General features: G+C 34.2%; 42 protein-coding genes (1 of these 42 running past the window's edge). 22 read left to right on the top strand and 20 right to left on the bottom strand.

Annotated features, from left to right (window positions below):
* The 7 genes from IC221_RS13325 to IC221_RS13295 all read left to right on the top strand — a co-directional run.
* Nucleotides 1–498 carry the 3' portion of a hypothetical protein gene (locus IC221_RS13325; protein ID WP_188169443.1) on the top strand. The gene continues 120 nt to the left of window position 1, outside the view, so 498 of the gene's 618 nt are visible here — the last part of the coding sequence; its start codon lies off the left edge, out of view; it ends in the stop codon at nucleotides 496–498.
* Nucleotides 499–560: 62 nt separating this feature from the next.
* Nucleotides 561–1,691 (top strand): PepSY domain-containing protein, encoded by a 1,131-nt coding sequence (locus IC221_RS13320; protein WP_188169442.1) that lies wholly within the window; start codon nucleotides 561–563, stop codon nucleotides 1,689–1,691.
* 309 nt (nucleotides 1,692–2,000) lie between these two features.
* Nucleotides 2,001–4,385 carry a TonB-dependent receptor gene (locus IC221_RS13315; RefSeq protein WP_188169441.1) on the top strand — a complete coding sequence of 795 codons (2,385 nt, stop codon included), beginning with the start codon at nucleotides 2,001–2,003 and terminating at the stop codon, nucleotides 4,383–4,385.
* A gap of 33 nt (nucleotides 4,386–4,418) precedes the next feature.
* Nucleotides 4,419–5,660 (top strand): hypothetical protein, encoded by a 1,242-nt coding sequence (locus IC221_RS13310; protein WP_188169440.1) that lies wholly within the window; start codon nucleotides 4,419–4,421, stop codon nucleotides 5,658–5,660.
* Nucleotides 5,661–5,711: 51 nt separating this feature from the next.
* Nucleotides 5,712–6,329, top strand: a complete 618-nt coding sequence (locus tag IC221_RS13305; RefSeq protein ID WP_188169439.1) for a hypothetical protein — start codon at nucleotides 5,712–5,714, stop codon at nucleotides 6,327–6,329.
* A gap of 62 nt (nucleotides 6,330–6,391) precedes the next feature.
* Nucleotides 6,392–7,519 (top strand): PepSY domain-containing protein, encoded by a 1,128-nt coding sequence (locus IC221_RS13300; protein ID WP_188169438.1) that lies wholly within the window; start codon nucleotides 6,392–6,394, stop codon nucleotides 7,517–7,519.
* Between the two features lie 336 nt (nucleotides 7,520–7,855).
* The gene (locus IC221_RS13295) at nucleotides 7,856–8,854 is read left to right on the top strand and encodes a hypothetical protein (protein WP_188169437.1); all 999 of its coding nucleotides are present in this window, start codon (nucleotides 7,856–7,858) and stop codon (nucleotides 8,852–8,854) included.
* Nucleotides 8,855–9,021: 167 nt separating this feature from the next.
* Here the strand turns inward: IC221_RS13295 and IC221_RS13290 are convergent, their stop codons facing one another.
* Both IC221_RS13290 and IC221_RS13285 read right to left on the bottom strand, forming a co-directional pair.
* Nucleotides 9,022–9,909: a hypothetical protein gene (locus IC221_RS13290; RefSeq protein ID WP_188169436.1), complete on the bottom strand. Its 888-nt coding sequence runs from the start codon at nucleotides 9,907–9,909 to the stop codon at nucleotides 9,022–9,024.
* A gap of 310 nt (nucleotides 9,910–10,219) precedes the next feature.
* Nucleotides 10,220–11,293, bottom strand: coding sequence for a Glu/Leu/Phe/Val dehydrogenase (locus tag IC221_RS13285; protein WP_188169435.1), 1,074 nt, complete (start codon nucleotides 11,291–11,293; stop codon nucleotides 10,220–10,222).
* 559 nt (nucleotides 11,294–11,852) lie between these two features.
* Between IC221_RS13285 and IC221_RS13280 the strand changes: the two genes are divergently transcribed.
* From IC221_RS13280 to tyrS, 5 genes are all read left to right on the top strand, one after another.
* Complete coding sequence (locus IC221_RS13280; RefSeq protein ID WP_188169495.1) at nucleotides 11,853–13,565, top strand: ABC transporter ATP-binding protein; 1,713 nt, start codon at nucleotides 11,853–11,855, stop codon at nucleotides 13,563–13,565.
* A gap of 148 nt (nucleotides 13,566–13,713) precedes the next feature.
* On the top strand, nucleotides 13,714–13,929 hold the full coding sequence (locus IC221_RS13275; protein ID WP_172665795.1) for a twin-arginine translocase TatA/TatE family subunit: 216 nt from the start codon (nucleotides 13,714–13,716) through the stop codon (nucleotides 13,927–13,929).
* 205 nt (nucleotides 13,930–14,134) lie between these two features.
* Complete coding sequence (gene gatA, locus IC221_RS13270; protein WP_188169434.1) at nucleotides 14,135–15,559, top strand: Asp-tRNA(Asn)/Glu-tRNA(Gln) amidotransferase subunit GatA; 1,425 nt, start codon at nucleotides 14,135–14,137, stop codon at nucleotides 15,557–15,559.
* Nucleotides 15,560–16,065: 506 nt separating this feature from the next.
* Nucleotides 16,066–18,231, top strand: coding sequence for a LysM peptidoglycan-binding domain-containing protein (locus IC221_RS13265; RefSeq protein WP_188169433.1), 2,166 nt, complete (start codon nucleotides 16,066–16,068; stop codon nucleotides 18,229–18,231).
* Nucleotides 18,232–18,298: 67 nt separating this feature from the next.
* Nucleotides 18,299–19,600, top strand: a complete 1,302-nt coding sequence (tyrS, locus tag IC221_RS13260; RefSeq protein WP_188169432.1) for a tyrosine--tRNA ligase — start codon at nucleotides 18,299–18,301, stop codon at nucleotides 19,598–19,600.
* An 86-nt stretch (nucleotides 19,601–19,686) separates the two neighbouring features.
* Here the strand turns inward: tyrS and IC221_RS13255 are convergent, their stop codons facing one another.
* The 8 genes from IC221_RS13255 to dnaG all read right to left on the bottom strand — a co-directional run bounded on the left by IC221_RS13255 (nucleotide 19,687) and on the right by dnaG (nucleotide 31,003).
* Complete coding sequence (locus IC221_RS13255; protein WP_188169431.1) at nucleotides 19,687–20,511, bottom strand: hypothetical protein; 825 nt, start codon at nucleotides 20,509–20,511, stop codon at nucleotides 19,687–19,689.
* A 255-nt stretch (nucleotides 20,512–20,766) separates the two neighbouring features.
* The gene (locus IC221_RS13250) at nucleotides 20,767–22,518 is read right to left on the bottom strand and encodes a hypothetical protein (protein WP_188169430.1); all 1,752 of its coding nucleotides are present in this window, start codon (nucleotides 22,516–22,518) and stop codon (nucleotides 20,767–20,769) included.
* A gap of 239 nt (nucleotides 22,519–22,757) precedes the next feature.
* Nucleotides 22,758–23,495, bottom strand: coding sequence for a hypothetical protein (locus IC221_RS13245; protein ID WP_188169429.1), 738 nt, complete (start codon nucleotides 23,493–23,495; stop codon nucleotides 22,758–22,760).
* A gap of 223 nt (nucleotides 23,496–23,718) precedes the next feature.
* On the bottom strand, nucleotides 23,719–25,410 hold the full coding sequence (locus IC221_RS13240) for a RagB/SusD family nutrient uptake outer membrane protein (RefSeq protein ID WP_188169428.1): 1,692 nt from the start codon (nucleotides 25,408–25,410) through the stop codon (nucleotides 23,719–23,721).
* Nucleotides 25,411–25,415: 5 nt separating this feature from the next.
* Nucleotides 25,416–26,336: a hypothetical protein gene (locus IC221_RS13235; protein WP_188169427.1), complete on the bottom strand. Its 921-nt coding sequence runs from the start codon at nucleotides 26,334–26,336 to the stop codon at nucleotides 25,416–25,418.
* Nucleotides 26,337–26,587: 251 nt separating this feature from the next.
* A complete protein-coding gene (gene cysN / locus IC221_RS13230; RefSeq protein ID WP_367397768.1) occupies nucleotides 26,588–27,838 on the bottom strand; it encodes a sulfate adenylyltransferase subunit CysN in 1,251 nt (416 codons plus the stop codon).
* 21 nt (nucleotides 27,839–27,859) lie between these two features.
* Nucleotides 27,860–28,765 (bottom strand): sulfate adenylyltransferase subunit CysD, encoded by a 906-nt coding sequence (gene cysD, locus IC221_RS13225; RefSeq protein ID WP_188169426.1) that lies wholly within the window; start codon nucleotides 28,763–28,765, stop codon nucleotides 27,860–27,862.
* A 138-nt stretch (nucleotides 28,766–28,903) separates the two neighbouring features.
* Nucleotides 28,904–31,003: a DNA primase gene (dnaG, locus tag IC221_RS13220; protein WP_188169425.1), complete on the bottom strand. Its 2,100-nt coding sequence runs from the start codon at nucleotides 31,001–31,003 to the stop codon at nucleotides 28,904–28,906.
* A 110-nt stretch (nucleotides 31,004–31,113) separates the two neighbouring features.
* On the opposite strand from dnaG, the gene recO reads away from it, so the two are divergent.
* Both recO and IC221_RS13210 read left to right on the top strand, forming a co-directional pair.
* A complete protein-coding gene (gene recO, locus IC221_RS13215) occupies nucleotides 31,114–31,809 on the top strand; it encodes a DNA repair protein RecO (protein ID WP_188169424.1) in 696 nt (231 codons plus the stop codon).
* 65 nt (nucleotides 31,810–31,874) lie between these two features.
* Nucleotides 31,875–32,249: a hypothetical protein gene (locus IC221_RS13210; protein ID WP_188169423.1), complete on the top strand. Its 375-nt coding sequence runs from the start codon at nucleotides 31,875–31,877 to the stop codon at nucleotides 32,247–32,249.
* A gap of 76 nt (nucleotides 32,250–32,325) precedes the next feature.
* On the opposite strand, the gene IC221_RS13205 is transcribed toward IC221_RS13210, so the two are convergent.
* The 8 genes from IC221_RS13205 to IC221_RS13170 form a co-directional block, all read right to left on the bottom strand.
* Nucleotides 32,326–32,832 (bottom strand): hypothetical protein, encoded by a 507-nt coding sequence (locus IC221_RS13205; protein WP_188169422.1) that lies wholly within the window; start codon nucleotides 32,830–32,832, stop codon nucleotides 32,326–32,328.
* A 195-nt stretch (nucleotides 32,833–33,027) separates the two neighbouring features.
* Nucleotides 33,028–34,488: a sodium:solute symporter gene (locus tag IC221_RS13200; RefSeq protein ID WP_188169421.1), complete on the bottom strand. Its 1,461-nt coding sequence runs from the start codon at nucleotides 34,486–34,488 to the stop codon at nucleotides 33,028–33,030.
* A gap of 180 nt (nucleotides 34,489–34,668) precedes the next feature.
* Complete coding sequence (locus tag IC221_RS13195) at nucleotides 34,669–36,054, bottom strand: COG3014 family protein (RefSeq protein WP_188169420.1); 1,386 nt, start codon at nucleotides 36,052–36,054, stop codon at nucleotides 34,669–34,671.
* Between the two features lie 175 nt (nucleotides 36,055–36,229).
* Entirely contained in the window at nucleotides 36,230–36,820 is a 591-nt protein-coding gene (locus tag IC221_RS13190) for a penicillin-binding protein activator LpoB (protein ID WP_188169419.1), read from the bottom strand.
* 40 nt (nucleotides 36,821–36,860) lie between these two features.
* On the bottom strand, nucleotides 36,861–37,280 hold the full coding sequence (locus IC221_RS13185) for a hypothetical protein (protein WP_188169418.1): 420 nt from the start codon (nucleotides 37,278–37,280) through the stop codon (nucleotides 36,861–36,863).
* 136 nt (nucleotides 37,281–37,416) lie between these two features.
* Nucleotides 37,417–41,082 carry a PAS domain-containing hybrid sensor histidine kinase/response regulator gene (locus tag IC221_RS13180; RefSeq protein ID WP_188169417.1) on the bottom strand — a complete coding sequence of 1,222 codons (3,666 nt, stop codon included), beginning with the start codon at nucleotides 41,080–41,082 and terminating at the stop codon, nucleotides 37,417–37,419.
* Nucleotides 41,083–41,084: 2 nt separating this feature from the next.
* The gene (locus tag IC221_RS13175; protein WP_188169416.1) at nucleotides 41,085–42,710 is read right to left on the bottom strand and encodes a mechanosensitive ion channel family protein; all 1,626 of its coding nucleotides are present in this window, start codon (nucleotides 42,708–42,710) and stop codon (nucleotides 41,085–41,087) included.
* A gap of 94 nt (nucleotides 42,711–42,804) precedes the next feature.
* Entirely contained in the window at nucleotides 42,805–44,415 is a 1,611-nt protein-coding gene (locus IC221_RS13170; protein WP_188169415.1) for a mechanosensitive ion channel family protein, read from the bottom strand.
* A gap of 97 nt (nucleotides 44,416–44,512) precedes the next feature.
* On the opposite strand from IC221_RS13170, the gene IC221_RS13165 reads away from it, so the two are divergent.
* The 7 genes from IC221_RS13165 (at nucleotide 44,513) to IC221_RS13135 (ending at nucleotide 55,129) form a co-directional block, all read left to right on the top strand.
* Nucleotides 44,513–45,142: an HAD family phosphatase gene (locus tag IC221_RS13165; protein WP_188169414.1), complete on the top strand. Its 630-nt coding sequence runs from the start codon at nucleotides 44,513–44,515 to the stop codon at nucleotides 45,140–45,142.
* A 121-nt stretch (nucleotides 45,143–45,263) separates the two neighbouring features.
* Nucleotides 45,264–48,422: a DUF2723 domain-containing protein gene (locus IC221_RS13160; protein WP_188169413.1), complete on the top strand. Its 3,159-nt coding sequence runs from the start codon at nucleotides 45,264–45,266 to the stop codon at nucleotides 48,420–48,422.
* A gap of 217 nt (nucleotides 48,423–48,639) precedes the next feature.
* The gene (locus IC221_RS13155) at nucleotides 48,640–49,434 is read left to right on the top strand and encodes an acyl-CoA desaturase (RefSeq protein WP_188169412.1); all 795 of its coding nucleotides are present in this window, start codon (nucleotides 48,640–48,642) and stop codon (nucleotides 49,432–49,434) included.
* 351 nt (nucleotides 49,435–49,785) lie between these two features.
* The gene (locus IC221_RS13150) at nucleotides 49,786–50,754 is read left to right on the top strand and encodes an AraC family transcriptional regulator (protein ID WP_188169411.1); all 969 of its coding nucleotides are present in this window, start codon (nucleotides 49,786–49,788) and stop codon (nucleotides 50,752–50,754) included.
* A gap of 169 nt (nucleotides 50,755–50,923) precedes the next feature.
* On the top strand, nucleotides 50,924–52,231 hold the full coding sequence (locus IC221_RS13145) for a DcaP family trimeric outer membrane transporter (RefSeq protein ID WP_188169410.1): 1,308 nt from the start codon (nucleotides 50,924–50,926) through the stop codon (nucleotides 52,229–52,231).
* 124 nt (nucleotides 52,232–52,355) lie between these two features.
* Complete coding sequence (locus IC221_RS13140; RefSeq protein WP_188169409.1) at nucleotides 52,356–53,756, top strand: serine hydrolase; 1,401 nt, start codon at nucleotides 52,356–52,358, stop codon at nucleotides 53,754–53,756.
* Between the two features lie 296 nt (nucleotides 53,757–54,052).
* Nucleotides 54,053–55,129 (top strand): linear amide C-N hydrolase, encoded by a 1,077-nt coding sequence (locus tag IC221_RS13135; RefSeq protein ID WP_223241375.1) that lies wholly within the window; start codon nucleotides 54,053–54,055, stop codon nucleotides 55,127–55,129.
* A gap of 713 nt (nucleotides 55,130–55,842) precedes the next feature.
* Here the strand turns inward: IC221_RS13135 and IC221_RS13130 are convergent.
* Nucleotides 55,843–56,826 (bottom strand): helix-turn-helix transcriptional regulator, encoded by a 984-nt coding sequence (locus IC221_RS13130; protein WP_188169407.1) that lies wholly within the window; start codon nucleotides 56,824–56,826, stop codon nucleotides 55,843–55,845.
* A gap of 28 nt (nucleotides 56,827–56,854) precedes the next feature.
* Entirely contained in the window at nucleotides 56,855–57,022 is a 168-nt protein-coding gene (locus tag IC221_RS13125) for a helix-turn-helix domain-containing protein (protein WP_188169406.1), read from the bottom strand.
* A gap of 208 nt (nucleotides 57,023–57,230) precedes the next feature.
* On the opposite strand from IC221_RS13125, the gene IC221_RS13120 reads away from it, so the two are divergent.
* Nucleotides 57,231–57,572 (top strand): antibiotic biosynthesis monooxygenase, encoded by a 342-nt coding sequence (locus IC221_RS13120; protein WP_188169405.1) that lies wholly within the window; start codon nucleotides 57,231–57,233, stop codon nucleotides 57,570–57,572.
* Nucleotides 57,573–57,671: the final 99 nt, after the last annotated feature.

Below are 57,671 nucleotides of genomic sequence, written 5' to 3'. Positions count from 1 at the left end.
CAAGTAGCAAAATATGATGCAATTGTCACTAAAAGTGAAGAAGAGAGAAAAAAACAATTTGAAGAGATGAAAGCTTCAGGTAAAATGAACCGTAAAGGTTTTATGAAAATCATGAAGACTTCATTCAAAAAACAAGAAGAAGAATTACAAGCTTTCTTAAGCGAAGAGCAACAAGTGTTGGTCCATGAGTTTATGAAAAGAAATATGCCAGGACAATCTGATTATTCTGATGAGTTGAAGGCTGAAGTGATTCAAACATTGGCATTAGATTCAGCTCAAACAGTAAAATACAAAGCAGTAAACCAAGCTTTTACAAAAGCCTACAGAGATGCACATGACCACTACCATGGCAATGGTGAAGCTGCTAATATGTATTGGAATCAATTCAACGAAGACCGTAAGGCTGCTCTTCAAAAAATCTTTACGGAAGAGCAATACGCTCAATATTTGGAGTTGATCAAAAAGGAAAGCTACAGAGGTCAAAACGAGAGAGGATAATGCGCCTGAAAAAATCCTTATTCAGAAAAAGAAGAAAAAAGGAATCTCTTTTTAAATACATTATGTCCGTGTCACATTTGTGGCTCGGACTTTTATCAAGTATAGTAGTGTTTGTCGTTTGTCTTTCTGGAGCAATGTATTCCTTCAAAACACAAATTTCAGAACTATTAAATTATGACGTGGTCTTCAATACTGAAGCAAACCACTCAAATTGGGTTAAACCGGAAACGATTAAAATAAATTTTCTAAAAGAAAAAAAGAAAGTCACGAGGATGGTCTACCCCAGTGATTTCTCAAGGAATGTAATGGTTTTTTTTCATGATCTTGAAGAAGATTTTGATGGACACTATTATGTACATCCTTCTACCGGAGATATTGTGGGAAGCAATGCTCAATCAACAGGAGCATTTTTCGATTTAATGAGAAGTATTCATAAAAATCTATTACTGGGTAAAATTGGAAATCATCTGGTGGGTATATCGATATTGATCTTTGTAGTACTACTGATTTCTGGGTTGGTATTGTGGTTTCCTTCGAATAAAAAGCAATGGAAAAAAGGCTTTCAGATCAAATGGTCAGCTAAACTGCCGAGAGTAATTTATGACCTTCACAATACATTAGGTTTTTATACTTTTCTATTACTATTATTTATTTCCATTACGGGTTTATATGTCTCTTACGCATGGGTAAAGAGTGCGGTAGTCGTTTCTTTGGGGGGACAACCCGTATTGAATGCTTCGAATGCTGATGCCATGAAAAGTGAACTCTCCAATGTATTTGCATCTTTTTTAGAAGAATCAATGGATAATCAAGCCGAAAAAGAAAAGCAGCAGGTAGAGGTTTCTTTAAACCAACTGCTCGAAGACAGTAATCGAAGATTGCCTTACAAAGCGATCACGACAATTCAATTGCCAACGGATGATAATCCCCATTACCAAATTACTAAAGTTAAACAGGAAAGTATTTTTTCGGCAGTTGTACCAGACCATGTGAAATATGGAAAAGATGGTCAATTCAAGAAACTTTTTTTGTTTTCTGATCAAAGTATAGCAGATCAATTCATGGAAGTTTCTTTACCACTACATACAGGTGAAATTCTTGGTCTAAGTGGCATTATTCTTTATTTCTTGGTAACAATGATTGCTTGTTCAATGCCTGTTACAGGGATTTTGATCTGGGTTCGAAAATTATAAATAAACACTTTCTGAAAAGACATTGAGTACTTTCTACAACTGTCAACGAAAGAATGATATATGCGGTGTTAGCTGATGTTTGAAAACTTTTAATTGACAATATTTTTTGGAAAACCCTTCTTCACATCAATGAAGTTGGGTTTCTTTTATTTTTAGAAAATAGATAAAGTATTGGGTTTGTTTTGGTTAGGTAGTTAGAGTTTTTACAGTATTTGTTAATAAGTGAAAATAACATTGTTTGGAATTTTTCTAAATAGTATTCTTGTGTTGTTATTTAAAATTGATCTAAATAAAAACCTAATTTAATGTATGATACCTCGTATCTTACTTTTAATAAATATCCTAATTTTATCGACTTCACTAGCCAACGCACAAAATAAAACCAATGTTTCCGGAAGGGTAATAGATGCCCAATCAAACAAAGGAATTCCATTTTGTACTATCCTTTTGAAAGACTTGAAAAAAGGAGGCTATACAGATGAAAACGGCCATTTTACCTTACCTAAGGTACCGGTAGGCGATCACGAACTAGTTGTGACTCATACTGGACATTCTTCCTATTCAAAAAAAATTAGTGTACCTGAAAGTGGTATAATAAATTTAGTTATTTCATTATCAGAAAGTGAGATAAAACTAAATGAAGTATTAGTAGTAGGTGAGTCTGAAAAAACTCAAATGGAGAAGCAAGGTTTTGCTTCGAAGAGAATCGATACTGAAAAAGTAACCATTCAATCTGTAGAATTAAATACATTATTGGATCAAACATCAGGCATTAATGTTAGACAAGAAGGAGGTTTAGGCTCTAGAACCAAATACAGTATTAATGGTTTGGGAGGAAATGCAGTAAGAATTTTTATTGATGGTGTGCCAATGGAGTATTATGGAGCATCGTATTCTATTAACTCTCTTCCTGTAAACCTGATTGAATCAATGGAAGTCTACAAAGGAGTTGTGCCTGTAACTTTAGGCTCTGACGCCTTGGGTGGAGCCATCAATATCAAGACCAAAAATGCAAAGAAAAATTCATTAGACTTATCTTATTCGGTGGGTTCGTTCAATACACATCAAGTGGCATTAAATGGTTCCCACAGAAATAAAAAGAACGGATTTACTTTTAGAGGTTCCATGTTTTATAATTATGCTGACAATAATTATGAGGTGTGGGGAAAAGATGTGACGGTTTCTGACCCTAACAACGGCAGAGTTTCAGAAGTCAAAGCAAGACGTTTTAATGATGGATATGAAGCCTATGGTACCAAAATGGACATTGGTTTTACGGATGTAAAGTGGGCGGATCAGTTTTTCATCAGCATGGTGTATTCAGATATGTACAAGGAGGTACAACATGGTGCCACAATGAATGTTCCTTTTGGAGAAAGATATTATACACAAGGTAATCTGGTGCCTAGTATTAGTTATCAAAAGAAAGATTTTGTGACAAAAGGGTTGGATGTTAGCCTGTTCTCTTCGTATGCGATGAATACAAGAACACTAGTAGATACTACAAAAAACAAATACAATTGGCATGGGGATGTTGAAACTCAAAGACCTGTTGGAGGAGAGATGGGAGCTCCAGTTCATTCCACTACTGATGAAGGAACTTTTATCAATCGTTTTAACGCTTCTTATACCATTAATGATAACAATATCTTAAACTTAAGTGGAATCATCACTGATTATAGAAGAACTGGTTTTAATCGTGAAGCAGGCTTAGGAGAAGACACAAGTAATGATTATCAAAATATCTTCAAGAGTGTAATGGGTCTTTCTTATTCCAATACAGCATGGGATGGGAAATTAAGAACCAATGTATTTGCGAAACAATATTCATATACTGTAGATGCACTTTATCATACATACAGTGGTGGAGAATACCATCCTGTACCAAAGCAATCGAATGATACAAATTATGGTTATGGGGTTGCTACAAGTTATGATTTAACTGAAAAATTTACTTTACAGTTATCTGCTGAGCAAGCAGTAAGGTTACCAATGCCAGATGAGATCTTTGGTAACGGAGCCGAAAATGGTATTTCTAATCTGGATTTAAACCCTGAAGTCAGTAATAACTTAAACTTAGGTTTAAGATATGGAGAAATTTACATAGGAGATCATGCATTGACCTTTTCTACTACTTTTTTCCATAGAAATGTCAATGATATGATTCAAAGAAGTGTCGATACGAAAGGAGAGTATTTCTTTTATGAAAACTTTCCTAAAGTACTATCCAAAGGAGTAGACCTTCAAATTGATTATGATTATAATAGGAAGTTTTACTTTACATTCTCTGGTTCCTATAATGACACAAGGTACAATAATAAGTATACTTCAAAAGGAGAAATAGATCACCTTTATAGAGCTCGATTGAAAAACCTTCCTTACCTACAGTTCAACACTAATATGCGTTATGATATGACAGAGTTGATCAAATCAAAAGGGCAACTACAGGTGTATTGGAATATGAGGTATGTACACGAATATTACAGATACTGGTACCATATAGGGAGCGATAACAAAGATGTGATCCCTACTCAATTTGTAAATGATATTGGAGCGTCTTATCGCTTTCCTGAAAATAAATTGGCAATTAGCTTAGACATCAAAAACATCTTTAACGAACAAGTGTTCGACAACTTTGCCATTCAACAACCTGGAAGAGGCTTTTATTTTAAAGTAAGCTATTCCGTTTTTTAAAAACCTAATTTTCAAAGCATACATAGTATAAATATGAAATTATCAACTACTTCAAAGTTAGCGGGGCTTTTTGTAGCTTCAGCTCTATTTGGATTGACATCTTGTGATAAAAATGATGAACCTTCGGGAGGAGGTGGAAACGGTAAAACAGTATTTCATGTAGCTGCAGATGTGGCTGATCCTGAAGGAGACGCTACTGTATTTATGCTACCGACAACAAATATTGTGGACACGACGCTTACCTTTATCAATAATGGTTACCAAATGGAAGGTGTTCGTTCGGCAAGAGTAACTGCAGCGGCAGGGAAAGTCTATAATTTAAACTATGGTACGGGGCAGATTCACGAGTTAGAGTATGATGGAAGAAATAGTTACAATAAAATACAAACAGTAGATCTTAGTAATTGGGTAGGTGAATATCCAAGATTTGCAGCAGTAAGTGATAATTACCTTTTAGCACACAACGTTTTGAGCCAGCCTTCTGATGATCAAAGAAGCGTTACTATCACCTTACAAATTGTAAAAGTAGGTATTCCAGGTTTAGTTTTTAATGCAGAAACTGATTATGTAGAGCATGTATTGGGTACTTATAATATAGGAGATGATTATGTATACCGTATCGATGCACCAGTGATCAATGGTAATAAAGTTTACTATGGTACAGGTTACAGAAAAGTAGGGGAACCAGATGTAGAAGATACACCTCGCCCTGATGAGTTGGCAACGTTGGTGTTAGAATGGCCTTCTTTGGATAATCCACAAGTGACTACTACTCCAGCTTCAATTGGTGATACTTATGGATTTAGAGGTACAGCTATGTTTGTACATGAGAACTACGTATATCAAGTGAATATGACCACTGATGGTTCTGATGCTGTAATTACAAGATTAGATGCTGATGGTAACTATGACTTGAACTATGAATTCAACATCAGAAATGTTTTAGGTAGAAGTGTAGGCTCGGTGCACTTCCATCATGTAGGTGAAGGAAAAGGGTATATAGCTTTGGAAGATATTTCTTTAGGTGCTGAAGTAGAAGATAGATATGAAATGGCTTATTTCGATGTGAATACAAAATCAATTGAGATTTTATCAGAAGTACCAAAGTCCAATATGTTCTACTACCAAAGTGGTGCAATGGAAGAAGGTGTATTCAACATTGCGGTGAGTCCATCAACCGAAAATGCATATATCTGGCAGTTTGAGGGGACTACTACTGAAAAAGGTGCTCAATTAGATGGTGGAAACATCTTCGTACAAGGTATTTATAAATAATATGTTTTATAGGGAGAGGTTTATCCTTTCCCTTTTTTAGATTTTATCGAAATGAAAAAATTTCTTTTAATACTAGCAACTATCTCTGTTTTATGCTCATGTGGAAATGAGAAGAAGAGAAGAGGTATAGACTTCACTAAGCTAAAAGCTGAATTAAACCTTTCAGCAGGCCAAGAAGAAAAATATGATGCAATTGTCACTTCATATGAAGAAAACAGACAAACGCAGCTTGAAGAATTAAAGGCATCAGGCAAAATGAGCCGTAAGGGGTATATGAAAATAATGAAGACTTCTTACACTAAACAAGAGGAAGCTCTAAAAGCATTTATGAATGAGGAGCAAAAAGAGTTGACGCATGAGTTTGTGAAAAGATATATGCCAGGGCAGTCGGATTATTCAGACGAATTAAAAACGGAAATTGTTCAGACACTAGCATTGGATTCTACACAAGCAGTACAATATAAAGCGGTAAACGAAGCCTTTACTAAAGCATTTAGAGATGCTCATGACCATTATCATGGTAATGGAGAAGCTGCAACAATGTATTGGAATCAATTCAATGAAGATCGTAAAGTAGCACTTCAAAAAATCTTTTCTGATGATCAGTATGCTCAATATTTAGAGTTAATCAAAAAGGAAAGTTATAGAGGTCAAAACGAAAAAGGATAATGCGTCTGAAACAATCCTTATTCAGAAAAAGAAGAAAAAAGGAATCCCTTTTCAAATATATTATGTCCGTGTCACATCTGTGGCTCGGACTTTTATCAAGTGTAGTAGTTTTTATTGTCTGTTTTTCAGGAGCCATGTATTCCTTCAAAACACAAATATCAGAACTGCTCAATTACGAGGTCGTATTTAATTCCCAAGAAACAGATGCGAATTGGATTCAACCAGATCAAATTAAAACCAACTTTCTAGAAGAAAATCGACAAGTCACCACTATTATTTACCCCAGTGACTTTTCAAGAAATATTCTAGTAGCTTATCATGATGTAGAAGAGGATTATGACGGGCACTTTTATATACACCCTACATCTGGTGAAATTATAGGAAGTAGTAGCCGATCTATCGGTCACTTTTTCGATTTGATGAAAAGTATACATAAGAACCTATTATTAGGTAAAGTAGGAAATCACATTGTTGGAGTTTCTATTTTAATCTTTGTAGTACTGCTAGTTTCTGGTTTGGTTTTATGGTTTCCTAAAAATAAAAAACAGTGGAAACAAGGGTTTACCATTAAATGGTCCGCCAAATTGCCAAGAATCATTTATGACCTTCACAATACACTAGGTTTCTACACTTTTCTCCTGTTGTTATTTATTTCTATTACGGGCTTATATGTTTCTTATGCTTGGGTCAAAAGCGCTGTGGTGGTTTCATTAGGAGGGCAACCTGTACTAAACGAAGCCAACGCTGAGGCCATGAAAAGTGAATTATCTAATGTATTTGCCTCTTTTTTAGAAGAATCGATTGACAATCAAGAAGAGAAGAAGAAAGAAGCATCAGTTTCATTGAATCAGTTATTAGAAGATAGTAAGCAAAGATTGCCTTATAAAGGAATTACTACAATTCATTTCCCAACAGAAGATAATCCCAATTATCAAATTACTAAAATTAAGCAAGAAAGCATTTTTTCAGCGGTAGTGCCTGATCATGTGAAATATGGAAAAGATGGGCAGTTCAAAAAGCTGATCTTATTTACAGATCAAAGTATTGCCGATCAGTTTATGGAAGTATCTCTTCCATTGCACACTGGTGAAATACTTGGCTTAAGTGGAATTATACTTTATTTCATAGTGACCATGATCGCTTGCTCAATGCCTGTAACAGGTATATTGATTTGGGTAAGAAAACTTTGATTTTGACAGGAACTCGAAAAATTCAATAGTATTCTTAACCTGATTTGGTTGCTCATCTTATCAATTTTATAGATGTGATGGTGTCAGATCAGGTTTTTTTATTTTAAAAAAGTTAGACTATATCATAAAATTTCTTGACCCTAAATCTATTTTAAAAAAAATTTATAGAAAAAACCTTCGATTCTGAGCTGTTTAAAGGGTTTTTGATTTTTTTTTGAAAAAAGATATTTTTTTTTGAGTACAAAAATGAGGTGCCTCCCTTTCTATGAATGACACTGCAATAAAGCAGTTCACCAAAACAAAAAAATCTATTTAACTCTTTAAATATCTAAGGAAATGAAATTAAGAAACATTGGAATCGGAATCGCTCTTTTATCTGTAATGGTTGCTTGTAATGACTCAAATGATGGCTCTTCAGTAGACGCTCAGTTTACAGTATTAGAGGAAGCATCTGCAGAAGCATCAGAACTTTCTATAAACCTTGAAGTTCAAGATTATACAGATAACCTTGCAGATGATGCAATGGATAGAGGTCTTTCAGAAAGTACTGCTTCTAATGCAAGATCAGTTGGAGGAGAAGCTGATAAGCCTAAAAAAGGAAAAGGAGAATGTGGTAAACGTTTCCACCTTAGACATTATGTAGAATGTGCTGATGTTACAAAAACAGAGGAAGGAGATACTAAAACAGTTGTTTTTGATTTCAGTAACGGCGCTTGTGAAAGCAAAGAAGGAGAAACAGTTTCTGGTAAAGTAACTGAAGTTCATTCTAGAGCTGAAGGAGAAGTAAGTCACTTAACTACATTTGAAGACTTTACAGAAAACGGTAGAGTAGTAAGTGGTACAGTTTCAATGGAAGGTACAATGGTATTTGAAGAAGGAACTGAAGAGGAAGAAAAGCCAAAACCAGTTTCATCAGACATTACAAAAGCGGTAGACTTATCAATGTCATTTGCTGCTACAGATACAACAGAAGCTTATACAGAACAAATTGTTAGAAATGTAAACGTTGAAAAAATCGACGGTACTAAAACTGTAACAGGTTCATTAACAGTAACAAGTTCTTTAGAAGGAGAAAGCTTCTCAACAGAAATTACAGAACCATTATCATATGTAAAAGATTGTGGTGGAGATAAACCAGTACTTGCACCAGTTTCAGGTGTGGAAGTAATGACAAAAGGTGAAACAGTAATCACTGTAAACTACGGTGACGGTACTTGTGACTACCTTGTAGATATTACATTAGCTGACGGTACAACAGAAACAGTGGACTTAAAAGAAGCTTATGATGAGTATGGTTTCAAAGGAGTAAAAAAATTAAAAAGGAGAAAAAAGTAAGTATAGCTTACAGTAAAGATCACAGTAACATAGAATGGTAAAAGTTTCAATCACGAAATTTTTATAATAGGGGTACCACCATGTGGTATCCTTATTTTTTTGATTCTAAGTACTAAGCCAAAAATAATATGAATTAGTGATATATAATTTTGTCTTAGTACTTATGCTTAGTTCTCCAACTGTTCCAATGACTTCTCTTTTCCTTCCTTCATTTTATATTCAGTAATTAAGTCCTTTAACTCATTCATTGAGACAGGTAAATATGAAATGTCTAACCTCTCTTCAATACCTCTAATTTTTAGGTGAAGCATAGGGACATATCTTGTACTTTTTCCTGTACGAATGGATGATTCTTTTACCTCAAAGTGTCTGATGTCATTCCACAAATGAAAATGATTTTTTTTAATTTGAATCCCTTGTTTATTGATTTTTAGTTTAATAGAATTGTCAAAAACGTTTCTTATTGTATTTACCAATCCTAGTGTACCAAAAATGGCAAATAATGGAATGAGTCCTATAATTATATTACCGAATGTATTAAAACCTTCAAATTCTTTAGAAAGTCCTAATAACAGAAAAATCATAAATAGAGTAAATGAAATTGATACATAAAATGAGTAATCAATGATTTTACTCTTATCATTATAGAATAGGAGTTCTTCCTCCATCTCATTATTTTTTTGTGTTGAAAGAGTTTCATCTTTTGCTAAAGCATAGTACTTTTTGATTAATTCTTTTTCTTCACTATTTGCAAAAGCAAAACTATTGTTATGTTCATGGATGATTTTTTGATCTACAGCTAATTGAAATAATTCACCTTTATTGCTTTCATTTTTAAATGCCCATAAAAACCATCTGAGTTTGTGTTTAGGGTAGATCACAAGGACATAAGAACCTACAAGTAGTATGAATGTGATCAAAATACCGAAAGGCCCTTTCAATGTTGAAGTAAAACTTAATTGAAGAAGGATAATTGCAAAAGTGAAAAGAATCATTCCTGTTAGAATCAGCTTATTTTGTCTTTTCCACTTTGTGATTTTGTCATTAGGTTGCATAGCGTCAGCTTAAAAAAATGTTAGAATTGATTAGTGTACCAAGTCAAAAAGTAATTTTACTTCTTATGAGTACCTTCCAGTAAGGTGTAGTAGTTATGGTAGTTTAGTATTTTTTTCTTGAAGAGTAATCACAAAAAGTCTCTTGTCTTCGCACATGGACAAGATAAGTTTTAAGGACGAATAAAACTACTCAGTCGTTCGAATTTAAGCTTTTCAATAATGAAAATCACTGTTTATCGGAAATAAAAAAAGCATTCCCTTTCGGGAACGCTTTTGATGGTTGTTTATATGATAACCTTGAATTGGTAAATTAATATGTGCTCTTGATTGCAGCAACTTCATTGATACGTTGCTGGGCAATATCGATCGCTACTTCTTGAGCATTTTTGCCCGTAGCTTCCGATTGCTCGAATACTTTTAAAGTCTGATCGTAAACAAACTCACATTTGTTCCAAGACCATTCTTTAGAAGTTTTGATCACTTCAGCATATACGTTGATTACGCCGCCTGAGTTGATCAAGAAATCTGGTGCATAAAGAATACCTTTTTGCTTCGCTAGATCTCCGTGGATTTTTTCGTTGGCCAATTGATTGTTGGCACAACCTGCGATGATTGAGCATTTCAAACGCTCTAATGTTTCATCGTTTACAGTAGCACCCAATGCACATGGAGAATAAATATCTACATCAAGATCATAGATCTCATCCAATGCTACACCTTTGATACCATATTTATTTACAACATCTTTCACTCGGTCTTCATAGAAGTCAGAAACATAAATTTCACAACCTTCTTTTACAAGGTGCTGAATGATGTACTCACCAACGTGTCCTGCTCCTTGGATAGAAACTTTCTTTCCTGCAAGACTGTCAGTACCAAATTGTTTTTTTGCAGCTGCTTTCATACCCATATAAGTAGTATAAGCAGTAAAAGGAGATGGATCACCCAAACCGCCACGCGTCTCAGGCATACCACTTACATAAGAAGTTTCTGCTGCAATATGCTCCATATCGCCCGCATTCATTCCCACGTCCTCTGCAGTAATATATTTTCCATTAAGGTTTTTCAAGAAACGGCCATAAGCTCTCAACATCGCTTCTGACTTGTGTTTTCTTGCGTCACCAATGATTACGGCTTTACCTCCACCAAGATTAAGTCCAGCAATAGAATTTTTGAACGTCATACCTCTTGATAAACGTAAGGCGTCATTCGTAGCTTGAGCTTCATTGTCATACATCCACATTCTAGTACCACCAAGGGCAGGACCTAATACGGTATTGTGAATAGCAATAATAGCTTTTAAGCCAGTTGATTTCTCATGGCAATAAACCACCTGCTCATGTCCCATGCTAGAGACCTCTTCAAATATTGAGATATCTTCCATTACTATACTTTGTTGTTGCTTTGATTAATTCTTGATAAACAGCACTTCACAATCCGTGAAATTGTGCTTGGAAATTTAAATGTGATGGCAATTTACATTTTCAAAATAGTATTGCAAGTCGCCTTAAAGCAAATCAAATTATAAGAGTTTGCAAAATATTATACTTATAATTTGAATATTTTCAATTTATATGAATTATTATGGAATAAATCCATTTATTTTTTAGAATAATCTATTGAATTTTAAATTTCCTCTTTTTTTTAGAAAAAAAGCCTTTAATTACGATTTCTAATGGTTTCCATTTCAATAATGGGATTAAATCTTCTTTACAATTGATGAATTAATAGGAAGGAATATCAAAAAAATTAAAACATTCAATGCATTTTTGTATTTCAATAGAGTGCTTCCCGTATCTTTATTGAATTATTAATTAAGTCAACTCGAACATAAGACATAAAATTGTGATCATCGGAAAGACAGATTGCAAGCAATAACTCATTTATCAGTGAAAAAAGAACAAAAAACAGGTCAGATATTTGACGGTAAAGTCTTGTCAAGAATGATGATTTTCTTGAAGCCTCACCTCAAATATTTTATTCTACTCGTTTTCTTAACCATATCGTTGGGTGTTTTAGCCCCAACAAGACCCTACCTAATACAGTACACCATCGATAATTTTATCGTGGATAATGATATGCCAGGGTTAAATCAAATGGTCATTATACTTATTGCCGTACAGTTATTACAGGCTTTAGTACAGTTTTGCCATACTTATTTATCAGGATGGTTGGGGCAGCATGTCGTGAAAGATATGCGTGTACAGTTGTATGACCATATCCTTAAGTTAAAGCTGAAATTTTACGATAATACACCCATTGGGCGCCTTGTTACAAGAGCGGTTTCGGATATAGAGACTTTATCAGAAGTATTTACAAATGGCGTAGCTGCAATGCTGGGAGATATTCTTCAGTTGTTCTTTATTTTTGTGGTCATGCTCTATACTGACTGGCGATTAACACTCATTAGTTTATCAGTTTTGCCACTTCTTCTTTTCTCAACTTACGTTTTCAAAGAGAAAATCAAAGTCGCTTTTGGTGATGTTAGAAATGCCGTTTCTAACCTCAATACCTTCGTTCAGGAGCATATTACGGGCATGAATGTGGTACAGCTTTTCAGTGCTGAAAAAAGAGAACAAGAGGAATTCAAAAAAATCAATAAGGAACATAGAGATGCTAATATTAGCACCGTTTTATATTACTCTATTTACTATCCAGTTGCCGAAGTTATAGCGGCCTCAGGTACAGGTTTGTTAGTATGGTGGGGAGCACATAGTGTATTGGATGGGTATGCCACTATTGGTACTCTGATTGCATTTATTATGTATATCAACCTTTTCTTCAGACCGATCCGTATGATTGCCGATCGATTCAATACATTACAAATGGGTATTGTATCTTCGGATAGAATATTGAAGTTATTGGATGATAAAAGTATGATTTCTAATGAAGGAACTTATACTACAGATCATATTGAGGGTGATATTGAATTCAAAAACGTTTGGTTTGCCTATAAAAATGAGGATTATGTCTTGAAAGACATTTCATTTAAAGTAAACAATGGAGAAACGGTTGCCTTAGTTGGGGCAACTGGTGCTGGTAAATCCTCTATCATCAATTTGATATCGAGGTTTTATGAAATCAATAAAGGAAGCATTTGTGTCAATAAGAGAGATGTAAAATCCTATGATCTTTATAACCTCAGAAAACACATCGGCGTAGTTTTACAAGACGTTTTCCTATTCTCTAGTTCAATCAGAGAGAATATTACGTTAGGAGATAAATCAATTACCGATCAGCAAATATTGGAAGCAGCTGAATTAGTAGGAGCAAAAACTTTTATTGATAAACTTCCAGGAGGTTTGGATTATGAAGTAATGGAGCGTGGAGCAACACTTTCGGTAGGGCAACGTCAATTATTGTCTTTTGTAAGAACAATGGTTTACGATCCGAAGATCATTATTTTGGATGAAGCCACTTCTTCTGTCGATTCAGAAACGGAGGTATTGATCCAAGATGCTATTAAGTCTATGATGAAGGGAAGAACAAGTATTGCCATCGCTCACCGATTAGCCACTATTCGTAATGCGGATAACATTATTGTGTTGGATAAAGGGGAGATCAAAGAGAGTGGTAATCATGAGGAGTTATTGAAACAGAAAGGTTTCTATTCTCGTTTATATGAGATGCAATACAAAGAAGTGGAAGAGCTTTAATTGTAAATAAATTGTAGGTTAATTTTGCATTCAAAGTCCTTCCTAAATGGAAGTTTAAAGTACTCTAAGTGTTATAGTTACTTACTTAATTGATATTTGAATTTAGATGTCGTATCTTTGCGGCATAACAAACAAAATAAATACGAGCATGGAATTGAGTTCAGTTTTATTATTCGGTATGCCAGGTGGTTTCGAGTGGGTAATCATCGGTTTGGTTGTTCTTTTACTTTTCGGAGCGAAACGTATTCCTGAGTTAGCTCGTGGAATTGGTAGTGGCATCAGAGAGTTCAAAGACGCTAAAAACCAAATCTCAGATGAGATTGAAAAAGGCATTAAAGAAGAAGACAAGAAGGAAGAAAAATAACCAATTGTCATATATCTTGATATATTTTTAACGAAATGTATTTTTCGTTAAATATTTCGTAATAACCGAGAGAAGTTTATCTTTGTCATTAGAAAAGATAAACTTCTTTTTTTTATGAAGTTTTTTCAGGTAAACTAAGCGCTTTGTGGAAGTACTTTTTGTCTTGGTACTTAAAAAAGCAGTCTAATAAAACGAACACAAGCTTATGTATAAAGCATTTGATGATATAAAGAAAGCACTCAGCGAAGGGAAAACGACTTGTGTGGCTTTGGTAAAAGATTACTTAGCAAGAATTGAGGAAAAGAAACACCTTAATGTTTGGAATGAAGTGTATAATGAAGAAGCACTTCAACAGGCTGCAAAAGTTGATCAAAAAATCAAAGAAGGAAATGCAGGGAGATTGGCAGGTATGGTTGTCGGTCTAAAAGACGTTATTGCTTACAAAGATCACGGTCTTCAAGCCTCTTCCAATATGTTGGATGGTTATGTTTCTCCATTTTCAGCAACTGCAACAGAACGATTATTAGCTGAAGATGCAGTCATCATCGGTAGACAAAGTTGTGATGAGTTTGCGATGGGTTCATCAAATGAAAACTCGGCGTTCGGCCCTGTAAAAAACAACATTGATGAAACAAGAGTACCAGGTGGTTCTTCGGGAGCATCGGCGGTAGCCGTTTCAGATGACCACTGTTTGGTGTCTTTAGGTTCAGATACAGGAGGATCAGTACGTCAGCCAGCGGCATTTACGGGTACTGTAGGTTTAAAACCCACATACTCTCGTATTTCAAGATGGGGTTTGATTGCTTATGCTTCTTCTTTTGATACAATCGGTGTGATTGCTAACAATGTTCCTGATGCTTCATTAGTATTGGAAATCATTGCAGGTGAAGACGATCAAGATGCAACAGTAGCACAAGAGCCTGTACCATCGTATAGTGCTTCAGTAGAAGAAAAACCAGCCAAGAAATTGAAAATTGCTTACATCAAAGAAACCGTTGAGAGTGAGCATTTGAATAAAGACATTTCAGAAAAGACATTTGCTAAGATTGAAAAACTAAGAGCAGAAGGTCATGAGGTGGAAGCGATCGAGTTCCCATTATTAGATTACCTTCTTCCAACATACTACATCCTTACAACAGCTGAGGCAAGTACAAACTTAGAGCGTTTTGATGGTGTACGTTACGGATATAGAACGGAGGATAAAGTAGACTTGGAAGGTTTATATAAAAAATCACGTTCTGAAGGATTTGGTGATGAAGTGAAGAGAAGAATCATGTTGGGTACTTTCGTACTTTCTGCAAGTTACTATGATGCTTACTTCTCAAAAGCTCAAAAAGTAAGACGTTTGATTAAGGAAACGACAGAAAAAATACTTTCTGAGTACGACTTTATCTTAATGCCAACTACATCTGCTCCATCATTTGAAATTGGGAAATACGGTGAAAATAACCTTTTAGAATTGTATTTAGGAGATTTATATACTGTACATGCTTCATTGGCAGGGTTACCAGCGATCTCTATTCCAAACGGAGAAGATAAAGACGGTTTGACAATTGGTTTACAAGTCATGGCGAATCGTTTTGAAGAAGAAAAAATGCTTCAGTTCTCGCATTACTTGCAAGAGCTTTAGTCTTAACTATAAAAATAGGAAGAGCCTCTACAGAATCTCATTTTTGTAGAGGCTTTTTTATGATGAAACCTAATTTCAAATGATTCAATTGTTTGGTATACCTAGAAGTTGAACTTTAAGCATTTGCACATTTGAAATGGGTAGAAGTTGGATTATTATTTTTTTAGTCTAATCAAGGCAGAATAGAAGAGCATAGCCGAAGCTACGTGATGATATTCTAACGCAGAGTAGGCTAAAAAAGAAAATTCAAAACTTCCGATTTTAATTGTACAACTGCTTAAAGGTATAGGAAATAGGAATCTCAATAGAACAGCCTATATTTTTATGATTTCTAAAGCAGTAAAATCTTAATAGATTCTTCTTTTGCTACCTAATAGATTATATTTGCTAAACAGGAAGTAGGGAAGATTCATGTTAGTAACCTAAATCTATATTGGTCAGAAAGTAAGTGAAGCTTATAATCATCTCATTTCATTATTAAATACTAATACTTACGTTATAAAGTGATGCTTTTTAGACGCATTTTTAAATATATATTTGCATTCATATTTTCTTTATCATTTACAATCGCATCTGCACAAGATGAAGGTAATGTTTTACCGACTTGGCAAGATAGTTTGTATACCGTAGCATTACCTGAAGGGTATTTAATGCCTTCAGATACTCTGGAAATTGTGGAAGCAGCCCCATATGCTCCTTGGTTTGAAAACTTTGATGAATTTGATACAACCGAAGCAATTTTAGTTGATATTTCAGATCAGACTTATGACTATGTTCCCAACGTATCTGATAGTTTAGTCAGAGAGCGTTTGAGTGCAATGCAAAATGAAATTCCCCTTACATATCATGATAGAGTTCGGTTGTTTATCGACTACTTTTCAGTAAGAAGAAGAGATTATACGCTTTCGATCATCCAGAGAAAGCAGATGTATTTTCCTATGTTCGAACGTATTTTTGAAGAAGAAGGCGTTCCAACAGAATTAAAATACTTGGCAGTTATTGAGTCAGCTTTAAAGCCTGTTGCCCTATCAAGAGTAGGAGCGAAGGGTTTATGGCAATTTATGCCGAGAACCGGTAGAGCTTATGGATTGAAACAGACCTATCAGATTGATGACCGAATGGATCCTGAAAAAGCAACAAGAGCAGCAGCAAGATACCTGAAATTTTTACATGAATATCATGGCGATTGGGAATTAGCTATTGCGGCTTACAACTGTGGACCTGGTAATATTAGAAAGGCACAAAGAAGATCAGGTAAAAAGAAATTCTGGGATATTTATAGAAAATTGCCAAGAGAAACAAGATCCTATTTACCTCAGTTTGTAGCGATGGCTTATGTACTGACTTATGCAGAGGAACATAATTTGATTCAAGATTTACCAATGTATGAGATTCCTGCAGAAGATATTTTTGTGAGTCAATCCATTGATCTTGGAAAGTTAGCAGATGAACTGAATGTTTGTCGAGAAGATCTTCAATTAATGAATGCTTCGTTGCGTTTTGGTTTTGCACCAAACTATGTAAAGAACTTTAGAATCAGAATACCCGAAGCCCGTTTTGAGTATTATCTAGAAAATCAAGATGAGATTTTAGCGAATGTAAAATATACCGGCGAAGGAGCAAATATTGGAGATGGATATTACTATCACTATGTGAGAAGAGGAGAATCTTTAGGACTTATTGCAAGTCGTCATAGAGTAAAAACTTCTAATCTAAGAGCTTGGAATAATATTCGAGGAAATACCATTTATCCTGGACAGAAGTTGAAAATTTATGGAAACGCTTACAGTCCAGGGCCTTCTAAAAAGTCGACATCTTCTACTAAGAAAACAACGACAACATCAACTCCAAAGAAAACAAGTGGTGCAAGTATTTATCACACGGTAAGAAGTGGTGAAACTTTGGGGAAAATTGCTAAAAAATATAGAGTATACGTATCTGATATTCAAAAGCTAAATAACCTGAAAGGAACAAGAATCAATGTTGGTCAGAAACTATTGATTAAAGAAGGAAAATACAAAGCACCTGAAACAGCATCACAAGCTACATCAAGTGTTCCAAAAACGACATCATCACCTTCTGCTTCTACAAAAGGTACATTAGTTTATCATACGGTAAGAAGTGGTGAAACTTTGGGCGGAATTGCTGAAAAGTACAATACTTCAGCCTCAAAATTGAGATCATGGAATGGTATGAAGGGGTCTACGATTTATAAAGGTCAAAAACTGAAAGTTTATACTTCTTCTTCAAGCGTTTCTTCGAATTCAGTAAATGTAAAAACGTCTTCATCAAATAATAAAAGTGGATATGGACCTTCTGCTAATACAAGGTACCACACTGTAAAAAGTGGTGACAGTCTTACAGAAATTGCAAAAGCTTATAGAGTTTATGTGAAGGATCTAAAGAGGGTAAATAATATGTCAGGTTCTTCGATTAAAGTGGGGCAGAAATTAACGATTCCACCATCGCCTGCTAGTGTATTAAATGAAGGGAAAACGACTACTTCATCAAAACCATCAACATCCGAAGATGGGTATTATACAGTGAAAAATGGTGATACCTTATGGCAGATTGCTCAGGATAATGGTGTTAGCGTTTCAGAAATCAAACGCTTAAACAATATGAAAAGTAATAATTTGAAGGTTGGACAGCGCTTAAAAATAAAATCTTAGGTAACATTAAATGGTCATTTGATCTTTTACTGTTAAATTGCGCATTCAAATTAGAAATACATTAGAAATGGCAGATATAAAAACAAACCTTATTGAAGAGTTGCAGTGGAGAGGAATGCTGCACGACATGATGCCGGGTACTGAAGATCAATTGAACAAAGAAATGACGACTGCTTACGTTGGTTTTGACCCAACAGCAGATTCATTACACATTGGTCATATGGTATCTGTAATGTTATTAAGACATTTACAAAAAGCAGGTCACAAACCGTTGGCGATTGTAGGTGGTGCAACAGGTATGATTGGCGACCCTTCATTTAAAGATGCTGAAAGATCTCTATTGGATGATGATACAATCCAAAAGAACATTGATGGAATGAAAGCACAATTAGAAAAGTTCTTGGACTTTGATTGTGGTGAAAACTCTGCGGAGATCTTAAATAACTATGATTGGTTTAAGGATTTCAGTTTCATCGATTTCGCTCGTGAAGCAGGAAAGCACCTTACTGTAAATTATATGATGGCTAAAGATTCTGTAAAGAAGCGTTTAGCTACAGGTAACGGTATTTCATTTACTGAATTTACATACCAATTATTACAAGGTTGGGATTTCTACCATTTGTATAAAACAAAGAACTGTAAACTTCAATTTGGAGGTTCAGATCAGTGGGGTAATATTGTGACGGGTACTGAATTAGTTCGTCGTAAAGCTCAAGGTACTGCATATGCGGCGACTTGTCCATTGATTACTAAAGCTGATGGTACTAAATTCGGTAAAACAGAGAGTGGTGCAGTTTGGTTAGATCCTGAAAAAACTTCTCCATACCAATTCTACCAGTTCTGGTTAAATGTAGCGGATGATGATGCGAAGAAATACATCAAAATCTTTACTTTCATTGATAAAGAAGAGATTGATCAATTAATTGCTGATCACGATGAGGCTCCTCACACACGTATTCTTCAGAAGCGTTTAGCTGAAGAAGTAACTCGTGCGGTTCATGGTCAAGACGAATTAGATACAGCAATTGCTGCTTCAAACATCTTATTCGGAAAGAACGTAACGGATCAATTAAAATCTTTAGACGAGCGTACTCTACTTCAAGTATTCGAAGGAGTGATGCAATCTGAAGTATCTAAAGGTGATTTAGAAGGAATGGCTGAAATGGCTGACTTGGTTTCTACAGGTACAGACAACCAATTATTCTCTTCTAAAGGTGAAGCAAAAAGAATGATCAAAGGTGGAGGTATTTCTATCAACAAAGCAAAACTTCAAGGAAATGAACTTCCAAAAGATGTAGAATTGCTTCAAGGGAAATACATTCTTGCTCAAAAAGGAAAGAAAAATTACTGCTTGATTAAAGTAGTATAATTCTTTCTTTAAAGGATATAAAAAATACCCTTCTGCTTAAAAAGTGGAAGGGTATTCTTTTTCAAATTAACTAACTATTTTAATGACTAACGCATTGCGCTGACTAGATTGTTGCTCTCTTCTAAATAGAAATTAAAATATTCGATTCTTGGAGAATCTGTAATAATAGACGCTTTATACAATGACAACTTAGCTTCATAAAGGTCATTTGCTCTGTATGAAGCAACAGCTAAGTTATAGTATTGCAACCCAGCGACATCTTTAATGCTTAACGTTTCCGTTAAATTCATTCCGTATCTGCTATATAAAAGTGAGTTTTCTAATCTCTTTTCATAGCCTTCAATACGTTTCTTGATGTTATTCTTTCCAATTACATAGCCATATACATCCGTAGACTCAATCAGAGTGGTTCCTAAATAAGGGTCTTCAACGATAATGTATACATGACTATTATTTTGATGGATTGAATAGTCATAGCCTAATTCTTGAAAAATATGAGCATACAATAATGTACCACTAAGGCAGTCATATTTGCCATCTTCTAAAAGTGTAGAAAACGTACTACATTCCTTGTAGCGTTTCAAGAATTTTTGGCGTGTTTTAGTAAATAATTTTTTTGTGATTGATCGGTTATTTTTTTGCTCAAGAGCTTTCCAATGATTTACCCAATCGTTTACCTCATTTTTCATGGTATTAAATTCCTCTCCAGAGATATTTTCTTGTGGAGAAAAATAAAGGTAAAACTGATCTTTTTCCCATGCTTGATTTGAATGATTGAGGGTGTAATATTCCAACATGGAATGTGATTGGTATTTAGATAAAGTAACATCATTTTCTTGAGCATATACGTTTACAGTCATCGAAATGATGAGTGTAAAGGTAAGGCGATATATGCTTTTGATGAATTTCATGTACTTGTAATGGCTTTGTTGTTATTACAATATACGTAATTATGTAACTTTTAGTTAACATTAAATTCATATTAGAAGGGTTTCATGTAATATTTTATTAATATATAAAGAAAATACAATCAAAATGAGTCAATTTTAGAATTTTGATTAAAATCTGAAGACAAAAAAAGAGGAATGATTTTAAACCATTCCTCTGAAAAATATTATTATTCCAATGAGATATTACATAGTGTTAGAAAGGGAATAAGTGGAGTTTTAGAACTCGTATAACCTCTGACCGATATTCCACCTAACGGCTGCACTTATATAATTTTCATTTTGAGTATATCTTTCATCATCACTAGATGTATTTCTAAATACGCCTCTCAAATCAACAAATACATTGTGGAAAGGTGAGTAAGTAAGTGTTGCGTCAACATACATCGTTCTTACTTTAGTTCCTTGAAGAAATTCTACGCCAAAAGCATCTGGAGCACCTGGTGCAGTATTGTAATCTAAGAAGATATTAGATCCATAATTTGTGATTACATTTCCTTTGTCATCAAGTTCATTCATACCTTGTTCTCTGTACATACCTTTGATAACAGCAGAAATTTTAGGGAAGAAGTTTGGTCTGTATCTTACAATACCGATGAGTTCATAAAAGTTAGCTCCATTAGGGTGGGCTAATTCTTGATAATAATGCGCTTGGTTTGTATAAAGGTAACCATTAGGTATATTACTTGATCCAGTGGTATTCTTGTGGGAGTAAGTATAAGGATCAACTATGTTAACTTCTCCGTGAAGATCAAGATTAGATACTCCAAAGGCATCAATATATTTAGCTCCAAATTGGTAAGCGAACTTATTACCGAAATAACCTTTTCCTAAATTACTAACACTTAAATCATCCATGATGATTTGACTGTATAACTGTACTTTATTCCAGATGTTCCATTTTACATCTAGACCTACCTGCACATTATCAACATCACCTAAGCCATGTTCTAATGAACGGTAGAAAATGAACGGGTTTAAGTAAGAGATATCAAAAGAATTGTTTCCAATTGAATCTGTTCTACTGAAAATTACTTGCTCAAAAAGACCTACGTTTAAGTTTTTAGTAACATTCCACCCTAAGTGATGCATTGCCATATATTTTTTAGGCAAATGTCCACCTGCTGGGTTGGTATTACTAGTGTTCATTTGAGCAAAAATATTAGTATACTCTAAATGCCAAACTCTAGTATTTAATTTGAGATAAGTATAGTCATTAGCAAAGGTAGAAAGTGCCAAAGAACGGTAACCATTACCAATGAAGTTTCTTCCTCTACCAAATTCAGTTCCTATATAGTCTTTCAATAATTGGAAAGTAATATAACCTTGTGCATTGAAATAGTCTCCAACATCTCCTTCCGATTTGTTCCATTGTTGTCCAGGGAAAGTGCCATTGTGTGAAGCAGAATATTGTTGAGCATAAAAAGGTAATCTCTCTTGGTTATCCGATGCTTGAAGGTAAAAACCAACTTTACCAGCAATCGAACCTCTCATGATTACTCCTCTTTGGTTTACATATGGACGTGATACATTTAAGTTATCGTCTCCACCACTAAAAAGGATTACGGGGTTAATATGGAGGTCAAAATCTTTCTGATGAACGTTTAGGAAATCAACCTTACTTCTATAAAAATATTTTAAGAATGGCTTTTTTACATCGGCAAGTGTTGAGTCAGACATGTGTTCCCAATTATCTAACGCTAAGTAGGAAAGGTTGTACTTGTCTGCTTCAGAAAGTGTACCATTGTAAGTAGAGTCAAACCCTTCTAAAAATTCAGCAATTTCTTGTCTGCTGTAAGGTTTTATGGTAGTGAAAACTTTACCAAAGTTCTTTTGCTTGATTTCGTAACGATCAATAAGATGATAGTACTCTGGATCGTAAGGAACATTTGAAGATTGTGCAAAAACCTGTAGTGACTCTAAAAATAAGATGAAAAAAAACAGGTAACCTAATGTAGTTTTTTTATTCATTGTAATGGAGCTTGATAATCTATTTACAAGTTGTAAAAATAGATAAAATACGTTAATAAATGATTTTAACGATGATTTAATAGCCTGTAAATATACTTTTTTTTAACAAACAGTATGAAATTAATAAAGTATGCCAATAAATTAAATATGGAATGAAACAAAAACGATAGACTTATCAATGGATAAATACAGAATCAATTCATTGCTATTAGATAACGGTGCCATGGGAAAGAATGATATTATGCATGATGCTTCTCTTGCGGAGTAATATCAATATCATCTACCTGTTTTTTGATATAATGTCGGAGAGAAATGAAATACCTTAGGCCTTTTGTTTTAATTTTTTGTTGGAAATGAAGTCGATTGTAGTTTCTAAATTCCTTTTCATTGTAGAATCCAGATTTTGATAAATAAAACTTATTAGGCGTTTCATTCCATTTTGGTAGAGAAAATAAGTTAGTCCGAATTGCCTTTTCAATATTCATAAAGGCAAAGCTTTTCCTGTTGAAATAATTAAATATCCGACCTTGATTAAAAGAAATAATATTTTCAGCACTTAATTCTATCTCCATATTTTCTAATGAAATTACCTCCTTATTCTTGAAGGGAGTACTTCTGAAAAAAGTCATCTTACAATTGATCCCTGACAGTGTGAACTGTACTGGCTTGCTTTTAGTAAGTTGATGGATGAATTTATATAAGTTACCATACAGAAAATGACTATTTCCAATACCCCAATAGGTTCTTGTCGAAGTAAACCATTCAAGGTTTTGTCCGATATAATTATCTAAATGATCTGGTTTTTCAATGAAATGAACTTCAATATGAGGTAAGAATTGGTAATGTTTTAGGTCTAAATTACTTAAAATGAGAATGTCTATATTTCTTTGGTAGGATAACTGATTAAAAAATAAATCAAAGTAAACAGGTATTTTATCAAACAATGGAACAATAAGAGCCACATTCGTTGTCTTCATAGTATTTTAAGTAGTAAGTGAATAGCAGTGAAGGATAAGTATTATGTTATTATGAATACTGTTCTTCTATATGGTTGTATAATAAAATACGCATTATCTGTTACTTAAGTTATGTGGAGAGTAATAGTTAGGAGAAATATCAAGTGGATTTCTTTATAAAATACAAAAAGCCTTCACTCTATAAAGAGCAAAGGCTTAGATGTATATTCTAATTAGTATTTTGTTAATATCCTTGATTTTGTACAAGGTTATTACTTTGATCTATGATGTCTTGAGGGATAGGTAGGAAACCTCTAGATGGAGCATAGAAAGTAGTTTCAAAATCAGCTTCTACACCAATATCTCCAGTAAGGTTTTTTCCATAGAGAAAGTATTTTGAATCATGGTGTTTGGATTCATACAAGGTATAACTTGAAACGGTTATTTCATTAAGAAAATTACTTCCCCATCTCATAAGGTCGAAATAACGATGTCCTTCAATAGCAAGTTCATGATACCTTTCTTCTACTATATCATCAAAGGTTACTGTTGACTTTGAATAGAGACCTGCTCTTTGCCTTATAATATTTACATATTCAGTGGCTTTAGCCTGATTTCCTTCAGCAAGATATAACTCAGCACCAATTAGGTAAATATCAGCAAGACGGATATAATGATAGTTTTGATCATAATGCAATTCCAGACTTTCTATATAACCACCAGAACCATCACTTTTTTTATGGGTAGTGTATTTATAATTATATAATCCAGTATGGTTGAAACTATAACTTAAAGGGTATGACTCATCACCCTTCAAGTCATCAATAAGTTTTTTAGCAGTAATAATTGTAGAATTTAATCTTTTGTCATTTTCATCAAAACTGTCGTATAGTTTTCTAGTAGGTATACCAAATCCCCACCCCCAATTAATAGATGACTCTGAATTAAAGTATCCTACTGGCCCTGTCATTTGTGATTTGAGATTGCCAATCTCATATCCTGACCAATTTAGGTGTGGCTTCTTGTCATGAACAATTTCAAAAATAACTTCTTGATTGAAATTATTCTTACCGAGAGAACTCTGAAATAGTTCTTCAAAATTCGGAGAAAGTGAAGTTCCAGATTGTTGAATTATCTCTTCGATAATATTGATAACTTTATTACGGTTCAATATAATTCCATCCTTCAAAGTGAGACTTTCATCTTTATAAACTCCCGTGTAAAAAACATAAACTTTTACTAATTCAGCCAAAACACTGTATTTTCCAAGTCTGCCAAAATCATCTTGGTGTTTTCTCATTTGATCACTTACCTCAAAAAGTTCAGAAGCAATAAAACTATAGAGTTCTACTTCTGTAGGTTGCGTGTAATTATATCCTTCAAATTTTCCTGCAGGAATAATAGGGGGACGTTCAAAAAAGCGTGCAAGTTCAAAATAGAAGTGTGCTCTTAGAGCTCTTGCTTCAGCCTTGTAATACTCTTTTTCCTGTTGTAAATTTTCAGGGAAAAGTTCATCATTGAAGTTTGAAAGAAGAGCATTTGCTACTCGTATGCCATCATATTTTTTCTCCCAAATTGCTTTAAGAGTTGAATTATAAACATTAATAGTATGTTTTTGAAATTCGAAGAAATCAGCGATGTCACTTGCATTTGCTCCTCCTTTGTAAATATCCCCAGCTAAGATATCAGCGATAAGATCAATTGAAAGTATGTTACCATTATAATAATCATTCGATAGTAGATGATAAAGAATGTAAAAAGCATCTTCGTGTTGCTCAATTGTGGTATAAGGGGCGGCAATTTCTATATCCTTGAGGTCTAATGTTTTTCGATTAGAATTATCATCATTAATAGTTGTTTCAATATTATTGATTTGACATCCTAAAAGTAAAAGAAACGATAATAATAAGAGACTGTATTTTTTAATAGAAGTCATGATTTTTAGTTTTCGATGTGGTATTCAATAGTTACTTTTTTATTCTCTTCGAATGATGAACTGTTGATTTCTATAGGATAACCCAATTCATTGTATTCATAAGTTTGAGTACTTTTCTCTGGAGTACTATTAGGAAAGTTCCATACTAATTCCCTTGATGTAATATTATTTTTTGTCTTAGGTAGGAAATGAGTTGATGGAAATAATGAACAGTTTATGACATGAAAGTCAATGATATCATAAGGGTTGTTTTTATCATCATAAGTATAATTGATCCAATAGATAAGTGTGGTTTCATCAATTGTAGGCTTACTTCCATTGCCGCGGTATACTTTTTCTTGTATTATGTTATAATTTTCCCAAATGTAGAGACTGAATTGTAGATAATTCTCTATGCTATCACTTTCTAGATCGTAGCTTGCAGTTAACCATCTCCCTTTAATTCTTCCTGTAGATTCTAATGTGTTAATCTGCAATGTATTGTTATTATATAATTGATTTTTTGTTAAAAGTGAAAAAGAAGAATCGGTATCTATGATTTCTTTTTTCAAAATTACTCCATCTTGAAGGCCATAATAATCAATTTCAGATAAGGTTTCGTTGATGACTGTACGAACAGTATCATTCACGTAGATGAATGAATCAATAACTACTTGTGCAAGAGGAAGGCGATCTGTGTCAGGTAGCATAATTTGATCCTTGTACTCATAAGAGATTACTTTTGTAAGATGCCCATTAGTAGAGTTGTAACCTACTTCAATATCCTTAGTAGTTTGTCCTGATGTACTATGTGTGATATGAATGGGGTAGAGTCCTTTAGGTAATTTCACCTCGGGCTCTGGAGCGATACTTTCCTCTTCAGATAGACCGCATGAAAAGAAAAGACTGCCGATAAACAGTAGTAATAGGTTGTTTAGCTTATTCATTTCTGATAAATGGTTTTGCTTTAATGAATTAATAAATTAAAAAGGTAGGCTATTCTATAATTAAAATCAGGTTGAAAAGTTCTAACAGTATATGAGTTAGAGCTTCTGTTTATAAAGTCAAAAAAAAAGAGAATACCATTAACCTTAATTAGTTGCTTAAAGTTACGGAATTTTAGGATATTTTAAAGAAAATAGAAAAGCCTTCACTCTATAAAGAGTAAAGGCTTTTGTTCCTAAAAGTATATTTTATACTATTTATTTCTTCTGATCATACCAGCAGCAACTGTGTTATTGGTCGCCTCATCTACAAGAATCAAAGAGCCAGTGATTCTGTTAGATTTATAAGGATCCCAAAGCATTGCTTTAGTAGTTCTTAACTGAACTCTGGCGATATCATTCATATGTAAAGTTTTATCACCTTCAATACGGCTTAATGTATTGATGTTCATCTTATACTTGATATCCTTGATCATACATCTTGCTTCATTTGTAGTATGCTTCAAGATATATTTAGCTCTTGGTCTTGGAGGTTGCTCATCCATCCAGCACAACATTACATCTAAGTCTTGTGTTTGTTGTGGTTGGTTGTCAGGGCGTACTAACATATCACCTCTTGAAATATCAATATCATCTTCTAAAGTGATGGTTACAGATTGAGGAGGGAAAGCCTCATCAACTTCTTCCATACCATTAAAGATACTTTTTATTCTTGATGTGAAACCTGAAGGTAAAGCTACAATGTCATCACCTTTTCTGAATACACCTGAACTAATACGGCCTGCATAACCTCTGAAATCATGGAATTTGTCAGAGTGAGGACGGATAATAGTTTGAACCGCAAAACGAGGATCAATGTAGTTATTATCGCTACTGATATAGATATTCTCTAATGTATGCAATAAAGTTTCACCACTGTACCAAGACGTTTTTTCTGATCTGTTTACAACATTATCACCTTTTAAGGCTGAAATTGGCACAAAACGAATATCCTTTAAGTTCAGCTTTGCAGCAAACTCCTTGAACTCTTCTTGAATTTTTTCAAAGATAGCCTCATCATAGTCAACAAGGTCCATTTTGTTCACACAAACAATCATGTGAGGAATTTGAAGAAGAGAAGCAATGATAGCGTGACGGTGTGTTTGTTCTACTAAACCTTTACGAGCATCAATAAGAATTAATGCAAGGTTAGCTGTAGAAGCACCCGTTACCATGTTTCTTGTGTATTGAATATGACCTGGAGTGTCAGCAATGATAAACTTACGTTTTGGTGTTGCAAAATATCTGTAAGCAACATCAATTGTAATACCTTGCTCTCTTTCAGCTCTCAAACCATCCGTCAATAAAGAAAGGTCAACATGTTCTAAACCTTTTCTTTTAGATGTTTCAGAAACCTGATCTAATTGATCTTCAAAAATTGATTTTGAATCATATAATAAACGTCCAATTAACGTACTTTTTCCGTCATCAACTGAACCTGCTGTTGTAAATCTTAATATTTCCACTTTGATGTTTTGACTTAATGTTTAGAAATAACCTTCTTTTTTACGGTCTTCCATTGAAGTTTCAGAACGCTTATCATCTGAACGGTTACCACGCTCAGTTTGACGCATAGCAGAAACTTCTTCTACTACTTTCTCGATCGTATCAGCATCTGACTCAATACCACCTGTAATAGTGATGTCACCTAATGTTCTGAAGCGGATTTTTTTCTTTTCCACTTTTTCACCGTCACGTAATACGATGTGCTCTGACATTGGTAACCAAGTGTTATCTCTCCAAATTACATCTCTTTCATGAGCAAGGTATAAAGAAGGAATTTCAATATTCTCTCTCATGATATATTGCCAAACATCAAATTCTGTCCAGTTAGAAATAGGGAACGCTCTGAAGTGTTCACCTGGGTTGTACTTACCATTGAATAAGTTCCATAACTCAGGACGTTGGTGTTTTGGATCCCATTGACCAAACTCATCACGGTGAGAGAAGAAGCGCTCTTTGGCTCTTGCTTTTTCTTCATCACGACGACCACCACCAATTGCTACATCAAAGTTTTCATCTTCGATAGTATCTAATAGAGCAGTAATTTGTAGTTTATTTCTACTTGCGTTTGCACCTGTTTCTTCCATTACTCTTCCGTCATCAATAGCATCTTGTACAGAACCTACGGCTAAACGAACACCTAATTCTTCAATAAGGTCATCACGGAATTTAATTGTTTCAGGGAAGTTATGCCCTGTATCAACGTGTAAAAAGGTAAAAGGAATCTTGGCAGGATAAAAAGCTTTCTTTGCTAAGTGAGCAACAGTAATAGAGTCTTTACCGCCTGAAAAAAGCAATGCTGGATTTTGAAACTGTGAAAACACTTCACGTAAAACGTAAATTGCTTCTGCTTCTAACTCATCCAAGTGTGAAAGTTGATAATTACTCATTGGATCTATGTTTGTAATTTATTTATTTTATCTAAGTAAAGAGAAGATATGACGTAAGAAACACTATATCTACGCAAAAGCCCTAAAGATAAAATGTTATTATTTGGAAATGAAAAAATCGTGCTAAAAAGATGTAATTTAGAATTTTATTGTGATGCCAAGGATTTGAGCAATCTCACTTCTTTGTTGATTTAGTAGAGAAAGTAATTGAAAAGCTTCCATTAATTTTTCATCATTCGCTTCTTTTTCTGCGGTGAGTAGACTCTCATTACATTGTTCAATCAAATCACCAATATACGTAAGCTTATAGTGTAAAAGAGTGGAGTAGGCTAATTTACCGATGTTCTCATCCTTTTTAGGAATCACAATTCTATGTCTTTTGAACCATTCTTCACTTGGAGTTTTATCGTTTTCTGTTTTCAGAATTTGCTGTAATTTCTTTCTATCCATATCACTGCTGTATTTTTCAGTGAAATAATGGAAAGATGGAATTTCACCCATTGCCGTTTCATTTTTATAATCGACTACTATTTGTTGGCAAAATTCATTTTCAAGCATCATTTCTCCTAATTCGTCGAAAAGGTACTCATAAATATAACCTACATTTTCATCTACGTATTCCCCTCCAAATAGCACTAATATTCTAACAAATTCTTCTTCATGAATACCTAGTTTAGCAATTCTCTTTTCAGGGGTAGGTAGAGATTGTGATGGGCTTTCCTTCGCTAATTGATCTCCAAGGGGAGGCAATCCATTGATTTCTTCCATTGGTGGAGGAGGTACATCATGGAAGCTTGAATCTTCAGCATAAAATTCGGGAGGCGGTGGAGGTAAATCATTTGGAGGAGTACTTACATATCCACTGCCAATTGAACCACCATTAGGGTTTTCATATGATCTTCTGGCTCTGTTTTTTTCCTTTTCAATTCGTTCAATCTCTCTCTGTTTTAAAGCATTGAGTTCTTTGATCAAACCATCGATAGAAATATCAAAAACAGTCGCACATTCTTTAATAAAGATTTCTTGCTGAATAGTATCAGGAATTTTCACGATACTTTTCAACACCTCCCTTACCTTTTCTGCCTTATTAAGAGGATCATTTTTTGCCTCTTCGTTATATAATTTTGCAGCAAAAAGGATAAAGTCAGTTTCTTCATCCTTTAAAAACTGAGAAAATTTATCACTACCTAATTTAGAACAATAACTATCAGGATCTTCTCCTTCAGGTAAACGGACAACGCGTACATTTAAGCCTTGTTCCAAAAGCATATCCACACCTCTGATTGCTGCTTTTAAACCTGCTGCATCACCATCAAAAAGGGCCGTTACGTTATTTGTAAAACGTTTGATTTGCTTAATCTGACCTTCTGTTAACGCTGTACCAGAAGAAGCTACTACGTTTTCAATTCCAGACTGATGTAAAGAAATAACATCCGTATATCCTTCAACGAGGTAACACCTGTCTTTTACCCTAAGTGCATCTTTGGCGTAGTAAATACCATATAAAGCATCACTTTTATGGTAGATTTCAGTTTCTGGGGAGTTGAGATATTTTGGCTTTCCGTCTTTCTTTAAAGTACGAGCACCAAAGGCGATGACTCTACCAGAAAGATCATGAATAGGAAACATCACTCTTCCTCTAAAACGATCATATTTTTTTCCTTTGTCGTTTTCAGAGCGAAGTCCGGCTAACTCTAAAGCCTGTTCTGTATATCCTTTCTCAAGAGCACTTTTTTCTAAAGCATCCCATGAATCTAAACTGTACCCAAGATCAAATTTGTTAATAGTGTCTCCTGTAAAGCCTCTGTTTTTGAAATAACCGAGTCCTAGAGATTTCCCCTCATCAGAAGTTTGCATGACACGCATAAAAAACTCTTTAGCGTAGTTCATAGTAAGGAAAATGCTTTCCCTTCTTTTGTGCTTTTCTTCTTCTTCAGGTGATCTCTTTTTTTCCTCTATTTTGATCCCATATTTGTTGGCCAGGTACTTTAAAGCCTCTACATAATTGAGACCTTCTTTTTCCTGTACAAACTTGATGGCATCACCAGAAGCACCGCATGAAAAACACTTATAAAGGTTCATACTCGGTGTTACGTACATAGACGGTGTATTGTCGACGTGGAAAGGACACAATCCAATCCAAGATTTGCCCTTCTTTTTCAGAGTGACAAAGTCTTCCACAACCTCAACAATATCTAAGGTTCTTTTTATTTCATCAACGGTTTCCTGAGGGATCATATATTTTTATCTACTTTTTTGTCAGAAAAAAGTATTTTAGTGGCGAAACATACTATTCTATTACAAAGTTAAGAGTTTAAGTTAACTTCACTATCCAGAATTAAGAGAAGATGATTGAACAGACAAAAGCATTAACATTAAGTAGCGTGAGATTTCAAGAATCTTCCTTGATAGTTCATATCTATACAGAACGTTTTGGTAGAAGGGATTACATCATAAAAGGTGCGTTTAGTAAAAAAAGCAATAAAGCATCTTTTTATCAACCGCTGAATCTTCTGGAATTACAGGTTTATGAACAACCCAACAAGAACCTTCAAATGATCAAAGAAGTTAGAATAGATCACCCATTACTGTCTTTTCGGATCCAGCCCAAAAAAAGTATGATTCTTACGTTCTTAACAGAGTTTTTGGAGAAAGTATTGAAAGATGATGAAATCGGAAATCCAGAGCTTTTTTCTTTTCTAACAGATAGCTTATTGAGTCTAGACGCATTGAATGAAAATTACAACTGTTTTACCCTGCAGTTTATGATTAGAATGAGTCATTTCTTGGGGATTGGTATTCATGATGGTAAAATGTTGTTGGAAGAAACAGAAGTAACAGCACATATTGACCCTGCTTTAGTTCAAGCTATCAATCATTTGATAGAAAAAGATTACGACCAAGCTCCGTCATTCAACTTGTATACACGAAGAATTTTGATGGATAAGATTTTATCATTTTATGAACTTCAAATTCAAGGTTTTGGTAAAATGAAGACTTTGGAGGTATTAAGAAATGTTGGCAATCCCTTTAAAAGAAATTAACGAAAAGAAACTGATTTATAGTGAGGTAACACCGTATTAGTAATTAAAAATAAAATATTAATACGATGAAAAAGCCCTCAATCAAAGCGTTTATTACTTTTATAGTAATCAGTTTAACAGCCGTCTCAATTAATGCCTCGACATTAGATAAAGGAAAAAATATTTTGATATTAAGTAGTACTCCAACTATGAATGAAGTTCCTAGAATGATTCAAAATTTGGAAGTATCAACCAATACAAAATTCAAACTTTCTTATGCTGATGACAATAAAGCAATTTATATGGCTGAAAAAACAGTGATTGTTACTGAAAATAGTGCTGACGGCGTACAAGTGAAAGTATTATGTGGGTCTAAAAAGCCAAATAAAGAATATAAAAAGGTAGTCAATGCCCTTCAAAATAATCCTGCATTAAATACACCTTTAAAAGATATAAATTAGAAAAAGTTACCTACAGAAAAAGCACCTTTCAAATTGAATTGAAAGGTGCTTTTTCATTTTTGTATCATTCGTTTTATTAAACGACTTTAACCTGAATTTTTTTATTTTGAATTAATGGATTTCCATTATCATCATTCTGATTACTCATGAGAACTTCGATCGTGTAATCCCCTTTTTCAACTAATTGAGAGTTGATCATCTTTTTTAGATTGAGAATAACTGATTTTGAATGATCAATTGGAAAATAGAGTCCAATAAGACTGATATTCTCGGAAGTTTCACCATCAAAAGCAGCTCTCACTACTTTTTTATTACACTTGATATCTAATATTTTTAGATAATCATCACTTTGAACTCTTAAAAAAAGGTTATCAAACTCTCCTTGAGCACCGATAATGGTTTCTGAAAGGTTTACGTTTACTCCTTGAAGTCTAGGTTGAGTTGTAATCTCAACATAGGCAACATCATTGATTGAATTCTCAATAGGCTTCTGAAATTGATCAATGTTTGAATCAATAAAATAAGCATTAAAAGAAAGGAGACCAATAATAAAAGTAGTTGCTAGAAATGTTATTGACTTCATAATACATTGAGAGTTAGAAGAAAACAAAATTTAATAGTTCTGGTACTTATTAGGTTTAGTACTTATCCAATCATGGTTCAGTTGAATGTTATGATTAGACACTATACCTATAAGACGTTTTATTTTATTTTGTAGACAATCTTATAACACTCTTTTAAACTACTTTCACTAAATATATGTTATTGGCGGTTTTGTTTATAATTTTTTGAGAAATGAAGTCATTAAAAGACCTAGAAATGTTAGAACTCCATTGAGCAATAATAGTTCATACCCAAACTTATATCCATTGAGCCATGCCATTGAATTTGCTTGTAAGAAATAACAAATCACGGGGGAGGCAACACAAATAATAGGCACAAATTGAGGTTTCTTTTCGTCACTCATCAAAATACTAAAAGCGAATAACCCAAGTAAAGGTCCGTAAGTGTAAGAAGCAAGTTTTAGTATTGTGTCTAACGCATTAGTATTATTGATACTATTGAATAACACTACTAAAAGGAACAATACAAAAGCAAAAGCAATATGTGTAATCTTTCTAATTCTAGCTTTTTCCTTTTCGGATTGATCAGATTTGTCAATTTGTAAGAAATCAATACAAAAACTGGTGGTCAGAGATGTAATAGCAGAATCAGCACTTGAAAATGCAGCGGCTGTAACGCCTAAAAGGAAAATACAAGCACCAAATAAACCAAGTTTTTGTTGTGCAATAAGCGGAAATAATTGATCTGACTTTTTGGGCAATTCTAATGCTAAAAAGTCAGCATATTGATAAAGGAAAACTCCTAAAACTAAGAATAGGGCGATGGTGCCAAATAAAATCAGACTGAATAATACCATATTTTTCTGAGCTTCCTTTAGGGTCTTTATCGTCAAGTTTTTTTGCATCATATCTTGATCTAGCCCTGTCATGACAATTACAATGAAAGCCCCTGTAATGAACTGTTTCCAGAAATAATTAGGAGCTTTTGCATCCCAAAAAAATGCTTGAGTATAATTGGTTTCATTTACTGCTTGTTGATAAATCTCTGAAAGAGACATTTCCATTTGATCACCAATAAGGTAAAGCGTAAGAATACCCGCACCTATCATAAATGTTGTTTGTAGAGTATCTGTCCAAACCACAGTTTTAATTCCTCCATTTAAAGTATAAAGGGTGATAATAAGAAGAAGGATAAAGGCATTGACAGTGTAGGGTATTCCCAAAGGTGTATAAATAAAAGTCTGTAGAACAGTAGCCATTATAAAAAGCTTACCTGCAGCTTGTAATCCTCTTGAAAGAATAAAGAACGAGGCACCCGTTTTATAAGCACTATTTCCTAAACGACGATCTAAATATCCATAAATTGAAATCAGGTTATTTTTGTAATAGATAGGCATTAAAATATAAGCAATTCCGACGTAACCTATGATATATCCCAAGCTCATTTGTAAATAACTAAATGATGCTCCTTTGACCATACCAGGTAATGAAATAAAGGTAATGCCAGATAACGTAGTACCAATCATACCATACATAACAGCATACCACGGTGAATTTTTATTGCCGTTAAAAAAAGATAAAGTAGAACTGTTTTTACTGGTCCAAAAGGATATTAAAAACAGTAGTAATATATAGGAAACAAAAATTAATAAACTCTGATTGGCGGAAATGCTCATATGTAAAAAATTGAATGGCTTAAATATTTAACTAAATCAATCGTTACGTTATGATTGGATAAAGTCTTTATTCTTTAAAAAGTAGATTCTAATGCGAAATAAGAAAAAAATACCAAAAAAAATAGTCTTCGTAGTTCAATTGACCACGAAGACTATTTTTAGGTTGTAAATCTATTCTTCTTAGAAGTGATGAGCTGCGGCATCAAAAGATGAAAGTGTATAGTAAGGCAAGACAATTGTTTCTCCCTTGTAAACTTGAGGAAGTTCGATTGTTCTCTTTTCTTTTCCACCCTTAATATTCGTCAACTCAAGTTCGATTGTTTTCTGTCCTTCTTTAATTGGTACTCTTGTATAAAGAATGTCTTTAGGGAGTGATTGCCAAGAACGAGTGTCTGCAGATTCAGTTGCAGAACCCAATATACTTAAAGCTGCACCCCATCCTTCATTTTCTTGAGACACTTTTGCAGCAACACTTTGTTTTAATGCTACACGAAGTAATGTCTTACTGAATTCTAATAGCATTCTTTCTTCTAACACCTTAAAAGAAATGGCATTGATGTCTTGAGCAAAAGATAAAGGATACTGAGTTCCTCCATCATCAACTGTAGCTCTGGTATAAAAACTTTTTCTTTCTACATATTTAGGAAAAACGGCACGTATCCAAGTGACAGAGAGTTTGTCATTTCCAACATAATATGGAAAACTTAAACCAAAATCTTTATTCACAAAAGTGACCCATCCATTTTTTCCTTCAATAATAGCAAAGTTAAGTCCCCATTCAGCTTTTACAGGCGACATACCATTGTTCCAAAGTAGAACTAAGTTGGCGTAGTTATCTTCTTTAGGAAGTTCAATCCCAAATTCTTTTGCATATTTTTTAGCATCGTCCCATAGTCCCGTTTCTTGAGCAGTTCTAACAATGTCGTATTTCAACTGTTGTGGAACTGTCATTTTAAACAAACGAGCATAATCATTTTGATAGATATCCAATGCGTTTCTATAGGCAATGAAGGCGTTGTTAGGATCTTTGTTTGCTTCATAAATGATGCCCATCATAACATGGATAAAAGCATCACGTTTGTATTTCTTTTCAGAAGAATACTTTTCACTCAATCTGTTTAATGCAAGGTTCATACGCTTACATTCAACAATAGCTTCATTGTATTGCTTTAATTCTAAATAGTTCAGCGCTTTGAAATAGTTTACCATTAACTTCTCATGATCTTCTCCTCCATAAGTAGAGAGGTTTGGATTGAGTAGTAATGCACCTCCTTCTTCCAGCACATTCTTTTTATGATCTTCAATGAAAATATCGGCCTTTTGGAACATTTGATTACTATAATCAAACTTTTCCTGAAGGGACGCCACCATTCCAGAGTTAACATAATACAAGAATTCTAGTCGACCTGAGGCCATTTTATCACTTGCTTCCATCATCACTGCAGCTTGGTCATAATTGCCTTCAGCTAGTGCCTTGTTGAATTCATACGTTTTTTCGTAAAAAGTAGGAGCACAAGCATAAACAACAAAAACTAGTACAGTACAGAGGTATATTCGGTAATTCATACTTGAGAGTGAATTGAATATTATAGAGTAAGATGCGTAATTAATAAGCTAGTTTCTCTAGCTAAGAGATTTTGAAATCTCTTCCTCAAAAATATAAAATACTGAGGTTGTAAAATAAAAATAACCTCCCTAATAAAGTTCATTTATCAGGGAGGTGAGTAGGCGTTACATCAAATTAATTTTTGATATATTTTTTGATTTCTTTATCGCCAATCCATACTTTTTCAGTTGACTCAAGATCTGCTAACTCTAGGTTGATTTTGTAGTTTACTACTTTTTCTTTACCTAATTCGTCAACAGTAGAATTAATAGTACCAAACATGATGAAGTCAGCACCTAATTCTTGAGCAATTTTCTTTTGAGTTTCTTCAGAAGCATTAGCTTGTTGAGACTGTTGCTCAGCACGAATTTGCTCACGGAATTGATCGTTTTCAACAACTCTTACTTTACCAGAGTTTACAAATTCTCTTTCGATATCTTTGATGAAAGTTTCAGCTTCGATATGCTCATGAGATTTGTTGATAAAACCACCAACAATAACGACAGGTCTCTTGTTGTTTGCATTTTCAAAGTTAGGTAACCATGGACGGCTCATAACATCTGAAATCATATCTTTAGAAACTTGCTTAGAGTCAGAGTCATTCCATCTACCGCTAAGGTCAATAGTTGTATTAGGATCAACACGTGTTACTGATCTTGAACAAGCTCCAGCAAATAATAAAGAAATAATTGTAATAGCGAATGTAAAGCTTCTTGAAAATTTCATTTTGAATTATTGATATATTGTTTTGTGATTAAATTCTTTGTTACTGTAATACAAACTTTCCTTTTGGCTTGTCGAGTTTTTTAAGTACAATTTTAGTTTCTGAAATACTAACTATCTTAAATCTAGAAGAGGTAGTATCACTAGAACCATCACCTTTTCCATGTGTAAGAAGCAACTCTTTTTTACTTCCCATAATCCACTTACCAGCAAGATATTCATTGGTGTTATTCTTAAAACCAAATTTTTTGTCAATAGAGAAATGAAGGGTGTTACCTTCGTCTAAAGCGTAAGTTTCTTGTTTAGTAAGTTTTTCTCTTTTTACTTCTGTAATAGTCCAGTCTTTACTAATTAAGATAGATTTTCTTTTCTCAAGGTCTTGTGCCATTGATTCAGTTGACAGCAATAACATAAATCCAAGCGAAAGCGAAAATAAACCTATTAATTTTGTAATTGTTTTCATAATTATTACGTGATTGTTATTAAGTTCTATCGAAAACGTCATAGATGTTATAATGGTTTCATTAGAAACATTAATTAACGTTTAAGATTTATTTTTGAGTATTAACATTTACGAGTTCAATTTATTTAAGATTCTATTATTCTCCTAAATTGTTGAGAATAGTAGTTTTGATTTCATTATACAATGAAAAAACATCATCAATATCTTCATCCATATTGGTTGTGTCATCGTGTTTTAACTTCTGCTCAGAGTGCTTTGCTTTTTCTGACAGTTTGATGATTCCCAATGTAGCTGCAGTACCTTTAAAAGTATGCATAATGGATTTAACATCTTGAATGGAATTATTACTTTTTGCTTCTACCAATTCGTGAATCAGATCATCACCCTCATTAAAAAAGTCTTCAAATGAAAGCTGAATAAGCTCGTTACCACCGTATTTAGCCAACTCTGCTGTTACTGCATAGTCTACAATAATATGACCATGTTCGTCCAATACTTGATCTGTTCTTGGAGTATCATCTTGAATGTCTTCAACGATTTCTTCCGCATCAGGTGGAGAGGAAGTCGTATCATGATCAACTTCAACCGTAGCAGAAGTTTCCATATTACCTTTTGAAGAGAAAGTATCATTCATGATCTCTTCCACTTTATTGAGCAAATCGAAGGCTTTGATAGGTTTTGGTAAAAAGTCGTCCATACCCGCTTTCAAAAACTCTTGTTGTTCTTCTACGAGAGTAAAAGCAGTCATGGCAATAATAGGTGTCTTAAAATCATTAAAGGTTTCATGAATACGTTGGGTTGTTTCCATACCATTCATTTTCGGCATTTGAATATCCATAAAAATGATATCATATTCATTACCAGCTTCTAATAGCTCTAATGCTTTGAAACCACTATTTGCAGAGGTAGTTTTGCACCCTGCTTTTTTCAGAATACTTTCGGCCACCATGATATTGACACTATTATCATCTACTACTAAAATATTAGGTTGAAGACTACTGATCTTTTGAGAGAATAATTCTTTACTCTCTAGATTATTATTGGTAGGAGGTAAGTGATTTACCTCTTTGACTTCAATGGTAAACCAGAAAGTACTTCCTACATTAAGTTCAGACTCAACACCAATATCACCATCCATCATGTTACAGAGTTCTTGAGAAATAGAAAGCCCCAGTCCAGTACCTCCTTTGGTACGTTTGTATGAGTCTTCTACTTGACTGAACTGCTTGAATAACTGCGCCTGTCCATTTTTCGATATCCCGCAACCTGTATCAATTACATCAAACATGAGGGTATAAATACCATTAAATTTTTGAACACCGTTGACATTGATTGTCACAGTACCATCTTCAGTAAATTTAATCGCGTTAGATGTGAGGTTGGATAGAATTTGAAGCAAACGTGTTTCATCAGCGAGAATTACGTTCGGTACGTTGTCTGCAACATTAGATATTAATTGAGTACTCTTATTCTTCGCATTTTGATGGAACAATGCGATAAGTTTAGAGATAGTTACTCGAATATCTATTGGCAGAGGACGTAGCTCCATTTTTCCTGCTTCAATCTTTGATAGGTCAAGGATATCATTCAGGATATTAAGCAAGATTTCAGAAGAACGTTTGATTGTAGAAACATACTTTTTCTGTTCTTGACTAAGTACTGTTGTGCTCAATAAGTCCACCATGCCAATCACACCATTCATAGGTGTACGAATTTCATGTGACATATTCGACAAGAACTGTCTTTTAACTTCTAAAGATTTCTCCGCCAGGTCTTTTGCTTCTCTGAGTTCGTGTTCAGATTGCTTGATTGGTGTAATATCTCTAGCTAAACCTTCTACTCCTGAAGGTTTGAGTTTTTTATCATAAATCAGCCTGAAGTTGGAAAGAATGTAACGTACTTCGCCTTTTTTATTTCGAACAATGCTTTCGTGGTTTTTGACAGCACCTTTTACTGCCAACATTTTCATTAGTCTCGATAAGTCTGATTCTGAAATATAATACTCAGTAACATGCTTGTCGATGATTTCCCCAGGCTTAACGCCTAACATATCTTTTACAGAAGGAGAAATCAAAGTGAAATTACCATCTAAATCAGTTCGGAAATAAACATCTTGGAGTGTTTCAAAGATATTACGGAAAAGCTCTTCACTGTCCGCAATATGAATTTCCATCTTCTTACGCTGTGTAATATTTTGTGTTACTCCGGCAATCTCTTGAATAATTTCTCCATCACCACTCTGCATTCTAACAGGGTTTAGAGAGATAGAGTGCCATTGTTCTGTTCCTAAGAACGTTTGAAATTTATATTCAAAACTGATGGATTCACCATCAAAAACTCTTTTTAATATTTGGTCCCAATGTTCTTCAAAGCGTGGCGTAAATGGAATAATACTATTGAGCATCATGCCTGGCATTAATTCAATATTGGAATATTGTTTAATGTACTCAGCAAAATGCTGATTATACCTTGTTACCATTCCTGTTTTATTGAAAGTCCAGATGGCTTGTTCTCCACTTTCAAAAATGGCTTCTAATTGTGCTCTTTGTGCCCTTACTTTTAATTGACTTTGATCTCTGATAATAGCAGCAGCAAGGATACCTGTTGCTAAATCAAAAAGATTAAGGTCAGGTTTACTGAAGGCCTTTCGGTCAGAAAAAGATTGGACCACGATCATTCCCATTTTCTGGTTATTAGAAATCAAAGGAAGACCCATCCAAATCTCAGGAACATTGATAAGGTTTAGGTTATATTGCTTTGCTAACTTCTGAATGACCTCTTTGTACATAAACATTGGTCTGTTGAGTACGTTAGCCATCGCCAATGCAAATTCACTAGCAGGTACTTCTTCCTTCTCTGCAAGGTCAGAAGTTTTGGTGCTGTAAAAAGGAATATACATTCCTTGTCCCGACAATTTCAAACGGAGCAAAAGAAAACTATCCATATCTACCACCAGTTTCATGGCAAGGTAGACCTTTTCGTAAAGCTCTTGGATTTTCAAGTTTTCTTGCAAAAGCTTTGCGAATGTAATACTTACCTCTTGCTCTAACTCCTTTCTCTTTTTATCAGTGATATCAAAAAGATGTAGGCGGTAACAGTCCTTAGAGTCAGCTTTATAAGAAATATGACAATCAGTGATTCTTTTTTGAGATTCACTTTCTATCGTCAATTCCATTTTATGCTCATCTTGAGATTCTTCAGCCATTTTAAGACCAATAAGAAGCCTTGTACGGTGAGAATTTGGAATAAGGTTAATAAACGTAGTCCTCCTGATTTGAGGATCTGTCATATTCACCAAATTTTTAAAAGGTTCACTTGCAAAGCTGATATTGCCCTTTCTATTAAACACCACTACCATTTCTCTTGAAGAACTAAAAAGCTCTTTCATAAGAATATTGTTTTTTACCAGTTCTTGAACATGAACCGTTTCTTTTGTGATGTTTTGTACCGACAGATAAACGTGCTGTATACCATTGGCGGTGACAGGAACCCCAGCAGTTCTCACTTGTAACTCCACTCCTTTACGGTCTCTGAGTTTTCCCGTGAGGTTTTGAAGCAACCCTTCTAATGAAAAGGTGTCTTCATAATAAAATATCTCTGCAAATTCAGAATAATGTCGACCGACTGTTTCTTCTGGATAATAATCAGTTATATTAAGCATGGCATCATTCCAGAAAATAATGATCCCTGCGTCATTTAATCCAAAAGTTGGAGCATCAGTAGCTTGATAGGCATCTTCAAAAACTTTGAAGTGGCTATTCTCATGAGTTGATACTTTGGGTTTTTGGTCTGAATTATTCATCTTTAATCTATCTCAGTTGCGTCTGCTTCATCATTGTCATCTTTTGCAATGTGTATCGTTTGTGTAGGGAATGCAAATTCAATTCCCATACTTTCTGATATACGCAAAATCTTCAACATGATGTATTCACGAGATTGAAGTTCTTCGCTCCAATCCCTACATTCAAAGAAAATATACAACAATATTTCCAAAGCACTAGCACCAAAGTTATTTAATCGTACCTCATAGAAGTCTTTTCTTGTGGTAGGATGGTCTTCGACAGCTTTTTTTACGGCTTTGATAAACATTTCTATTTTTTCCGTAGGAGTTCCATAAGGTATAGTTAGATATGTTTTAAATCTTCGATACTGCCTTTTTCCTAAATTATCAATATCACTGTCTGACATTGATCCGTTTGGAATGTTGACAAGAGAGTTCGCAAAAGTTCTAATTCGAGTAGTTCTAAAACCGATTTCTTCCACAATGCCTTCTTGCCCTTTGACAACGATCCAATCACCTACTTCAAATGGTTTATCAGTAAAAAGCATTACTGAACCAATGAAATTTTTAATGGTATCTTGTGCTGCAAATGCTAAAGCAACACCACCAAAAGAAATACCAGTAATAAGATGGGTTATATCAAATCCATAAGAATACAAAGTGGCCAAAATACCTAAGGCAAGAGCAATAATTCTGAAAATAACCCTTAGAATAGGTAATAAATTGGCGTCAACGGCATTCGTTTTACTCGAAAAATAACCTATCCTTATGACCAATAAGTCAGCTGCATGGACAAATAAAATTGTTAAGTAAAAGCTAAAAATTGCTTTTATGATGATTGTGAGTACGTAGGCAACAGCACTTGGTAATAACAAAAATGGAGTAATGTAATACCATATAATCATCAAAAGACCAACGGCAATAGGCCTTCTCAACTTTGGTAAAACAATTTTAGCAAACTGCTCTTTTTTGAATCTTAACAATACCCTTTGGAGGATCTGTTTAGTGAACCAAAAACTAAGGATATAAAAAAGGTAACTCACTAAAAGAATACCTGAAATAGTAATCCATTGCCAAAGTTTTATACCAAAAAGTCGTCCTTTACTTTGTTGTAATGAAGAGGTATAAACTACTAATTCTCTAGCAAAAGAAGGGTATGTTTCTACGAATAATTCATGTATTTGATTAGTAGAGTACACCGAGTATTTCCATTGCCCATTTTTTTGTTTTTCCAGGTAAATATTGGGTAGCCTAGGACTTATACTGTATCGTTCTGTTCTACTTTTGGGATCGATATAATTTTTTTCAAGAGGTAGATCTTGTGAGTTAAGATAAATGCTTTTTTGTGTGTAGATTAATTTTAATTCGATAGCTAGTTTTTTTCTTTCTTTTAATGAAAAATGCTCCTGAGAAAAAGCTTGTGCCGAAACATTTTCGTGGTAATTGTCATCTTCAAGGTTTTCTAAGTGGGTGTGCATAGTATGATAGGGAGAACTTAATGAGTACTCCACACCACTTAACTCTTTGAAATTATAAAAGACATGATCATTAGGATAACTTGATATTTCATCATGATCGTCATCCTGACCAATGGCTGTGATGATTGTAGTTGAACAAAAAACTAGAATTAAAAATAAACGCGTTGTCATTTAACAAAGACAGTTTGTAGGTATTTTCTGATATAACAATAGCAAGAGCAACTTACTTTAGATGGTAAAATTATAAAACTTCAAGTGATATTTGCTATTCTTTTTCATCATTATTCAAATGAATGGTTTGAGTTGGGAATGCAAATTTGACCTTAGTTTTATCCGCTATTTCCATAATGGTAAACATTAGTTCCTCCCTTGATTGTAACTCAAAATTGTAGTCATCTGTTTCGAAAAAGACATTAAGTAGAATATCAATCGAACTAGGAGCAAATTGATAAAGACGAACTTGATAACCTTCTTTTCTTGTTGTAGGGTGTTCGTCTATGGCTTTTCTAATTCCCTCAATAAAAGCTTTAACATTGTTGCGATCTGTTCCGTATTCCAAACTCAACATTGTATTGAATCGTCGAAATTCTCTCTTTCCCATGTTGTCTACCTCATTGTCTGCTGCAATATTGTTCGGTAAACTCACCAATGAATTATTAAAAGTTCTAATCTTCGTCGTTCTAAATCCGATCTCTTCTACAATCCCTGATTGCCCTTTGACTACAATAGAATCACCAACTGAAAATGGTTTATCTGTAAAAAGCATAATCGATCCAATAAAATTTTTGACAGTGTCTTGAGCAGCAAACGCGATGATCAAACCACCGAAAGAAATGCCTGTTACAATGTTATTGATGTTATATCCTAATATCTTTAAGAACAAAAGAAAGCCGACCATAAGAGCGACAATTCTTAATGATGAACGTAATACAGGAGTGAGGTGCTCATCAATATTCCATCTCTTTTTTCGAGGACTAGGAGCCATGACTTTTAGAACGATCACATCCGCAGTTCTAAAAATGAGTATGATTAATGTAAATCCAAAAATGATTTTACAGAGTACGGTTAACCCAAATGCTATAGTGCTATCCAATAAAAGTAATGGGATCAGCATATAAAACAAGAAGTCAAGAATTGCAATTGTGATTGGTCTTTTAAACTTCAAAATTACAGTACTGATAAAATATTGATTTCCCGCTTTAGAGAAAAATTGTTTAATCAAGAAAGCGAGTACTCGAATTACAATGAAATATACAATATACATTAAGGCATTAATGACCAATAAGGCCCCCCATTGCCAAAGTTTAAGCCCTAAAACGTATTGATTCCCTTTTTCTATTTTGGATACAAACTTTATAATATCTCTAGAATAAGGAGGGAAAGTTTCTTTAAAGATTTTATTGATTTTTAATGCGGAATAACTTGAGTACCTCCATCTTTCGCCTACTTTGATCAAGTAGATCTCAGGAAGTTTATCACTGATTATAAAGCGCTTTTTACCAGTATTTTTTTCCACATGATCTTTTTGAAGTGGTAAATCCAATTGATTTAAATAAATACCTTTTCCTGCGAAGATCAATTTAAGTTCTTCTGCCAATTCTACACGTGTATCAAGATTCCCCACACTGGTCGGAATCACTCTTGCAGCGGTTTTAGGATGATAATTTTGCTCATCTAAAAAATCCAAATGTGTATGTAAGGCATGATAAGGAGTACTCTGAGAGTATTCAACAGAGTCATAGATATAGAACTTGTAAAAGTCATGATCATTCGGATGACTTTCAAGAAGAATTTCTCCCTCTTCTTCCTGGGCAAAAAGGGGTATAGAAGGGCAGATTAAAATTATTAATAATAAGGGGAATAATATTTTACTCATTTTTAAGAAACAGTAGTATATTGATTGGATTTTAAAACTTACTTTGTTTTAATTCAAACGAAATATATTTTTTTAGGTTTTAGTTCGAAAACAACAAATGGAATACAAAGCAATAATTTTTGACCTTGGGGGTGTTATTCTCAACTTAAGATACGAAAATACTTTAGAAAAATTCGCCGAAATTTTAAATAAACCTGTAGAACCTTTTTATACTAAAAAACAGCAAACATCACTATTTGATGATTACGAAAAAGGGAATATTACATCTCAGGAATTTCGTTTGGGAATTAGAGAGTTATTAGATGAGCCTATTACTGACGAACAAATTGATTTGGCATGGAATGCAATGTTATTAGACTTGCCAGTTGAAAGAATTGAAATGCTGAAGGAATTAAAAGAGAAGTATAGAATTTTCTTACTTTCCAATACCAATGAAATTCATATCAATGCCTTCAATAAGATTGTTATTGATACTTTAGGAGAAGATTTTGGGGATTTCAAACAACTTTTTGAGCAAGCTTATTATTCTTTTGAGATGGGAGATAGAAAGCCTCATCCGAGTATTTTTGAAACAGTGGTCGCTAAAAACAATTTAGATAAGGCGACTACGCTTTTTATTGATGATTCTATTCAACATGTAGAAGGTGCAAAACAAGCAGGATTACACGCTCATCATTTGGAAGACCTAAATGTTATTGGATTTTTGAAGTTAGAAGGTATTTATTAATAATTAATGTTAAAAAATATAAAACTAGACCAATAATTGGTGAAATAAAGTCGGTTACTAAATCTTTTCATTCCATAAGAAAGATTTTACCCTAATTTCGCCAATTGGAAAACATAACGAAATGAACGAGTTTAAGAGAATCAACAATCTAGTGGGGTGGGCACTTTTTTTAATATCGCTTGCCGTCTACACTATTTCAATGGAAGAAACCGCCAGTTTTTGGGACTGTGGTGAATTCATTGCCGTATCATACAAACTGATGGTTCCGCACCCTCCGGGAGCACCATTTTTCTTATTAATTAATAGACTTTTTTCTTTCCTAGCTTTTGGTGATGTACTTAAAGTAGCTTGGTGGATTAACTTCCAATCGGCATTTATGAGTGCACTAACAATCTTGTTCCTGTATTGGACTATTGTAATGTTAGGTATGAAAATCATCAAACCTTCAAAAGAAGGATATGGTTTAAAAGATAAGATCTTATTATTTGGCTCTTCAGCAGTAGGAGCATTAGCTTATACTTTCTCAGATACTTTTTGGTTCTCAGCTGTAGAAGCAGAAGTTTACGCAATGTCTTCAGCAATTACAGCATTGGTATTCTGGGCAATTTTAAAATGGGAGTATATCGAAGATCATTCAGCATCGAATAGATGGCTGATTATGATTGCTTATATTATTGGTTTATCAATTGGTGTCCATCTGGAAAACTTACTTTGTTTACCAGCATTAGCCATGATCTATTACTATAAAAAGTACCCTAATAATATCACTTTAAAAGGGACAATTATAGCAATGGGTATTGGTGGAGCAATTATCTTGGGAGTTATCATTATTGTGATTCCTGGCCTTCCTTCCATTGCATTTGTATTCGATAAGATATTTGTAAATACATTCGGAACATCGTTCGGAACAGGTGGTTTGTTCTTCTCATTTACATTAGTAGCAAGTTTGGTGTACGGAATTTACTTCACTCAGCAAAAAGCTATGGTGACGTTGAATAACTTATTATTAGGTGTAGCATTTATTCTTGTTGGATATATGAGTTACACATTAGTATTAGTTCGTTCAAACCAGCACACACCTATTAATGAAAATGCTCCAGATGATCTTCTAGGATATGTATCTTACTTAAAGCGTGAGCAATACGGTGATCGTCCTCTTTTATACGGTCCAACTTATGATGCACAGCACGTAGGAACAAAAGAAGATGGTGATAAATACCGTGAAGCTACTCGTAATGGTAAGGACTATTATGAAGTGTATGATCACAAAACGAAAGCAGAATATGCATCAAAAGATATGATGTTGTTCCCTCGTTTATATTCTAAAACGGGGCCTCATCCACAATTGTATAGAGAGTGGGCAGGGATAGAATCAGGACAAAAACCTACGTTTGGTAACAATATTTATTATTTCATCCGATACCAAATTGGCCACATGTACTTACGTTATTTCATGTGGAACTTTGCAGGTAGAGAAAGTGATGAAAAAGATGCCGGTTACTTAAAACCTTGGCATGATTTAGAGGAACTTCCTGAGTTGTTAGCAAAAAATAAAGCAAGAACAAACTTCTATTTCTTGCCATTAATATTAGGTTTATTAGGAGTATTCTTCCATTACAAGAGAGACCAGAAAAACTTCTGGGTAGTAATGATTATGTTCCTGACATTGGGTGTCGCACTAGTTGTTTACTTGAATTCACCACCGGTAGAACCTAGAGAGCGTGATTATATCTATGCCGCCTCCTTCTATGCATTTGCTATTTGGATTGGTTTCGGAGCATTAGCCTTAGCAGAGTTCTTCTCTGAGAAAATGGGTAAAAATGGAGCTGTCATCGGTATTGCATTGAGTATGGTTGTTCCTGTTCTTATGGGAGCGAAAGGATGGGACGGACATAACCGTTCGAATAGATTCCACTCAGTTGATCAAGCGAGAAATACTTTAGCGAGTTGTGCTCCTAATGCCATCTTATTTACAGGTGGAGATAATGATACATTCCCATTGTGGTATGTTCAAAATGTAGAAGAATTTAGAACTGACGTTCGTGTGGCAGTATTAAGTTACTTCAGTACGGGTTGGTACTTGGATCAGATGAAGCAAAAGCAATATGAGTCTGAACCACTGCCATTATCGATCAGTAGCCATAACTATAGAGAAGGTAAAAATGATTATGTACCATTAGTTGAGGATGAAAGAGCTCAAAACGGTGTAAATCTTAAAGCCTACTTAGCCTCTGTAGAAGCGAACAACCCTGTAACACAAGTAGGATTACAAGGTGGTCAAACAACGGCGAAACTACTTTCTAGAATCTTTATTTTGGATGTAGATAGTGCGGCAGTTGTGAAGAGTGGTATTATTCCAAAAGGCATGGAGGGTAGAATCAAACCAAAAATGGCTTGGAGATTAAAGAATGATAAAACGTACATCTTCAAAAACGAATTAGCACTATTAGACTTAATCGCAACCAACAATTGGGAGCGTCCTATCTATTTCAATAATACATCAGCCAATACGATCAATATGGATCTAAGAAGTTACTTATTCTTGGAAGGTATGACGTATAGATTACTTCCTATCCAAGCCAATACATTTGGTGAAGTAGGTGAAGTAAATACAGAGGTGATGTTGAAAAACATTGAGAAATTTGCTTTCAGAGGTATGCAAGATGAAAGTGTTTATTACGATGATGAATACAGAAAATTTGGAGCCAATACTCGTAATAATATTTACAGACTTTCTGAGAAATTGTATGTTGATGGTTTAGCGAAAGAAGATGAAGCGAAGTTGAAGCTTTCGAAGGAGAAGTTAGACTGGATTCTTTCAATGATTCCTGATACAACAATTCCTTATAGCTTCTATTCTCCTAAATATATGGAGCTATATTATAAATTGGGAGCTACAAAAGAGGCAAATGAAATCTTCGATATACTTGTAAGAAGAAGTCAGGAAAATGTAAACTATTATGCAAATACAGGTAGAGGCACTGAAAGTGTTGCTCGTAGAAGCTTGATTGTTTTACAACAGTTAGCTCAGATTTTTGAGTCGAACTTAAAATTAGTAAATGCTAGATTGAGTGAGCGTGAAAAAGGAGATGTAGATCCATTAACTGGACAAGTAATTAATGAAGTACCATCTTATTCAGAGCATGTGACTTCAGAGTTGTTCTACAAAAACCTTTCAACGGAACAGCTGAAAGAATTACAGCAAATTTTCCAAGCTGACGCACTTCAGTCAAGAGAAGCATTTAGCTCAGCTTACGAAAACATGATGGGAACGAGATAGTTTCTTTTATCCCTCAAAATAAAGCAATTGATCCAATCAATTGTATAAATTCTAAAAATCCACACTTATTTTTTATAGGTGTGGATTTTTATTTTGTTGTATTTCAGTGTTTTGGTGTGAAAATTTAAAAATATTTAATAAATCTGTCACAAATCATTTACTCGAATTGTTTTAGTGACAGATTGAGTAAAATATTTGACTTCAATTATCTTTCTATATGTATATTATTATAGCATTTTTTATATTGCATTGGTACAGTTCGCTGTTCTTCCAAACTTTTTTCTTGCATCGTTACGCGGCACATGCCATGTTTACGATGTCTAAAACAACTGAAAAAATATTCTTTGTTTTAACCTATATCTTTCAAGGATCAAATTATTTAAGTGCTTATGGATACGGAATTATGCACCGTATGCATCACGCTTTCGCTGATACTGAAGAGGATCCACATTCTCCAAAGTATTCTCCTACACTATTTGCTATGATGTGGCAGACAAAAAATATCTATACAGATATTTGTAAAGGCAAGGTGGTAGTAGATGCTAAATTCACTAAGAATGTACCAGAATGGCATTCATTTGATAAATTCGCAAGTAGTTGGGTAAGTAGAATTGGATGGGGATTATTTTATGTAGCAGTTTATGTTTACTGCTATACAACATATGATTTATCACCGTTTATCTTCTTGTTATTACCAATTCACTTTTTAATGTCTCCAGTACATGGGGCGATCATCAACTGGTTTGCACATATCTATGGTTATAGAAACTTTGAAGTAAGCGATACATCGACAAACTTTCTTCCTTTTGACTTCTTAATGATGGGTGAATCTTACCATAACAATCACCATGCAAGAGGCTCAAGAGCAAACTTTGGTGGTATTCGTTGGCATGAAATCGATCCAACTTATTTGATCATTGTAGTATTGGATAAAGTAGGGGTAATACATTTGAAACAAAATTCAGATAAGAAAACAAACTCTGTAGGAAAGAAAACCGCAGTTGCAGGTTAGTAGAAATCGGAGTGTATATAAAACGAAAGAGTCATGTTCTAACAAGAACATGACTCTTTTTTATATTCCCCCAACAAATGTTTTAGGAGGGAAAGTTAGAATATTTAAAGACCGAAAGAGTTATACCTAATAAAAACTGATATGAAAATAACTTTACGTTTTCTACTTTTTAGTTTTTAACTACAATACAAATGTCTTTCATTCCATCCTCAATGAGTTACATTATTTCGTTAATCATTTACACAAAAACGTCAACTTAAAAAACTACTATTACTAAAGTGTAAAAATATTTTTCACTCCAATTACAATTTATTAGTTTGAAAAAAGAATAATGACTCAACTACTTTTTAAATGAAGAAATACACAATCGTATCCAATGAAGATCATCCTCACGATAGTTACAAAAGAATAGCAGAGGATTTTAAAGGGACTTGGGATGGAGCAGAAATGATGATTGATAATGAGGATTTGAAACTACAGATTACCTCTTTTGAATATATGGGAGGAATGTTTGTCGGACATTTACAAATGAACAGCAATACACAGATCATTTATTCTAATGTTCCGAATGATGATGAGAACTTTGTAGTGATGAGAATAGGTTATTCGGGTGCCTATTCAAAAAAAGATAAGTATAGAAGATTTAATCACGACGGTATATTTCTTTATAATGCCAATCAATTATTTAATATAGAATACCCTTTTCAGATCAGTTGTCAATGGATTACGATTCGTTTCCCATTAGAAGTATTTAATTATTTTGATGAAGGAGGAGACTCTAAATTAAGGGATCTATTGAATGAAGAAGGAGATTGGTTTCATTATTTTACACTTTCGCCTAAAATAGAAGGGTATGTCAATGAGTTGGTCAAAGCGAGTCATAACAAGACGAAAAGGAAGTACTCCTTCTTATCGAGAGCATTGGATATTTTAGGGGCTTTTAAAGAGAAAATGGAAAAAGGACAAACGACTAAATCCAATATCAAAATTCATCCTGATGACTTCAGTAGCATGGTATTATTAAAAGATAAGATCCTTTCTGATTTCACAACCCCTCCTAACTTAAATACTCTGAGTTTTGAATTAGGAATGAGTATTTCAAAACTAAATCGAAATTTCAAAGCCGTTTACCAACAACCCATTCTTCAATACTTTAATCAACACAGAACGGAAGAAACATATAGACAAGTAAAATACTCTGACAAAAGCTTAACAGAAATAGCAGATGACCTTGGTTATAGTCATGTGGGGCACTTGAGTAGAACTTTTAAAAAGCAATTTGGATATGCACCTTCTTCTATTAGAGGGACGTTGCAATAGTTAAAACGAGAATAACGAAATCTTGTAACCACTTGCAGAAATCTTGTAAATAATTCGAGAAATGGTCAATGATATTTGTAATGTGATCAAAAACTAAAATCAATGAAGACTTATTCATTGTTTCTTTTTGATCCAAAAAACATCATTTTCAAACTATTTCAATTTCGAGATGAACAAGATTTCTACATTAAATAAGTGGAGGCGAATTAGTCTTTACTTTGTGATTATTAATTGCTGTTTACTTTCTTTTCAGTCATTTGCTCAAGAAAATAAAGAAAATTTAGTTGGTGTTAAAGGGGCGATCAACCCTTTACAAATGAATGCCAAACAATTGGTAGGTCAAGAACTTATTGATGATGCATTCCCTAATTCCATTCCAATTTTTGGTTCCAAATCAAGAATTAAATTCGGTGGTTATGTGAAGATGGATTATATCCAAGACTTCAATTACATCGGTTCTGCTTATGAATTCGAAAGTGCCACCATTCCAATTCCAGGTACCCCAGATTCTTATCTGAAAGGACAGTCTACATTCCATGCAAAAGAAACACGTTTCAATGTTGACTTTAGAACTGTTGTTAAAGGAACAAGATCTGGTAAAGAAATGCCATTACAAATTTTTATTGAAATGGATTTCTTCGAAGATAATCCGGCTTTATTCCGTCAACCTCGTTTACGTCACGCCTATGGTGTATTTGGAAATATCTTAGCAGGTCAAACTTGGTCTATTAATGCTGATTTAAGTGCATTACCCGGTATAATTGACTTCGGTGGTGGTGACGGTACTTATGGTGACCGTGTGATCCAAATTCGATGGACCGACAAAATCACGAAGAACCTAAGCTATACTGTAGGTATGGAAGGTCCTAAAAGCTCAATCGACAACCCTTATGAATTGGAAGGTGTAGCACGATCAACGATGCCTACTTTTGCTGGTAACGTAAGGTGGGAAATGAACAAATACTCTCATATGCAATTGGGTGCTGATGTGTTTCAACATCATTGGCAAGGTGGACAAACAGGCCCAACTAAAAAAGCGTATGGCTACGGACTTAACCTAACAGGTCGTTTTGTATTGGACCAAAAACATAGAAATTCATTGATGTTTGGAGCCTCGACCGGTAAAGGTGTTGGACACAGAATTTTATTCTTGGAGTTCTCACCTAGTGATGGTGTAATCTCAGATAATCAATTGGAGTTATTGAATGCTCACCAAGCCTATATTGGATATAATCACTACTGGACAAAAAGCTTGAACTCAACAGTAGCCGCCTATTATGCCTCTTTAAATACAATTGACGCACAGTCAGATGAAACCACGCAAAGTGGAGGTACTTTCCACGCCAACTTAGTTTGGTTGCCTTATGATAATGTTTCTTTTGGTGTTGAATACATCCATGGTTTACATGAAGTAAGAGATGGCAGAATTGGTCAAGCGAATCGTATGCAATTTATGGCTCGATTCAGAATTCCTTAAAGAAGAAAACAATCAAATAAGATAAATAAAGTATTGATCAAAAAGTTAGGTCTCGTTCAGTCACATCACATGGATAGATCCTAATAGTTCAATACGCCCATTTTATCAACCTTATTAATTAAAAATGAAAAATCATAAAAACAGTTTCTCATCAGCTAGAAAACAAATTATCAAACTTTCATCCGTTTTATTACCTATTAGTATGATGTTCAATACAAGTTGTACTACTTCAACAGCTCAAGATGAAAATGTTGTAACAGTACCAAAGTCAGATAAATATGTTAGTAAGATAACAGAGTTGACTTCTCCAATGTCAAAAGTGAAAGACGGTTTCCCTCTAGAATTTGTCAAGGAAACTCACCGAAACTTTTATACACCTAACTGGCAAGGAGCAGGTGATCAATCCGTATATATCAACCTTAACCTTCCTGAGTTTGTCAATGTAGATATTGCAATGCCTACACACGAAAGACGTCAGTTAGAAAGAGAGATCAACTCGGACTTAGGAAATCTTACTTTTACACAAGAAGATGGAACTGAAACGCCAACTTTAAATGATTACCTTAACGATGACTATAACAGAGTGCAGGGGATCATCATGGCACACAAAGGAAAAGTGATTTTTGAAGCTTATCCTGGTATGAAATCTACTGATTTTCATGTATGGATGTCGGCTTCTAAAACGACAGTCGGTACAATCTGTCTATTGTTGGAAAGTGAAGGTAAATTGGATTTAGAAAAACCAATCACTTTTTATGCACAAGAATTAAGAGGGACTGCATGGGATAAAGTTTCTGTAAAAAATGCCTTAAACATGGCTTCAGGGCTTAATCTTGAAGAAACAACAGCCGCTTTCTCTGACCCGAATAGCTGGATTGAACAATACTTTGCGTCTTTATTTGATGGAAAAGGTAAAGATTGGATTGAAGTAATGAGAGAAGTACAACCTATTGAAGGAGAAAATCCTGGTGATAGATTTAGATATTCTACAGCTATTACACAAGCGTTAGTACTTGCGATTGAAAATGTTACAGATAAAGCATTTAAAGATGTTTTTAATGAGAAAATATGGTCTAATGTAGGAGTAGATAACCAATTTATGGTAGGTTTAGCTTCTGATTACCACGCAGTAGGTGGTGGCCTTGTAAACACTACAATTGAAGATGCTCTTAAATATGCGATGATGTATACTCCTAGCTGGAATGTAGTGTCTGATGAAAGAGTGATCACTCCTGAAATCTTAAACAGAATTAGAACATTAGGTGATCCTAAAGCTTATGTAGGTTGTGAAGAAGAAGCCTACAGTTTAGAATGGACAGGTGAAAAAGCAGAACGTAATTCAGCACAATGGGATCACGTTTGGGCAGATGGAGCCATGTTCAAACACGGTAATATGCACCAAGGTATTTATGTGGATGCAGACAGAGATTTCGTAGCTTTTGTATTCTCAAATACACCCAATGAAAGATCAGACAGAAACCCTGGTTTTATGCGTGCAGTAGCCAAAAAAGTAGCAGGAAAATAAGAATGATAGAATAAAATAGTTTTAAAAAGCTCATTAGAGTTGGTCATTGCACTAATTCTGATGGGCTTTTTTGTTTTCTGGTTTTTAGTGAAAATGTTTTAGCCGATTCCTTGTATACAGCAGCCTTTATCTTGTAATTCATTCCTTTTAAAAACCTAGATCTTTGTTTAATAAGCTATTAAGGAAATGATTCCTTAAGAAGAAAACGATCAAATAAATAACCAGTATTAATTAAAAAATACAGAATAATGAATCGACAAAATAAAATTTTCACATACTTGTTTACATCGCTTTTAATGATAACCACAATAAGAGTAGCTGACGCTTGCACCGGAATTCGACTTATGTCTAAAGACGGTTCGCCAATATTTGGGCGTACAATGGAATTCGGTGGAGAAATGCTTCCGTTCAGTCTTATTGTCGTTCCAAGGGGTCATACATATACCGGCAATACACCTGATGGTGAAAACGGTATGAAATGGAATGTAGATCTTGGTTTTGTAACTGCCGTGCCTACTGCAATGCCTGGGGCCGCAGTAGAAGGTATAAATGAGGCTGGTTTACAAGGTGGAGGATTCTTTTTTGATCCATACCCTAAAGCAAAGTGGCAGAAAGCTGATCCTGAAAATTATGACAAAACTATTTCTGGTTGGCAGGTGATTACTTATATTCTGTCAAAAGCAAGAACGGTTGAAGATGTGAAACGTCTTTTGCCAAAAATCAATGTAGTGGAAGGTGTGTCCGTTCCAGATGAAATGGGTTGGGGCATTGAGCCAAAAGTTCATTATGCATTTAATGATGAAACAGGGGCTTCAATTGTTGTTCAATATCTCAATGGAGAACTAAACATATTTGATAACCCACTCGGTACACTTACAAACGCACCAGATTTTCAATGGCATCAAGAGAACCTTACACAGTTTACAAGTCTTCCGATTAATCAAGTCCCACCCTTTGAGCTCGTTCAAGAAACGGAAGGACCTACCGGTCTAGATATTGGAAGTAAGGCAGATTTACCTGGAGCGATGACCTCTCAAAATCGTTTTGTGCGTGCAGCCATCTTTAGCCAAACTGCACTGCCATTTGATGACGCAGAGACAGGTGTACAGAGAGTATTAAACATCCTTCATAATTTTGATATCCCATATGGTTACAAATCTTATCGTCACGTAAATGGAGATACTTACCCTCAGTATACGCAGTGGACAAGCATTTCAGACTTGCGAAATCGCAGGCTATATTTCAAGACATTTGCGAATCCCACTGTCCAGTATATAGATTTAAATGATGTGGATTTAGATAATGATAAAATAGTAACCATTCCAGTAAGTACAGGATTTACAGCTCAGTCTGTAACCCTGCCGAACAACTAGGATCAATGATCAATAAATACATTGTAAACGAAGTTTTCGAATATTGATAGTGTTTAGAAATCTCCTTATTTCTAACATTAAAAGAATCAACGAAAACAAAGTTTACAATGTATTTTGCATTATGACTAAAGTAACCCAGTCTTTCTTGCACCATAGTTAAAATTATGGGCAGGTGGTAAACCAAACTCATCAAGACTAAAGTTTTAAAGGTTGGTAACGTAGGCAACACTTTAGTGTTGTTGGAGTTCGTATCACAAGTCCATGACTTCTCTTATGGTTAATCCAAATTTCTAAAGGAAAATAAAGTACCCGTAGGAGAGATTATGGTTGATCCGCATACCAGCAAAAAGTTTTGCTTCTTTGATGATCCGGATGAATTGCCGATTGAGCTTTATGAAAAATAAATCTATTGGTTTTCTACCTAATTCGTTTGGTAGTGCTTCCCCGGCCTTGAAGGGAAAAGCGTTAAGAATTACATGAATTGAGCCGTTAAAAATGATTTTCTTGTTCGAGCAAAGCGAGTTTAAAATCATTTAGGCGAAAGGAATGGAATTTAGCTTTTGACTTCTAAGCCTTGACTTTTTTGCTTCGTTTTTGTGTTAAGACAAAAATGAAGAAGAAGGAAGCTTGAAAGTAGATCCTATAAATGCTTGATAAACGATTAATTGGAAGTTAATGGAAACTCAGTTTACAGTGTAGTACTTCGTTTTGATCTAACTAAAATAATCAATATTCTTTCCTTTCAAAGCAGAAGGAGCATAGCCAAAATGATTTTTAAAGGTTTGGCTCAGATGTCCCACATGACTGAAGTTTAAGTCCATGGAGATCTCGGTCAAACTCTTATTGGTGTAAATAATTTGTCGATGTGCTTCTTCGATTTTTTGCTGATTATAAAACTGAACGATAGGCTTACCGAATACTGATTTGAAAGTGCGATTTAGTTTAGAAACACTCATGCCGTATTTTTCACTCAGTTCCGTAAGGTTAGGGATTTCGGTAAAGTCGGCTAAATGATTTTCTCTTAAATCAATCATTACCTTTAAATCTTCAGGATGAATATTTTTCTTATGCTTTTCAGAGTCGTCTTCAATTTTGTCTTTTAAAAGCTGAATGATTTCAATCGCTTTTGTAAAAAAGAAAGTGTGTTTTCTTTTATCCTTATCCACGTTTTTAATGATTGCTCTTACTCTGCTTTCTATTTCTGCATTAAGAGAATAGTAGTTTATCCAAGGCGTATCATTTTCAAAAAGCTCAATTAGTTTGTTCTTTTTGTCTCCAGCAAATTGTTGGAAAAAGGAAAGCGAAAACCGAATGTATACCCATTGAGTGAATTGTCCATGAGGAAATTCAATATCATGCATTTGGCTGGAATTGATTAAAATACCCGCATTATTAAATTTCTTAACTGAACCATCTCTCTTATAAGTCACACCTATACCCAGCCTTACAGTGATATAATGTTCATCCGTCAGTGCAGTTTGTTTGAAAATAATAGGGCGATCTGATTCTAACTCGAAAACACCTACAATTAAATTATTTAAGAACTCAAAAGAATTGATTTTTGACTTACACCAATCCGTATGGATAGTGAGTTCTTCTCCATCCCAATTTCCCCCTAATGTATCCGCAAAATTTTGAAATCTTTCATGAGGATGTTCTCCTATAGAATTGACGATAAATGGTTCTTTCTCTTTCATATTACTATTCAATAAGTCAGATCTCTAGTTAATTAAAGTAATCGATATTCTTCCCTTTCAAAGTAGATGGAGCATAGCCAAAGTGATTTATAAAAGATTGGCTTAGATGTCCCACGTGACTGAAGTTTAAGTCCATAGAGGTTTCCATCAAACTTTTATTCGTATAAAGTATTTGTCGGTATGCTTCCTCTAGCATTTGAACAGATACTGAGCTTTGAGGTTAATATTAATCCTAATTTTTATAATGTACTAATCTAATGAATTAAGAGCTAGTTTGTCAAAGAATACTATTAATAAGTGATCGAATAGAATGCCCAAATGATGTAAATATTAAATCAAACTATGCCAATCATTTTTTGCGACAGCCTTTACTTTTGTCTTGTTATTCAATAAACAAAAGAATTATGATCAACGAAAAGTCAATCAATTTCTGGTCGAAACTAGAAGTAAAAGTATTAAATGGAACAGCCAAAGAAGGTGCCGACTACCATACACAAAGAAGAGCAATAGAAGAATGTGCCGCTACAATAGACGGCTTTCAATATGGTGAACTGATGCTTTCTTCTGAGGATGATAGTAAGTTTATTGTAATGTGTGGATGGCATTCAGAAGAAGATTTTGAGCAATGGTTAAAAAGTCCAGTTAGAGCACAACAGAATGAAGATCTTTCAAAGTTATTAGAAGTAGAAATGAAGGAAAGTAAATACGATAGTTTCCATCAGTTCAGTCAGCTAAAACTTTCATAAAATTACTGATCTAGTCAATTAGTACACTGTAAACTAAATTTTAGTAAATTGAAGATCTTAAATTTAAAGAGATGAAAAGAGATCATATTCAATTAAGTG

It is taken from the genome of Flammeovirga sp. EKP202, from assembly GCF_014534745.1.
Taxonomy (GTDB): Bacteria; Bacteroidota; Bacteroidia; order Cytophagales; family Flammeovirgaceae; genus Flammeovirga.
The sequence above is the reverse complement of the archived record's forward strand: the minus strand, read 5'-3'. Positions and strand labels throughout refer to the sequence as shown.

Coding starts and splice junctions, on each gene's coding strand:
- IC221_RS13285 (WP_188169435.1), bottom strand. CDS start 11,293: ATGGAAGATATCTCAATATTTGAAGAGGTCTCTAGCATGGGACATGAG.
- IC221_RS13290 (WP_188169436.1), bottom strand. CDS start 9,909: ATGCAACCTAATGACAAAATCACAAAGTGGAAAAGACAAAATAAGCTG.
- IC221_RS13275 (WP_172665795.1), top strand. CDS start 13,714: ATGGAATTGAGTTCAGTTTTATTATTCGGTATGCCAGGTGGTTTCGAG.
- IC221_RS13175 (WP_188169416.1), bottom strand. CDS start 42,710: ATGACAACGCGTTTATTTTTAATTCTAGTTTTTTGTTCAACTACAATC.
- IC221_RS13295 (WP_188169437.1), top strand. CDS start 7,856: ATGAAATTAAGAAACATTGGAATCGGAATCGCTCTTTTATCTGTAATG.
- IC221_RS13240 (WP_188169428.1), bottom strand. CDS start 25,410: ATGACTTCTATTAAAAAATACAGTCTCTTATTATTATCGTTTCTTTTA.
- gatA (WP_188169434.1), top strand. CDS start 14,135: ATGTATAAAGCATTTGATGATATAAAGAAAGCACTCAGCGAAGGGAAA.
- IC221_RS13195 (WP_188169420.1), bottom strand. CDS start 36,054: ATGAATTACCGAATATACCTCTGTACTGTACTAGTTTTTGTTGTTTAT.
- IC221_RS13305 (WP_188169439.1), top strand. CDS start 5,712: ATGAAAAAATTTCTTTTAATACTAGCAACTATCTCTGTTTTATGCTCA.
- IC221_RS13250 (WP_188169430.1), bottom strand. CDS start 22,518: ATGAATAAAAAAACTACATTAGGTTACCTGTTTTTTTTCATCTTATTT.
- IC221_RS13205 (WP_188169422.1), bottom strand. CDS start 32,832: ATGAAGTCAATAACATTTCTAGCAACTACTTTTATTATTGGTCTCCTT.
- recO (WP_188169424.1), top strand. CDS start 31,114: ATGATTGAACAGACAAAAGCATTAACATTAAGTAGCGTGAGATTTCAA.
- IC221_RS13125 (WP_188169406.1), bottom strand. CDS start 57,022: ATGCTAGAGGAAGCATACCGACAAATACTTTATACGAATAAAAGTTTG.
- IC221_RS13235 (WP_188169427.1), bottom strand. CDS start 26,336: ATGAATAAGCTAAACAACCTATTACTACTGTTTATCGGCAGTCTTTTC.
- IC221_RS13170 (WP_188169415.1), bottom strand. CDS start 44,415: ATGAGTAAAATATTATTCCCCTTATTATTAATAATTTTAATCTGCCCT.
- IC221_RS13245 (WP_188169429.1), bottom strand. CDS start 23,495: ATGAAGACAACGAATGTGGCTCTTATTGTTCCATTGTTTGATAAAATA.
- IC221_RS13180 (WP_188169417.1), bottom strand. CDS start 41,082: ATGAATAATTCAGACCAAAAACCCAAAGTATCAACTCATGAGAATAGC.
- IC221_RS13140 (WP_188169409.1), top strand. CDS start 52,356: ATGAAAAATCATAAAAACAGTTTCTCATCAGCTAGAAAACAAATTATC.
- IC221_RS13210 (WP_188169423.1), top strand. CDS start 31,875: ATGAAAAAGCCCTCAATCAAAGCGTTTATTACTTTTATAGTAATCAGT.
- IC221_RS13130 (WP_188169407.1), bottom strand. CDS start 56,826: ATGAAAGAGAAAGAACCATTTATCGTCAATTCTATAGGAGAACATCCT.
- IC221_RS13255 (WP_188169431.1), bottom strand. CDS start 20,511: ATGAAATTCATCAAAAGCATATATCGCCTTACCTTTACACTCATCATT.
- IC221_RS13190 (WP_188169419.1), bottom strand. CDS start 36,820: ATGAAATTTTCAAGAAGCTTTACATTCGCTATTACAATTATTTCTTTA.
- IC221_RS13280 (WP_188169495.1), top strand. CDS start 11,853: ATGATGATTTTCTTGAAGCCTCACCTCAAATATTTTATTCTACTCGTT.
- IC221_RS13165 (WP_188169414.1), top strand. CDS start 44,513: ATGGAATACAAAGCAATAATTTTTGACCTTGGGGGTGTTATTCTCAAC.
- IC221_RS13185 (WP_188169418.1), bottom strand. CDS start 37,280: ATGAAAACAATTACAAAATTAATAGGTTTATTTTCGCTTTCGCTTGGA.
- IC221_RS13150 (WP_188169411.1), top strand. CDS start 49,786: ATGAAGAAATACACAATCGTATCCAATGAAGATCATCCTCACGATAGT.
- IC221_RS13120 (WP_188169405.1), top strand. CDS start 57,231: ATGATCAACGAAAAGTCAATCAATTTCTGGTCGAAACTAGAAGTAAAA.
- IC221_RS13315 (WP_188169441.1), top strand. CDS start 2,001: ATGATACCTCGTATCTTACTTTTAATAAATATCCTAATTTTATCGACT.
- IC221_RS13160 (WP_188169413.1), top strand. CDS start 45,264: ATGAACGAGTTTAAGAGAATCAACAATCTAGTGGGGTGGGCACTTTTT.
- IC221_RS13300 (WP_188169438.1), top strand. CDS start 6,392: ATGTCCGTGTCACATCTGTGGCTCGGACTTTTATCAAGTGTAGTAGTT.
- IC221_RS13310 (WP_188169440.1), top strand. CDS start 4,419: ATGAAATTATCAACTACTTCAAAGTTAGCGGGGCTTTTTGTAGCTTCA.
- IC221_RS13200 (WP_188169421.1), bottom strand. CDS start 34,488: ATGAGCATTTCCGCCAATCAGAGTTTATTAATTTTTGTTTCCTATATA.
- tyrS (WP_188169432.1), top strand. CDS start 18,299: ATGGCAGATATAAAAACAAACCTTATTGAAGAGTTGCAGTGGAGAGGA.
- IC221_RS13320 (WP_188169442.1), top strand. CDS start 561: ATGTCCGTGTCACATTTGTGGCTCGGACTTTTATCAAGTATAGTAGTG.
- IC221_RS13135 (WP_223241375.1), top strand. CDS start 54,053: ATGATAACCACAATAAGAGTAGCTGACGCTTGCACCGGAATTCGACTT.
- IC221_RS13265 (WP_188169433.1), top strand. CDS start 16,066: ATGCTTTTTAGACGCATTTTTAAATATATATTTGCATTCATATTTTCT.
- IC221_RS13145 (WP_188169410.1), top strand. CDS start 50,924: ATGAACAAGATTTCTACATTAAATAAGTGGAGGCGAATTAGTCTTTAC.
- IC221_RS13155 (WP_188169412.1), top strand. CDS start 48,640: ATGTATATTATTATAGCATTTTTTATATTGCATTGGTACAGTTCGCTG.
- dnaG (WP_188169425.1), bottom strand. CDS start 31,003: ATGATCCCTCAGGAAACCGTTGATGAAATAAAAAGAACCTTAGATATT.
- cysD (WP_188169426.1), bottom strand. CDS start 28,765: ATGAGTAATTATCAACTTTCACACTTGGATGAGTTAGAAGCAGAAGCA.